Genomic DNA, 57,671 nt, shown 5'->3' on the forward strand with positions numbered 1-57,671 from the left:
TCGGCAGGCGAGACGATCAGCTCGTCCCCCACCGGCGTGGTGCGCACGGGATCGCGGAAGAAGGCGGCGACCCACAGCGTGAGGCCGAGGAACGGCCAGAAGAACACCTTGGACACGATCGTCATCAGCAAAGTGATACCGAACGCGATCGCGGTGAACTTCTGTCCTTCGGGGTGGACGGCGGGAAAGCGCCACTTCACGGTCGAGGTGACGACCGGCGGCTTGTCGAGCGAGGTCATCGCTTCGTCCTATCGACCGGCGCGCGCGGTGACAACGCGCTTGCTGGCCAGGCTCGCCGTCACAGGTCGGTGGTCCGGCACCAGCGATAATGCGCGCCGGCGCGCAGGTCGGTGTAGCTGGTGCGGCTGTCGACCCGGATCTTCAGCCGCTCGGCAGCGCGATACTGGCGCGGGCCGCCATATTGGACGCAATTCTGCCGCAGCGTGTAGCGCTGGCCGATGCGGGCGAGGACGCGCGCGTGGCACTGGCCGGCCTTGCTCGAGCCGATCCCGTCGCCCTGATAGTCGCGAAGCGCCACGTTGGGGGCGCCGCGACACGGCGTGCCGGACTCGACATACGCGCCGTGGGCGAGCGGCAGCGTGTCGGCCAGCGCCGGGGCGGGAAGCAGCAGGGCGAGGGCGGCGGGGAAGCGGATCGTTCGCATCGCGGCACGAACGGCGGTGCGGGCGAAAGGGTCCCGCGGCACCGGCCGGCACCTTCTGCCTCCTGGTTCGAGCGAGACGCTCCTCCTTTACGTCATCCTGAGCTCGTCTCAGGATCCACCGTGCCGCGCATTCTGGAGGTGCGGCGCCTGCGGGACAGTGGATCCTGAGACAAGCTCAGGATGACGGCGGGCGAGAGAGGCGCGACCTCCCCCACCCCGGTTGATCCCCCGCTCCCTTGCCCCTATCGACCGCGGCAACGCTTCTCAGCAAGGATATCGGCATGGCCAAGATCAAGGTGAAGACGCCCGTCGTGGAGATCGACGGCGACGAGATGACGCGCATCATCTGGGAGTGGATCCGCGAGCGCCTGGTCAAGCCGTACCTCGACATCGACCTCGACTATTATGACCTCGGCATCGAGCACCGCGACGCCACCGACGACGCGGTCACGGTGGAGAGCGCCAAGGCGATCCAGAAGTATGGCGTCGGCGTGAAATGCGCCACGATCACCCCGGACGAGGCGCGCGTCGAGGAGTTCGGCCTTAAGAAGATGTGGCGCTCGCCCAACGGCACGATCCGCAACATCCTCGGCGGCGTCGTCTTCCGCGAGCCGATCGTGATGAGGAACGTGCCCCGGCTGATCCCGGGCTGGACCCACCCGATCGTGGTCGGCCGTCACGCCTTCGGCGACCAGTATAAGGCGACCGACTTCAAGGTGCCCGGCAAGGGCAAGCTCACGATGAAGTGGGAGGGCGAGAGCGGCGAGACGATCGAGCACGAGGTGTTCGACTTCCCCGCGGCCGGCGTCGCGATGGGCATGTACAACCTCGACGAGTCGATCCGCGACTTCGCGCGCGCCTCGCTCAACTACGGCCTGGGCCGCAACTGGCCGGTGTATCTCTCCACCAAGAACACCATCCTCAAGGCCTATGACGGCCGCTTCAAGGACATCTTCGCCGAGGTGTACGAGAGCGAGTTCGTCGACCAGTTCAAGGCCGCGGGCATCGTCTACGAGCACCGCCTGATCGACGACATGGTCGCCAGCGCGCTCAAGTGGAACGGCGAGTTCGTCTGGGCCTGCAAGAACTACGACGGTGACGTCCAGTCGGACCAGGTCGCGCAGGGCTTCGGCTCGCTCGGGCTGATGACCTCGGTGCTGATGACGCCCGACGGCAAGACGATCGAGGCCGAGGCGGCGCACGGCACCGTCACGCGCCACTATCGCCAGCACCAGCAGGGCAAGGCGACCTCGACCAACCCGATCGCCTCGATCTTCGCCTGGACCGGCGGGCTCAAGTACCGCGGCAAGTTCGACGGCACCCCCGACGTCACCCGCTTCGCCGAGACGCTGGAGCAGGTCTGCGTCGAGACGGTCGAGAGCGGCGACATGACCAAGGATCTCGCGATCCTGATCGGGCCGGACCAGAAGTGGATGACGACCGAGCAGTTCTTCGAGGCGGTGCGGGTCAACCTCGAGAAGAAGATGGCCAGCTGGGCCTGAGCTGACGGGGGCGGTCTCCGGCCGCCCCCGCATCGCGCCGCCTCAGCGGCGGCGCAGTTCCACGACCAGGCCGGCGTCCCCGCGCAGCACCGTCGCGGCGGCGCCCGGCATCGGCACCGTCTCGCGCAGCTCGACCGTCCGCGCGCCGCCGCAGGCGCCGTCGCCGGGACGGGCCCAGCGGACCATCACCGACAGGGCCGCCGCCGCACCGGCCCGCTGCGGCACGAGTTGGACGCTCACCTCGTTCTGCGCGCCATAGGCCGACGGGCGCGGACAGGCGTCCGGCTGCGCCTCCTGGACCGTCTGGCGGAAACTGCTGCTGTTCCGCGCCGACACCCACAAGGCACCGTCCCACAACGTCATGTTCGCCGCGCGCACGATGACGCCGAGCCGCACGCGCTCGCCGCCGCTTCCTCGATCGCGCCACGGATCGTCCGTCGCCACGTAGACGGGCGGCGGCGGCGGGGCGGTCGCGAGCACCTGCGCGGCGAGAAGGAGCGAGAACATGCGGGTGATCCTCCGATGACGCGCTCGATCGTGGCGCAAGATCGCTTAAGGAAGCGTGCTCGGCGGTGTGACGCGCCCGGCTGCTTTTTCTCCGTTCGCGGCGCGACAAGGGCGCCCTAACCCGCTTACAAGCCGATCATGGCTATCGGACTTCAGAATGAGGGCTTCAGCGACGCGCTCGTGATCCTCGGCGCGGCGGGGCTCGTCATCCCGGCGTTCGCGCGCTTCCGCATCAGCCCGGTGATCGGGTTCATCCTCGTCGGCGTGCTCGTCGGCCCCGCCGGCCTCGGCGCGCTCGTGCCGCGTGCACCATGGCTCTACTATGTGACCATCTCCGATCCCGGCGCGATCGAGCCCTTCGCCGAGTTCGGCATCGTGCTGCTGCTGTTCTCGATCGGGCTCGAGCTGTCGTTCCGCCGGCTCTGGGCGATGCGCCAGCTCGTCTTCGGCACGGGATCGATGCAGCTGCTCGGCTCGTCGCTGCTGATCGGCGTGACGCTGCACTATCTCGGCCAGGATTGGAGCGGCTCGGCCGGGCTCGGGCTGGCGCTCGCGCTGTCGAGCACCGCGCTGGTGCTGCCGCTGGTCGGCACGTCGAGCCCGGTCGGGCGCGGCGCCTTCGCGATCCTGCTGTTCCAGGACCTCGCCTTGGTGCCGATCATCTTCGCGCTGGGCGCGATGGCGCCGACCGCGGGCGACGCGGGCTGGGTCGGCATCGCCGGGGTCGCGTTGCGCGGCGCGCTCACCGTCGTGGCGATGTACGTCGGCGGACGGCTGGTGCTGCCGCGGCTGTTCGCCCAGGCGGCGCGCACGAAGAGCCCCGAGCTGTTCCTCGCCGCCTCGCTGCTGGTGGTGATCGTCGCCAGCGTCGCCACCACCGCCGCGGGCCTGTCGCCGATCGTCGGCGCGCTGCTCGCCGGTCTGCTCATCGCCGAGACCGAGTATCACAGCGAGGTCGAGGTCATGACCGCGCCGTTCAAGGGTCTCGCGCTGGGCGTGTTCCTGATCACGGTGGGGATGAGCCTCGACCTCAAGCTGATCCTCGCCAACTGGGTGTCCCTGCTCGCCGCGGTGATCGGCGTGGTGACCGCCAAGGCGGTGGTGACCTACCTGCTGCTGCGCGTCGCCAACGCGCGGCGCGGGATCGCGGCCGAGACCGGGCTGCTGATGGGCAGCCCGTCCGAGACGACGCTCATCGTGCTCGCCACCGCGGCGCAGGCGCAGCTGATCCTCGGCTCCACCGCGGCCTTCTGGCAGACCGTCACCGCGATCGGGCTGACCATCACGCCGCTGCTCGCCAAGCTGGGGCGCACGGTGTCGCGCCGGATCGAGCGACGCGACCCGCTGCCCGACGCGGTCTCGACCGAGCAGGGCACGCGCGCGGTGCTGTTCGGCTTCGGCCGCGTCGGCCAGCTCGTCGCCGACATGCTGGCGCGCCACCAGCAGCCCTATGTCGCGGTCGAGGCCGACATCGACGCGGTCGCGGAGGCGCGCGCCGCGGGCTATCCGGTGGTGTTCGGCGACGTGGCGCGCGCCGAGCTGCTCGACCGGCTCGACCTCGCCAACGCGCGCGCGCTGATCCTGACGATGGACGATCCCGTGCTCACCGTCCGGCTCGCGCGGCGGTTGCGCGAGGCCTATCCGGCGCTGCCGATCATCGCGCGCGCGCGCGACACGGTCCACGCGGCCGAGCTGTACAAGGCCGGCGTCACCGACGCGGTGCCCGAGACGCTGGAGAGCTCGCTCCAGCTCTCGGAGGCGGTGCTGGTCGATCTCGGCGTGGCGATGGGCCCGGTGATCGCGTCGATCCACGACAAGCGCGACGAGCTGCGCCAGACGATCCGCCGCGTCGCCATGCTCGACCGGGAGCCGCGCATCCGTCGGCTCCGCCGCAGCGACGAGATCGAGCCGGCCTGACCCAAGATGTCGATCAGCCGCGATTTCGCCGCAGATTCGGGCTAGCGGGCGCGCGATGGATCCGTCCCCCGCCTCCCCCTCGCCGCGCGTCGCCTTCTTCAGCGGCAACTACAATTACGTGCGCGACGGCGCCAACCAGGCGCAGAACCTGCTGGTCGGCCACCTGCTCGACCGGGGGGTGGCGGTGCGGGTCTACTCGCCGACCACGCCGACCCCGGCGTTCGAGGCGCGCGGCACCGTGGTCGACGTGCCCGCCATCCCGATGCCGGGCGGCCGCGGCGAGTATAAGCTCGGCCGCGGCCTGCCCGCACGTCCGCGCCGCGACCTGGAGGCGTTCGCGCCCAATATCGTCCACGTCTCCTCGCCCGAGTTCCTCGGCCACGCCGCGGTGACCTGGGCGCGTCGGCGCGGCATCCCGGTGGTGTCGGCGGTGCACACGCGCTTCGAAACCTATTTCCAATATTACGGGCTGGCCGCGGTGCAGCCCGCGATCAAGTGGATCCTGCGCCGCTTCTACGATCGCGCCGACCGCGTGCTGGTGCCGACGCCCTCGATGGCGGAGGTGATCCGCGGGCTGGGCGTGACCACGCCGGTGTCGCTATGGGGCCGCGGCGTCAATCACCGCCGCTTCCACCCTTCCGCGCGCGACCTGGCGTGGCGGCGCTCGCTCGGCATTGGCGACGACGAGCTGGCGATCGGCTTCCTCGGCCGGCTGGTGCTGGAGAAAGGGCTCGGCGTGTTCGCCGACGTGCTGGGACGGCTCGACGCGATGGGGATCAAGCATCGCGCGCTGATCGTCGGCAAGGGCCCCGCGCGCGACTGGTTCGCCGAGCGCGTACCCCAGGCCGCCTTTGCCGGCTTCCAGAGCGGCGACGATCTCGGCCGCGCGGTGGCGTCGATGGACCTGCTGTTCAACCCGAGCGTCACCGAGACCTGGGGTCAGGTGACCTCGGAGGCGATGGCGGCGGGCGTGCCCGTCGTGGCGGCGCGCGCCACCGGCGCGGTCGACCTGCTCGACGACGGGGTCACCGGGCTGCTGGTGACGCCGCAGGACGTCCAGGGCTATGCCGCGGCGATCGCGACGCTGGCGAATGATCCGGCGCGACGGCACGCGATGGGCGCGGCCGCGCACGACCATGCCAAGAGCTTCCGCTGGGATACCGCCAACGAGGCGGTGCTCGACATGTACCGCGAGCTGCTCGCGGGGCGGTGAGAGCGGGGCCCTGGCTCTCACCGCCTGCCACCCCGGCGCACGCCGGGATCCAGTTGGACGAACCTCGCTGAGCATCACCACGGTCGTTCCAACTGGACCCCGGCGTGCGCCGGGGTGGTGCTTACCAGTGCCGGGCCGCATCACCGCAGCGAGCGGTCCTCACCCCTCGCGCCAGTCGAAGGTCAGCGGCGCCTCGCGGAAGGCGAAGCGGTCGAGGTGGCTCGACACCACCTCGCGCATGCGGCCCTCGTCCTCGCCCTCGGGCACGGTGAGCAGCACGTCGAGCGTCTCGCTGTCGGCGCGCATCGCCAGGCGCGCGCCGTTGGGGAAGTCGATCTCGCCCTCCTCCGTGGAGAAGCGCACCGTCATCTTGTGGCTCCAATGCTTGGCGAGCTGCTGGAGATAGCGGCTGGCCGAGTGCGTCGGCACGCGCGCGACCGAGACGCTCACTTCCGCCGCTCGATCGTCTGCGCCAGCTCGTCGATCAGCGCGGCGACCTGGAACATCTCCTCCTCGTCCGTCGCGCCGTGCAGCCGGTTCTGCACCGCGTGGCGCAGGTTGTGGAGCGCGCGCCGCACCGGGACGTGATCGCCGCGCGAGCGCTCCGCGCCGAGCCCGGCGAGCCGCTCGAGCAGCGTCGCCACCTGCGCCGCGTTCTCCGCGAGATGCGCGCGTCCCGCGTCGGTCGCGGCGAAACGCTTGCGCGCACCCTCGCTCGCCTGCTCCTCGATCTGCTCCATCTCGGCCAGCATCGACAGAGCGGGATAGACCACGCCCGGGCTGGGCGCATAGGCGCCGCCGGTGAGGTCCTCGACCGCCTTGATCAGCTCGTAGCCGTGGCGCGGCTCGTCCGCGATCAGCTTGAGCAGCACCAGCCGGAGCTCGGCGCCGTCGAACATGCGCCGTCGCCCCCCGCCGCCGCGCGCGGCCTCGTCCCACCGCGTCGCGAACTCCGCCGCGACCCGCTCCCAGCCGCCGCCGCGGCCACCGCGCGGCCCGCAGCCACGCCCCATGCCGCCGTGCCCGCGGCCGTGTCCATACATCTGTCCGAACATCATCGACTCCTTCAGCTCGATGCGCTCAAGATATATCGTAGCGAGATCACGTCAAGATGTCCTGCGATATATCTTGACAGGGCGAGATGACGTGCCCCGCGCGAGCGCCTACATCGGCGCGATGGCCGACCTGTTCGCGGGGCTCGATCCCGCCGCTCCCCCCGATCCGCCCGCCGCGGTCGACGCGCCGCTCGCCGACCGGCTGCGCCCGCGCGCGCTCGGCGAGGTGGTCGGACAGGACCATCTCACCGGCGCGGAGGGCGCGATCGGGCGGATGGTCGCGGCGGGGCGGCTCTCCTCGATGATCCTGTGGGGGCCGCCGGGCACCGGCAAGACCACGATCGCGCGGCTGCTCGCCCAGGCGGTGGGGCTTCGCTTCGCCGCGATCTCAGCGGTGTTCTCCGGCGTCGCCGACCTCAAGAAGGCCTTCGCCGAGGCGCGCGACCATGCCCGGCTGGGCAGGCGCACGCTGCTCTTCGTCGACGAGATCCATCGCTTCAACCGCGCGCAGCAGGACGGCTTCCTGCCGTACGTCGAGGATGGCACGGTGACACTCGTGGGCGCCACCACCGAGAATCCGTCGTTCGAGCTCAACGCCGCGCTGCTCAGCCGCGCGCAGGTGCTGATCCTCCACCGGCTCGACCGCGCCGCGCTCGAGCAGCTGATCGCGCGCGCCGAGGCGGAGGTCGGCCGAGCGCTCCCGCTCGACGACGCCGCGCGTGACGCCCTGGTGGCGAGCGCCGACGGCGACGGGCGCTTCCTGCTCAACCAGGTCGAGACGCTCTTCTCGGTCGACCTCCCCGCCCCGCTCGACCCCGCCGGGCTGTCGAGCTTCCTCCAGCGCCGCGTCGCGGTCTATGACAAGGACCGCGAGGGGCATTACAATCTCATCAGCGCGCTGCACAAAGCGATCCGCGGCTCGGACCCGCAGGCGGCGCTCTACTATCTCGCGCGGATGCTCACCGCGGGCGAGGAGCCGCTCTACCTCTTGCGCCGGCTGACCCGCGCCGCGGTCGAGGACATCGGGCTGGCCGATCCCCAGGCGCTGGCGCAATGCCTGAGCGCGAAGGACGCCTATGACTTCCTCGGCTCGCCCGAGGGCGAGCTGGCGATCGCGCAGGCGTGCGTCTATCTCGCCACCGCGCCCAAGTCGAACGCGGTCTATGCGGCGCAGAAGGCGGCCTGGAAGGTGGCGCGCGAGACCGGCTCGCTGATGCCGCCCGCCAACATCCTCAACGCGCCGACCAAGCTGATGAAGCAGATCGGCTATGGCGCGAACTACGAATATGACCACGACAGCGAGGGCGGCTTCTCGGGCGCGAACTACTGGCCCGACGAGCTGCCGCCGCAGCGCTTCTACGCGCCGACCGACCGCGGCTATGAGAAGCGCGTTGCCGAGCGGCTCGCCTGGTGGGATGAGCGCCGGCATGCGCGCAACGATTAAGCTCCTCTCCCTCGCCCTGCTCGCCGTCCCCGCCGCGGCGCAGTCGCCGCAGTCGGTGCGGTTCGACGACCATCAGCGCTACGCGCGCGCGATCGCGGCGGGGTACAAGGCGTATAATCTGTGCGACGGGCTGTTCACCGCGGGGCGCAGCGAGCGCCAGGTCGAGGCGCTCGAGTTGCGCGGCATCTACCCGGAATATGACGCGATCGTGCCGACGCTGGCGGCGCGCGTCGACCGGCCCGGGCGTGGCGTGAGCGTCGCCTTCGACCCCGCGCTGCCGCCGCGCCGCGCGACCTGGGCGGCGGGAGCGGGCTGTACGCTCGCGCCGATCGGCGCCGAGACGCCCGCGCGTGCGCCCGCGCCCGGCCTGGCGCGCGTGCCCGGCCCCGACCCGCGGCGCTGGCCGCTCGGCGACGCCGGCATCGCGCCCCGCCCCGCCCCAGCGCTCGCCGGCGCGGTGGCGCGCGCCTTCGAGGGCGCGTACGGGCGCGGCACCGAGACGGTCGGCGTCGTCGTGCTGCGCGACGGCCAGGTCGTCGCCGAGCGCTATCGCGACGGCTTCGGCCCCTATGTCCCCAATCGCACCTGGTCGGTGGCGAAGAGCATCACCGGCACGCTGGTGGGGATGAGCGGGGTCGACCCATCGCGCCCCGCGACCGTTCCCGAGTGGCGCCGCGCCGGCGACCCGCGCGCGCGCATCACGCTGGACCAGCTGCTGCGGATGAGCTCGGGGCTGCACAGCGACACCGCGGGCAACCGCACCGACGCGCTGTATTTCGGCGGCACGGCGGTGACGGAGCAGGCCACCGGCTGGCCGCTCTCGTCGCGCCCCGGCACGCACTTCCGCTACGCCAACAACGACATCCTGCTCGCGGTGCGGGCGCTGCGCGCGTCGCTCGGCGAGGCGCATTACCGCGCGCTGCCGGCGCGGCTGCTCACGCCGCTGGGGATGCGCCACACCGCGATCGAGTCCGACTGGCAGGGCAATTACCTGCTCTCCAGCGCGGTGTGGACCACCGCGCGCGACCTCGCCCGGCTCGGCCAGTTCTGGCTGCAGGACGGGGTTTGGCAGGGCCGCCGCCTGCTGCCCGCCGGGTGGATGCGCTACATGACGACGCCGCGCGTGCCCCAGCCGGAGCGCGACGAGGGCTATGGCGCCTCGATCTGGCTGTTCGGCCCGCGCCAGGGACTCCCGCCGGGCAGCTACTCGGCGCAGGGCAATCGCGGGCAATATGTCATGGTGGTGCCGTCCGAGCGGCTGGTCGTGGTGCGCCGCGGCGAGGACCCGACCGGCGCGCGCTTCGACGTGGCGCGCTTCACCGCGGACGTGATCGCGGCGCGGTGAGCGCGCCGCCGCCCGGCCGCTTCGCCGAGTTCGTCGCGATCGACTGGTCGGGCGCGCGCGGGCGCCGCCACCGCGGCATCGCGGTGGCGCGCTGCGTCACGGGGGGCGGCGCCCCCGCGCTGGTCGCGCCGGCGACCCGCGACTGGTCGCGCGCCGAGGTGCTCGACTGGCTGGTCGCGCGCCGCGACCGCGCCATGCTGGTCGGCTTCGACTTCAGCTTCTCCGCCCCTTATGTGGCGCGCGGCGCCCATCTGCCGGGCGAGACCGAGACGCGCGACGCGCGCGCGCTGTGGCGCTACGTCGACGCGGCGAGCGACGACGACGACCTCGGCGCCGCCACCTTCCTGGAGGCGCGTCGCGGGCGCCACTTCTACCTCGGCGCGGCGGACGGCGCCAAGCGCGACTTCCTGCACTGGCGGGCCTGCGAGGTGGCGCACGACGGCAGCACCAAGCCCTCCACCGTCTATGACGCGATCGGCGCGGCGCAGGTGGCGAAGGCGAGTTTCGCGGGCATGCGCCTGCTCCATCACCTCGACGGGCGCGTCGCGATATGGCCGTTCGACCCGGTCCCGCCGGCGGGGCCGCTGGTGGTGGAGATCTACACCGCGATCGCGGCGCGCGCCGCGGGGCTGCGCAAGGGGCGAAGCAAGCTGCGCGACGCCGCCGCGCTGGACGCCGCGCTGGCGGCGCTGGGCAGTCCGCCGCACGCGCCGCTCGCGCGCTACGACGATCATTCGACCGACGCGATCCTGGCGGCGGCGTGGCTGCGCGCGCGGGTCGACGATGCCGCGCTGTGGCGACCGCCAGGGTTGAGCGCGGCGGTGGCGCGGACCGAGGGCTGGACCTTCGGCGTCGCCTGACGCATGAGGGCCGCCGCGCCGGTTTAGCTCAGCTGGTAGAGCAGCGGTTTTGTAAACCGAAGGTCGCGGGTTCGATCCCTGCAACCGGCACCGCCTCCCTTCCTCTCCGCATCCCTGACACCGCCGTTCTGGGCCACAAGCTCAGGGGCTGACTACTTGTTCGCGATCCCAGGCGAGCGCATCCGCACCCCATCGACCGCGACACTCGAGGGGGTAGCTTGAGGGTACAGTCCGCGAAGGCCGGGGGTACCGGATGCTGACGGATTTGGCGTGCCGCCGAGCGGCGCCGCGCCCGACCGCGTACAAGCTCAGCGACGCATTCGGCCTCTACCTCTACGTGCTGCCGAGCGGCTACCGCTCGTGGCGCTGGAAGTATCGCGTCGCGGGCAAGGAGAAGGTCCTCGTCTTCGGCCCCTACCACGCGGTGACACTGGCCAAGGCACGACAACTCCGCGAGGAAGCCGCACGCTCGCTGCGCGAGGGCATCGACCCGTCGATCAGCAGGCGCCAGCGGGCTGCCGCCTAGGCAGCCGTGGCGGACGCGACCTTCGAGCGGATCGCGCGCGACTGGCATCGCAGTCAGCTGCCGATGTGGTCCGCGCGCTACGCGAGCAACACGCTCAACAACCTCGTCAACGACGTCTTCCCGAAGATAGGCCAGATATCATGGTTTTTCGGGATCCCAAGCGCGGCCAAACGTTCGCTCTCGTGATTGACACCGCCCGTGAGCGGGTTTGTGGTCGCTTCACCGTCAGCGGCATCAAGGTTTGATCCGCCTTCATACCGTTCCTCACTAAACGCGATTGGCTGCCTCACGTCGCCGGTCGCGTTCAGGCGCGACGCACCAAAGCCGAGCCCCAGCGTACTCAGGCCGTAGATCGCTTCCGCCGCAGCCGGACTAGCCCCCGTGACGCTCGATATCGCGCGTGCGCCATAGGTCTCGCCCGGTATCGCCGTGACCGCCTGCTTCGCGCCCGCGACGATCCGGTCGACGTTGGTCGCCGCGTTGATCCCGGCCAGGGCCGCGGCACCGCAGCCCGCACCGATTGACCCGGGGCAGGCTGCCGTCCCCGCCGCCATCGTGAAGCCGTCAGCGACCACACCCGCGGTACCGCCGACAGCCTCAATCCCGCCCGCTAGGCGGACGCCCTCCGGCGTCTTGTTGAAGGCGTTGGCCTTCTGGATCGCACAGGACAGCGGCGTGTCACCGCTGCACAGCCGCGCGTCGATCGCGTTCTGGCCTTCGATGGTTTGGCTAGCGAGAGAATAGGCATCCAGCGCATTCTGTTGCTGCTCGTTCAACGAGCAGGACTGTGGGCTGGACGCGCAGGCGGCAACCTCGGCGAACTTCGAGAGCCCACCGATCTTTTCTACCGCGGCACGGAACTCCGGGCTGTTCTTGTATACATCGTCAACCGACAGCCCCGTCTTCGTCTCGGGGCCGAAGATCCCATGCTTCGTGACGGTCGAATTATTCTCGCTCTCGACCTGCGCCGCAGTGATCGCCGCGCCCGGATCGAGCCCGAGCATGCTCGCGGTCGCCCCCGCGACCGTCGCCACGAGGTGGTCACGCCGCTGCGCCTCGCGCTGCGTCAGCGGCTCGCCGTCCGCGTCCACCGCCGGCGTCGCGCCCGTCTTCAGCAGTTCGTGCACCCCGACGCTCGTGGCGGCCCCCAGCGCCGCGCCGCCGCACGAGCCCCCTCCGGCCACGCTGCCCGCGCACGCGACCGCGCCCTGCGCCAGCGCGCGCAGCACCAGATGCTCGTCGTCGTTCCCCACCAGCGACTTGACCCGCTCGGTGGCCCATCCCTGCGCCAGCGTCGCCGCCGCGCCCTGCACCAACCCGCCGAGCGAACCCCCGACGTCGCCGCTCGCCGCGCCCACCGCCGCGGTGATCACGCGCTGACCGGTCCCGCCCGCGCCCCAGGTCGCGTACGGGCTCTCCGACGGTTTGGCGTCCGGATGCGCCTCGCGCCACTTGGCGTCATCCTCCGCGCGGTGCGCCAGGAAGGTCGTGCTCTCGACCCCGAGCGTGCGCACCGTCTCGAAGCCGCGCTCCAGCCCGGCGCGCTTGTCGGCGTCGAACTCACGCACCAGCGGCGCGTTCGCCGCGCCCGGGTCCCGCGAGATCGTCGCCGCCGCGACCTGGCTCGCCGGGTCGTCCGACGTCACCGTCAGCATGCCGGGCGAGATCGCGCTGCGCGTCACCGACGTCTGCGATCCGCGCGCCGACATCGCCACCGGCAGCCCCGCCGAGACCCGCCCCGCGCCGCCGCGCGCGCTGCCCGGCACCTCGCCTTGCCCCGAGGTCGCCTGCCCCTTCGCGTCGCTTCCGCCCGCCCCCCAGCCGCCCCCGAACGACGTCTGCCCGCTCGACCACGCCTCGCTGTTCCGGATGTCGCTGAACCCCAGCGTGCCGGTGGTGAAGCTGTTGCGCTCCGGCGCCGCGCTCGACTCGATCGCCCCGCCGTCGAGCTGCGTGTGGTGGCGGACGTCGACCTGATAGCCCCCCGCCCCGGCGTGGATCCCCGCCTGGTCGTGCACGCTCGCGAAGGTCCCGCTGGCCCGCGCCGCGCTGACGTTGCCCGACACGCCCGGCACCCCCGCGGCATCAAGCGACCCGCTCACCGACCAGCCGTGCTGGTCCGAGCTATAGCTCGCGCTGTCCTGCCGGCTGCGGATCGCGAGGTCCGCCGCGCTCACCTCGACCCGCTCGCCCACCACCTGGCCGGCATCCAGCGTCACCGTGGCGTCACTCACAGACCGGCAATTGTCACCGGCTTGCTGTCACTCCCCTCTTGAACTATTTTAAAGACGCGTTGCTTATTCGTGGACTAGTAGATGACGGGGCGGCCGTTGTTTAAGGATGTGCCGTCCCACCCACAGGGAAAGTGGCCTTCTATATACCACTGACCTTGGCTAGAATAGAAGCTTGGCGGCCGCACGTCAGATAGCTCCGCCTCCATGCATAAATGCAATATATCCCAATTGACTGAACTCTTAAAGCATGGATCAAGATTATTTTTTAGAATTACGTCTTTTGTCTTTTCTTGTACTAGTAACTCAATCTCGGGTTTAATAGACGCTACAAGTAAGTTCCATTTAGAAAATGCGCCAATGTCTTTTTTCATTACACTTTCACGATAGTCGTTTGCAGCTTCTAGGCATATTCTTTCCCACTCGGGTGAGTTGCAGCTATCCAAAGCCTCGCCCCAAGAAGATAATATATCTGCTGAGCACGTAGTGCGCACACCAACATTCCTAAACCAATCAACGCTACGAAGATTATTCAAAGTCTCTACGGTATTTTTATGCATTCTCAATTTCCTGCGTCATTTTTCGTCTGAGGCAACCTATCAGGTACGCGAGGCACGGGCATAGATGGCACGAGGCCAAAGTTTGTTCGTTGATCAGCAGCCTGGCCAGCAACATCTCTGGCTTGGGTCGCGGACAGACCGGATTGAATTAAAGCTTTATCGACGGCGGCACTGTATTGTTCATTTGTGGGCGTCATACCATAAAAATTGCCGCCCTTACGGTATGGGCTCCAAAAACCCTCCAGAGATGCGTGAAATTCGTAATGAGGTGATCCAGGTTCTGCCAAAGCATTGCCAGGCATCGCGATTGCGAGCCCCTCGTTCCTTGGGATCATGCTCTTAAACGCCGCATTTTGATTCAGGTGATTGGCTTGAAGTCCTGTTCCTTTCAGCTCGGTCACGAGCGCGCCATAAGAGTCAACGCGTGGTGTAACGCCCTCTGGCGCGATCAGTGGCGCCACGGCGATTGCACCCCAACCGCCGACGAGCAATCCCGCCTGAGCAGCTGGCTCGTTTTCTCCGGAGAGCAACGGTGAAAGCGTGGCGATCTCGCGTGTCGCGTCCGTGTGATCGCCAAAGAAGTGGGCGCCCGGCAGGTTAGCTAGCGCCTGCAACTGCTCGGGCGATTGCTGCGCCACCTGGCGTGCGAGCAGGCCGAGCGGGCTGATGTCGGACTCGACCGGATGATCGGCGAGGTACGTCACCTGGCCTGCGCTCAGGCCCGAGTTGACGAGTTCGATCGCCCTGTCTTGACCCCCTAGCTTGTTGACCGTTTCGTCGCTGAGACGGCGGTACTCGACCGCTTTGTCCTCATCCCCCCCAAACTGGCCTACAATTTCCTTATAGAGCCGTTGATCGGTCGGGCTCGCGCTCTGCCGAAGGTCCGTTAGATACTTCTTGTACTTGCTCGCAAACTCAGTCGCGGGCACCTGCGGTCCATGCGCGGGCTGAACCGTCCTGCCGTTCACCTTGAGCGTGGAATTATTCTCGGTCTCGACCTTCGCGCCGGTGATCGCTGCGCCCGGGTCGAGCCCGACCGCGCCCGTCACCACGCCCGCGACCGTCGCCACGATGTTGTCACGCCGCTGCGCCTCGGCTTGCGTCAGCGGCTCGCCGTCCGCGTCCACCGCGGGCGTCGCGCCCGTCTTCAGCAGCTCGTGCACCCCGACGCTCGTGGCGGCCCCCAGCGCCGCGCCGCCGCACGAGCCCCCTCCGGCCACGCTGCCCGCGCACGCGACCGCGCCCTGCGCCAGCGCGCGCAGCACCGGATGCTCGTCGTCGTTCCCCACCAGCGACTTGACCCGCTCGGTGGCCCATCCCTGCGCCAGCGTCGCCGCCGCGCCCTGCACCAACCCGCCCAGCGAACCCCCGACGTCGCCGCTCGCCGCGCCCATCGCCGCGGTGATCACGCGCTGACCGGTCCCGCCCGCGCCCCAGGTCGCGTACGGGCTCTCCGACGGTTTGGCGTCCGGATGCGCCTCGCGCCACTTGGCATCGTCGTCCGCGCGGTGCGCCAGGAAGGTCGTGCTCTCGACCCCAAGCGTGCGCACCGTCTCGAAGCCGCGCTCCAGCCCGGCACGCTTGTCGGCGTCGAACTCACGCACCAGCGGCGCATTGGCCGCGCCCGGATCACGCGAGATCGCCGCCGCGGCCCGCTGGCTCGCCGGGTCGTCCGACGTCACCGTCATCGCCCCAGGCGAGATCGCGCTGCGCGTCACCGACGCTTGCGACCCGCCCGCCGAAAGCGCCACCGGCAGCCCCGCCGAGACCCGACCGGCGCCACCGCGCGCGCTGCCCGGTACCTCGCCCTGCCCCGAGACCGCGCGCCCGCTCGCGTCGCTCCCGCCCAGCCCCACGCCGCCCCCGAACGACGTCTGCCCGCTCGACCACGCCTCGCTGTTCCGGATGTCGCTGAACCCTAGCGTGCCGGTCGTGAAGCTGTTCTGCGACGGCGCCGCGCTCGACTCGATCGCCCCGCCGTCGAGCTGGGTGTAGTGGCGGACGTCGACCTCATAGCCCCCCGCCCCGGCGTGGATCCCCGCCTGGTCGTGCACGCTCGCGAAGGTGCCGCTGGCCCGCGCCGCCGTGACGTTGCCCGACACGCCCGCCACCCCCGCGGCATCGAGCGACCCGCTCACCGACCAGCCATGCTGGTCCGAGCGATAGCTCGCGCTGTCCTGTCGGCTGCGGATCGCCAGGTCGGCCGCGCTCACCTCGACCCGGTCGCCCACCACCTGGCCGGCATCCAGCGTCACCGTGGCGTCGCTCTCCACCCGCGTCAGCCCGCCGCGACCGACATGCGCGGTCCGCCAGCTCGTCGTCTCCTCGCGCTCGCTCCCGTGCGAGCCGCTCACCCCCGCGCTCAGCGTCGGCGCGCCGACCAGGTGGCTCGGGTCGGTCCCGTTCGCGCCCCGGCCGAGCCCGAGCTGCTCCGACACCCCCAGGCTGGCGCCGAAGGAGCGCTGGCTGCCGCTGCTGCTGTCGTGCGCCGCCACGCCCTCGACCGTGATGTTGCCCGGCGCTTTCAGCACCGTGCCGCGGCGCCCGCCGACGTCGCTGCCCGCGATGTCGATCGTCGAGCCCGGGCCGTCGCCCGAGGCGCTCAGCACCACCGTGTCGCCGCCCACGTCGCTGCCCACTACCGTCTCGCGGTGCGACGATGTCCGCGACGAGCTGCGCGACACCCCCAGCGTCGCGTGGAGCGACACGCCGAACTCGCCCTTGCCCTTCCCCAGCATGTCGTTCAGCGCGCGCGCGTCGTCGAGCCCGTTGCTGATGGCGAGCCCGCCCGCGAGCCCCGCCACGACCGCCGTGCGGGAGTCACCGTCGCGCGCCGCGCCCGACCCGGCGCCTGCCATCCGCGCGACCGTGCCGACCTCGTTGAGCAGCGACGACGACCCGCCCAGCGACAGCCCCGCCGACGACTGCCGGCTCGTGCCCCAGCTGTCGTTCGTGTCGATCACCGCGCCGACATGGATCGAGCGGCCCGAGAGCACCGTCGGCCCGGCGCCGTCGATGCGGCTGCCGAGCACGTCGATCTTGCCGCCGGCCCTGATCTCAACGTCGCCCGTCTGCGACACCAGCGCCGCGCCGTTGTGCGTGACCGAGTCGCTGCCCCAGCGCTGCTGCGACGAGGCGCTGCCGAGGAACAGCCCGTCGCCGCCGAGCGACAGCCCGCTCTTGTGGCTGCTCGACGAGCCTTCCTCATGGACGCGGTTCTCGCTCGCGACCACGTCGACGTCGCCCTTGGCGAAGACCTGGATCGGATCCACCGCGCCGGCCTGCGCGCCGCGCAGCAGCACGCTGCCGTCCGACGAACCGATCGTGATGTGGCGTCCGGCGAGCACCGGGGCGACCGCCATGTCGGTGGTGCGCTAGACGCCGCCCGTCGTCGGCCGTAGCTCGCAATTGTCGTGGCCCGTGCCGTCCGTCGCGGTGGGGTTTGTGCATTTACAATGTCAAAGAACGAAACCGATCATTATGGGGCCGCAAGACGGCAGCTTATTCTATTTTCTCATTGCTTCGATCAGGAAGCTGGATCGGCTTGTAGCTCATTATTTTAGAAACTACCGCATTCACATCCAATGTTTGATCATTTATCATATATTGCGGAGAATGAAAAACATGCTCCACCCAGGCAGGATCAGGGCTTATTTGGCTAATCCTGCTAGTAATCTGATAATCTTCCTCTTCAGATCTAGGAAATTTCATTAAAGATGAAACAAGGAAAAATAATTCATCTTCTATATTCATAGATTGGCCTTACCTTTCACATGGTTTAACGGGCTCCTAACAATTATGTTATCCATATCATAAACGTTACCGCCGCCTTTTATTTCGATATTGTGGTCCAGTTCGTACTTCAATCTTCCGCCCAATGCCTGGGAATGTTTCACACTTGGAGCATTTCCATTTCTCATCTGAAACACGTCTATAGAACTAAACTCCTTCACCAAAACCGGATCATCCGCGACTGTCATCCAAAACTTCTGCCGGAACTCGTCGAAATTTCGGAACGACTGACCAGCCAGCTTCTCCGCCACCTGCAACGGCACCTTGGCCGCATTCCGCTCGCTCCCCCGGAGCCACCGTTCGCCTTTCTGGATCCGGGGTAGGTTACCATAAGACGCCACGCCCCGCCCATAGCGCCGACTCGCCGCGGTGCCCTCAAAGCCTTCGAGCAGCTTGGGATCGTCGACCGTTTCGGCGCTGCGCTCCGCGTCCTTCGCCGCACCACCCAGCTCCCGCTCAGAGCGCCCGACGACCCCGTCGAGCTTCTTGATCCCCAGGCCGATCCCGCCGCCACCGACGCCGAGCAGGTCGATCGTGCCCGAGGTGAGGTCGCGCGCGTACGACCGGTCGGCCCCACCCGCGGTCAGCTCGTCCACCGTCGCCACAGCCGGTAGCGAGCCGTCGCGCAGCAGGCCATATTCATAGCCGCCCACCGTCGTCATCGCGTCGCCGAGCCGCTCGCCCAAGCCGGTACGCCGCAGCGCCTCGCTCACCCCCTGGTCGACCGCATAGTTCACCACCACGCCCGCCGGACCGCCCGCCAGCAGTGCGCGGCCATAAGCGAACGCGTCGCGCACCACCGGGTGCTCGTTCAGATACGCGCTGGCCTCCACCACCGCGTCCGCCGCGCGGGTCCCCAACGTCGTCTTGCCCGCGACCGCGACCTCGCCGCTGCCGTCGGTCCGCGTCGCGCCGCGCCGCGCGTCCGCCGCCGACGCCGCGATCAGCGCCTCCGGACCGCTCGCCTCGGGGTGGTCGCGCGCGAACACGATCCACGCCGCGTCCGCGCTCAGCGCCTGGCCCAGCGGCGAGCGCACGTCGTCGAGCTGCGCCGCGAGCGCCGTCACGTCCTCGCCGCGGCGCGCCGCCTCCGCCAGGATCCGCGCTTCGCGCCGCGCGCGCACACCCGCCGCCGTCCGGTCCTCGCCCGGCGCGCCGCCATAGTCGCGCACCGCGCGCGCCGCATCGCCGCGCGCGATCGCCTTCTGCCCGACCACGTCGAGCGTCAGCCGCCGCAGCAGCGCGTCCAGCGCGCCCGTCCCCGCCGCCCCATCCGACAGCGCGTGCACCTCCTCCACCGCCGCCCTGGGCAGCGCCAGCGGGTCGCGCGCCACCGCCGCCCCGGTCGACCCCAGCACGCTATGCGCCGTATTGCCGCGCACCACCGCCGCCAGCTCGCGCGCCGCGCCCACGTCGAGGTCGAGCGTCAGCCCGCTGCGCGTGTCGCGCCTTACCGCCTGCGTGCGCGCGACATCGCGGTTCACCCCCGCCAGCGCCGCCCCGGCGGGGTCGTCCCGCACCGTCACCGCGCCGTGCCCCAGCGTCGCGCGCATCACCTCGACCCGCTCGCTCGACATCACGCTCGCGTCGAGCGTCGGCACCCCGCCGCCCGCCTCGCCGCGCCGTGTCGGCGCGTTCGCCGACCCCGCCACACCGAGCGACCCACCCCGCGACCACGACCCGCTCACCACGTCGCCCGTCACCAGCCCGCCCGTCGTCAGCCGCAGCTCGCCATTGTCGTGGCCGGCGCCGTCCGTCGCCGCCAGCACGCCGCCGGTGAGCCTGATCGTCCCGTCGACCGTCCCGGCCACGGCGCCGCCGCGCGACACGATCCCGCTCGGCGCGTTCACCGCGCGCCACTCGCCCGACCGGCGCGCCCCCGCGACGTCGACCGACAGCGTCGGCCCGGTGTTGCTCTCGCCCGCGCTCACCCCGCCGCTTGTCGTGCGGCTCCACTGCGTGCGGCTGTCCTGCGGGCTGGCGATGACCAGGTCGCGCGCGATCGACAGATCCATGTCCGTCGCCCCGACCTGCGCGCCCTGCACGAGAGCGTCGCGCCCGACGTGGAGCGTCAGATGCGCACCGCCGTCGATGACGCTGTCGACCTGCCGTACCGAACGCTCGCCCGACTGCGACCGCGACGCGCGCGTCCCCAGCGTGGCGTCGGCACTCGTCGCCCCCGCCAGCCCGACGCCGACGCGCAACCCCAGGCTGTACCCGTTCGACCAGCTCGAACCGGTCCGCTCGCCGCTGTCCTGCCCGGAGCGCAGGACCAGGTCGCGGGCGGTCGAGAGCGACTCCGACTCGGTCCCCCGCACCGTCGACCCCGTCACCGTGAGGTCGCCCTCGCGCGCCTCGACCACGACATGCGCGCCCGTCACCGACGCGCCGACATCGTGCGACTCGCGCGCGTCCTCGCGGCTGCCCGAATGCGTGCTGCCGAGGCTGGCGCTGACCCCCACCGCGTCCGTCGCCGCGGTCATCAGCGAACGTGTCGTCCGCAGCGCCTCCGAGGCGGTCGTCACTACGCCCTGGCCCAGCCCGCCCGCCGCACCGCGCCCGACCCGACCCGGCAGGCCGGCGACGCTGTCGATCGCCCCGCTCAGATGCTCATACGCGCCGAGCCGCAACCCGCTCGACGAGTCGCGCCGGTCACCCCAGCGCGTGCGCGTGTCCGCGACGCCCTCGATCGTCGTCGTCTTGCCGGACAGCACGGACGTGTCCGCGCCGTGGATCGTGCTGCCGCTGACGGTCAGCTTCTCGCCCGCATCGACCTGGACGTTCCCCGTCCGCGACACCAGCGCCGCGCCGTTGTGCGTGACCGTGTCGCTGCCCCAGCGCTGCCGCGACGCGGCGCTGCCCAGGAACAGCCCGTCGCCGCCGAGCGACAGCCCGCTCTTGCGGCGGCTCGACGAACCCTCCGCATGGACGCGATCCTCGCTCGCGACCACGGCGACGTCGCTTTGGGCGAAGATCTGGATCGAATCCAACGCGCCGGCCTGCACGCCGCGCAGCAGCACGCTCCCGTCCGACGACCCGATCGTGACGTGACGGCCCGCGAGCACCGAGTCGACCGCCATGTCGGTGCTGCGCTCGACGTGGCTGGTCGCGCGCGACGACGAGAACAGCCCGCCGCCCCGCCGCGTCTTGTCCTCGCTGCTCGTGCCGCGCTCGCGCGCCTCGACGATCGCGACCCCGCCCGCGCCGAACAGCGCGACGTCGTCGCTCCTCGAGCCGATCGTCCCGCCCTCGACCGAGAGCGTCCCGCTCTTGTCGGTCAGACCCGCCGCGATCGTCACCTTGCCGCCCGCGGTCACCGACGTGCCGTTCGCGGTCTCCTGGTCGCTCGTGCGGCTCCAGCGGCCGTGGCGAGAATAGCCGCTCTCGCTCAGCTGCGTGCGGTCGACGCTCGCGCCGAGGTCGATGTCATGGCCCGCCACGATCGTCGCGGGGCCGCCCGCGCTGAAGTCGGCGCCGCGCGCGACCATGTCGTGCCCGGCGCTGACCGTGAGCGTGCCGGTCGCGGTGACGCTGCTGCCGGACTGCGTCGTCGCGATGCCGTCGCCGTATGCCGTGGCGACGTGGCGCGTCGACGCGGCCGGGTCGAGCAGCATGTCGTGGCCGGCGAACAGCGCGACGTCGCCGCCCTTGAACGCGCCGCCGGTCCCGATCACGTCGTGCACCGCCGAGATCGACGCGACCTTGCCGCCGTCGATCACGCCGCTGTTGGTCAGATCGGTGCCGGCGTGGATCACGCTGCCGTCGACCGCGCTGATCATGCCCTGGTTGACCAGCGCGCCGGTGGTGATCAGCGTCATCGTGCCGCCGCTGCTGATCCCGCCCATCGCCGCGCCCGCGGGAAGCGTCACGGGCGCGACGCGCTCGACCGTCTCGGCGTCGGTGTAGAGCGCGGCGACGCTGGTCGGCAGCGTGCCCGTCGGGGCGAGCTCGTCGGCGGTGCGCACCCGCAGCAGGTCGCCGCCGGCTCGCAGCTTGCCGGCATGGTCTAGGTCGTCGGCGTGGGTGTGCGCGAGATAGACCACGGGGGCGAGCACGCGGCGCGGACCGTCGGGGCCGGCGACCTCGGTCTCGACCAGCAGCACGATATCGGTGGTGAGCGCCGCCATCTGCTCGGCGGAGAGCGCGACGCCGGGGACGAGATGATAGGCCTCGGCGTATTCGGCGCCGGCGTCCATCAGTTCGCGGTAGCGACGCTCGGCCTCGTCGTCGCCGATCGGGCCCTCGCCGGTGAGGGCGCGGAGCTCGCGCACGACGAGCGCCTGCTCATAGGCGCCGTCGCCGAGCCGCTGCCCGACGCGGCTGGGGTCGTAGTGGAGGCGCTGGAGGAAATAGTCGCTGGAGAGGAAGTTGCGCTTGTCGGTGTAAGCGGGGTCACGCTCGATCAGATAGTTGAGCCCCGGGGTGGCGGCGCGGTCGCGCGCGCCGACCGCGCCGTCGAGCAGCGCCGCGACCGAGGGCGGCAGGCCGCTGAGCGCGTGCGGCGCGGCACCCGCGTCGAGCGGGGGCGCGGCGAAGCGCGACGCGGCGCCGACCGGCGCGAGCGCGACGCCGGCGTCGGCGTCGGCCGGCGGCAGCGCGCGCGCTACCGCGCCGGGCAGCGCGCCGACGTCGAAGCCGGTGCGGTCGACGTGGGCGAGCGACGGCGTCGTGTCGGGGCGCGCGTCGGCGCGGCGCGGTGTGGCGAGCGTGCCGACGCTGATGTCGCGCCCGGCGCTGATCGCGAGGGTGCCGCCGCCGACCGCGGTCGCCGCGACGGCCAGCGGCGCCGCGGGTGCGCCGAGCGAGGCCGCCGCCACCACGCGCGGGCTGCCGACAGCGGCGGCAGCGACGGAAGTGCTTCGAGCGGCCCGCTCGGGGCGAGCAAGTGCGAGCGCGCCGACGATGGGGACCTCGTCACGCGCATCGGTGGTGACGAGTGCTTCATGTGTCCCGGTGGTGCCCGTCGCCACCGAGACGACTTCATCGGCCGCGGGCGCTATCGCGCGCGCAGAGGCGGCGGCGGAGGGATCGTGCGTGGGCGCGGTTGCGGAGGTGGGGGTGTCGGCCGGGACAGCGGGAGCAGAGGAGTCCGCTTTGACCTTGGCCGCATAAGCCGCTGCCGCACCCGGAGAGGCGCCGACCACGAGGTTCTCTATCGTGCCCGCTACCATCGTGACCGAGGTCAAACCGACCGTCGGCGCACCTAAGCGTTCGAGTAGCTCCGTCGTCTTATCGCTGGTAGTCGACTCGTTGGCGGGATCGTCGATTATCCACGTGTGGCACGTAATTACAATACCTTTGCAATGTCTTATCTCATTGATCTTATGCACCTTGGTGGTTGTAATACGATCGATGTCGCGCGATCGTATGTCCTGAGCTCCTACCGAGAAGGCCTGTAAGGCACCGGAGGAAATGATCGACGATATCCAATTCGCCAGATACGATCCCTTAATAGTAACGTTCTTAGCTGTAATCGTGCTGGCGGCGCTGGCATTGTAGCTTTGCGTCTCGATGTCGGTAGTCGTTGTCGTTTTGACACGCTTTTTATCTTTAGACGCCGAGACTGTGACAGTCTCCTTCGTGTCGGAGAGCAGCTCGAACGACGTCCGCACGTTGAACACCTTGTCGGCCATGATCGAGATGTCGCCGACCGCCTCAATCGTCGCCGAGCTGTTGGTCAGCGTCGCGGCCTTGCCCCAGTCGCCGTCGCCACCGGGGACCTTGCCGGCGATGATCATGTCCTTCGCCGAGTGGATCAGCGCGCCGTCACCGTTGACCACGCCGCCTGGCGTCACCAGCGTGAGGCTGCCCGAGCGCGTCGCGATCACCGCTTTATCGCCGATGTTGCGGATCGCGCCCGCGCCGACCGGGCCGCCGGCGAGCGCGCCCGCGCTGGTGTCGGGCTCGCTATGTACAGTGCTGCGCGTCACCAGCAGCAGGTCGTCGCCGTAGATGTGAGCGGTATTCTCGATCCGGTCGGCGGTGAGCGAGACCGTGCCCCCGCTGATCAGCCCGTCGTTGCTCAGCACACCGCCCGCCGAGAGGTCGAGCCCGCGCGCGCGCACGATGCCGCCGCTGGCATTGGCGAGCGCGCCGTCGGCGCTCACCGTGGCGACGCCTTCGGCCTGGATCGTGCCGGCATTCGTCACGTCGCCGTGGACGGTGAGGAACAGGTTGCGCCCGGCGCTGATCGTCTGACCCGCGGCGTTGTTCCAGCCGCCCGACGTGGTCAGCGCCAGATCGTTGGTCGCGACCAGCTTGCCCAGCGCGGCGCTGGTGAAGCGCAGGTCGAGCCGGTCTCCCGCGCCGAGCGTACCCGCCGCATTGTCGATCGTCGTCGCATCCAGGCGGAGCTGTGACCCCGCTGCGATTGAGCCGGCATTGTTTACCGTCGTAGCGGTGACGGAGCCATGCCCCTCGGCCCAGATCACCCCGTCCTTGTCGTTGCGTACGATGCCCGCGTCGCGATCACTCACACCGGCCAGCGGCTTGGCGCTGATCGTCAGGTCGTCTGCCGCGATATGGCCGCCGTTGCGCAGCGACGTGCTCGCGAGCGTGACCGTGCCGGCGCCGCCGAGCTCGCCGCTGGTGTTGGTGATCGCGCCCCGTGTCGTGACGGTCAGCAAGCTCGCCCCGATCACCTTGCCGCCGGCGTTGCTCAGCGATGCGGCGGCCAGTGTCACCCGATCGGCCAGGATCACGCCGTTGCCGTTGCTGATCGCACCGCTCACCTTGGCGTCGAGCAAGCCGCCCGCCGACACCTCGCCGCCATTGTCGATCGAAGCGATCGTCAGTGAGAGGTCGCCCCCGGCATGGACCAGTCCCTTGGCGTTGCTGAGCGCCCCCGCCCCGATCTGCGCCGCGCCGGTCGCCGCGATCGTGCCGCCGCGGTTGTCGAGCGCGCCGGTCAGCGCGACATTGAGCGTGTCGCCGCCGAGGATCCGCCCGCCGCGATTGTCGAGCGTGCCGCCCGTCAGCGTCACCGGGCCGCCGCCCGCGATCTTGCCGGCGCGGTTGTCGATCACCGCCGGGTCGATATCCAGCGCGCCCGCCGCCAGCACGTTGCCGCCGACGTTGGAGAGCTTGTCGCGCAACCGCAGCACGCCCGCCGCGCCCGCGATCGTGCCGTCGTCATTGTCGAGCCCGGTCGCGATCAGGCTGTAGCTGCCGTTGCTGCGGATCGTACCGCCATTGTTGCCGAAGGCGCCGTCACTGACGAGCGTCAGCGCGCCGGTGCCGGCGTGGATGATCGTGCCGCCGGTATCGTCGATCGTCGCGGCGTGGAGACTGAGGTCGCTCGCGCCGGTCGCGATCGTGCCGCCGCGATTGTCGAGCGCGCCGGTGAGCGTCAGCGCGAGCGGGTCGGCCGCCGCGACCGTGATCGTGCCGCGCCGGTTGGTCAGCGCGCCGAGCGTCGCCGCCAGCGTGCTCGTCGCGATCGTGCCCTCCGAGCTGTCGAGCGTGGCGGCGCCGAGCGTCAGCGCGTCGGCACGGAGCGTGGCCTTGCGCGCGTCGATCGCCCCGGTCGCGGCGAGCGCGAGCGTGGGTGCCTGTGCGGTCGCGCCGGTGAGCGACAGGTCGCCCGACGTGGCGGCGATGTCGAGCGTCCGCGCGCCGAGCTGCGCGCTCGCCAGGTCCACGCTCGCGCCGCGCAGCCGCGCGCTGCCCGTCGCCGCCACGGTCGCCTCCTCGCCGCGCAGCGCGTCCGTCACGGTCAGCGACAGATCGGCGGGCGCGTCGGCGTCGGCGCGCCCCGCGAACAGCCGCGCGCCGTCGAGCGACGCCGCGCGCGCCGCGATCGTCACCCCGGTCGCGCCCGAGACGATGCCGCCGCCACTGAGCGCGAGCGCGCCGGTGCCATCGCCGTCGCTGCTGCCGCGCAACGTCAGCGCGCCGCCGCTCGCGATCGTGCCCGTGTCGCTGGCGCGGTCGCTCACCAGCAGCGTCGCGTCGCGCGCGGCGGCGAGCGTGCCGCCGTTGTCGAGCGTGGTCGCGGTCAGCCCCAGCGCGCCCGCGGTGGTGACGGTGCCGCGATTGTCGATCGCGGCGACGGCGAGCGTCAGCGCGCCGCGGCCGTGATGCGCCAGCCGGCCGCCGTCGTTGACGAGCGACGCGGCGTGGACTGACAGGTCGCCGGCGTTGGTCTCGAGCGCGCCGCCCGAGAGGTCGAGCGTCCCCGCGAGATCGAGCGCGAGCGGCGCCGTACCGCTCACCAGCAGCCGCGCCCCGTGCGTCACGCTGAGATCGTGGGTGGTAAGCGCCAGCGTGTCGGCGGCGAGCGTGGCGTCGTCGAGCTTCAGCGCGGGGGCGCTGACCGTGGCGGCGCCCGCGGTGACCAGCTGTACCTTGTCGTGCGCGGTGATCGCCGCGGCGCTGCCCAGCGCCAGCGCGTGCCCGCCGGCGACCGTGGTCGCCCCCACGTCGATCCCCTGCGCCCGCGCCGTGATCGCGAGGTCGGTCCCCGCGCTCACCATGCCGCCGTTGAACGCGATCGCGCCCGCGTCGAGCGTCACCACGCCACCGCCCGCGATCGTCCCGCCGCTCGTCAACCCACGCGTGACGGTAAGCCCCAGCGGATCGGCGCCTAGAGCCGCGATCGTGCCCGCGTTGGCGAGCGTCGTCGCGGTCAGCGTCAGCGCGCCGCCGGCGAGCAGCTTGCCGTCGTTCGCCGCGTCGCCGTCGATCGCGAGGGCCAGCGCCCCGCCCGCGCTGATCCGGCCGGCATTGGCGAGGCTGCCCGCGCGCGCGTCGATCCGTCCGCCGCCCGCGATCAGCCCGGCGGCGCGATCGGTGAGCCCGCCGTCGACGGTCAGGCTCAGCGCGCCGGGCCCCACCACGCCGATCGCGCCGTCATTGTCGAGCGCGCCGGCATGCAGCGCGAGGTCACCCGCGTTGGCCTGGATCACGCCGGTGGTGAGCAGGGTGCCGCGCGCGGTCACCGCCACCCCGCCGCGGCCGAGCAACGTGCCGCCGCGGTTGGTCAGGTCGCCAGCGCTCAGCGCCAGCGTGGCGCCGTCGAGCGTCGCGGTGTCGGTCACCAGCGCGGCGCCGGAATCGACGCGCAGCGCGCCACGTGCCGCCGCGATCGCGCGGGTGAGATCGACCGCGCCGCCCGCGAGCGCGAGGTCGCCCGTCGCCGACAGTCGCGCGCTCGTCGCACTCAGCCCTCCGCTGGTCGTCAGCGTCAGCGCCGCGGCATCGCCGGGGACCTCGCTGCCCGCGACGATCGTCGCGCCGTCGAGCACGGCGCTCGCCCCCGCGATCGTCACGCCGCCCCGCCCCGACCAGCGCCCGTCACCCGTCAGCGCCAGCGCCCCGCCCGCGACGCCGTCCGCGTCGATCGTGCCGCCTACCGTGAGCGCGCCGCCGCTCACGATCGTGCCGCGGTTGTCGAGCGCCTCGCTCACCGCCAGCGCCGCCGCCGCGGCCGCGCCGATCGTCCCGGCGTTGCTCACCCGCCGCGCGGTCAGCGCCAACCTGCCCTCGGTCAGCAGCGCGCCGCCGTTCGCTACCGTGTCGGCCTGGAGCGTGAGCGCGTCGCCATGGTGGAGCAAGGCGCCACCGTCATTGACCAGCCGGCCGGCGTTGAGATCGAGCGTCGCGGCATCGGTCTCGAACCGCCCGCCCGAGAGGTCGAGCGTGCCCGCAAGCCGCAGCCGCAGCGTGTCGGTGCTCGCCACCAGCAGTGCGGCGCCATCGACCACGCCGAGGTCGGTCGCGTCGAGCGCGAGCCGGTCGGTCGTGAGCAGCGCATGGTCGAGCGTCACCGCCCGGGCGCCGAGCGTGGTCGAGGGGGCGCTGATCCGCGCGCCGCCATCGGCGCGCAGCGTGTCGCGCGCCGTCAGCGATAATGCCTCACCCGCGCCGACCGCGGTGCCGCTCAGCACCAGGTCACCATCGCGCGCGCCGATCGCGAGACCGTGCGCCGCCGCGAGCGTGCCGCCGGTCAGTCCGACCGTGCCCGCTTCGATCGTGACGTCGCCGGCCTGGATGACGCCACGGCCGCCCAGCGCATGCGCGACATGCAGCGCCGCGGCCGCATCGTTCGCTGCCGCGATCGCTCCGTCATTGACCAGTGCACCCGCGTCAAGCTCCACCCCAGCGCGACCGGCGATCAGGCCGGCGTTGCTGGCCGCGCCGTCGACCCGCGCGACCACGCGCGTGCCGCTGAGCTCGCCCTTATTGGTCAGCGTGCCCGCGGCGAGATCGAGCGTGTCGCGCGCGGTGATGACCGCGTCGGCCGCCTGGTCGAGCGCGCCGCCGACCGCGAGCGTCAGCCCGCCGCCCAACGCGGCGATCGCGCCGCGCTGGTCGAGCGCGCCGGCGCGGATCGCCAGCGTCCCCGCGCTCGCCTCGATCAGCCCGGTGTTGTGGAGCATGGCATCCGTCGTGATCACGCCCGCGTCGCGTGCCACGATCGCACCGTCGCTGGTGAGCGAGCGCGCCGTGATATCGAGCCGGGTCGCGCCGATGCGGCCGTCACCCAACGCGACGTCGCCGGCGCTGACGAGCCGCAGCGCCGGCGCCGCGAGCGTGGCGCCGCGGGCGTCCACCCCGCCGGCGCCAGCGTCGATCGCCAGCGTGGTGCCCGCGCCCAGCGTGGCGCCGTCGAGCGCGAACCCGTCGGCGCCGAGGCCCAGTTCCCGCGCGGCGGCGATCGTACCGCCCGACAGAGCGAGGCCGCGTGCGACCGCGAGCGCGACCGCGCCGCCGCTCGACTCGATCCTTGCCTTCGCGCCGGTGAGGGCGCCCAGCCGCGCGTCGATCGTGTCGCCCGCCGCGATCGTCCCGCCGGTGAGGTCGAGCGCCCCGCCGCTGAGCGCGAGCGCGCCGCCGGCGAGCAGTCGCCCGCCCGCCGCGCCGATCGCGGCGTCGCCGGCGTCCAGCGCGAGATCACGCCGTGCCGAGATCGTCCCACCCGCCAGTGCGAGGTCGCCGCCACGCACCGCGACGTCGCCCGCGCCAGCGATCAGGCCGGCGCTATCGTCCAACGCCTCGCCGACCGTGACGCTGAGCGTGCCGTCGCCGCCGTGGAGCAATTGCCCACCCGCGGTGATCAGCCGCCGCGCGCGCACGCTCATGTCGCGGCCGTCGCCGCGCAGCAGCGTGCCGCCGAGGTCGATCGTGCCGTCGCTGGCGAGCGCGAGCGCGCCGGTCACCGCCACGCGCGCACGGCCTAGCGCGAGCGAGCCCGCGGCGACGTCGAGCGCCGCGGCGCCGATGTCGGCGCGATCGAGCGTGACCCGCGGGGCGGCCACCGCGAGCGTGCCGCCCGCGCGCAGCGTCGCCGCCGTCGCGTCGATCGCGCTGCCAGCGAACAGGCCGAGGTCACCGCCGCTCTGCAGCGTCGCCTCGCGCGCACCGATCGCATCGCCCGCGCGCAGCGTCATGGCCGCGGTGCCCGCCAATGCCGCACCGTCGGCGTCGATGATGTGCGTGGCGACGAGATCGACCGTGTCCGCACCCGTCAGCGTCGCACCGCCGAGCCGGAGCATGCCCGCCCCCTCTCCCGCCGTCGCGAACGCGCCGAGCGCGAGCGCTCCGCCGCGCGCCGCGACGTGCGCGGCGGTGAGGTCGAGCGCCGCGGCCTGTGCCACCAGCGCGCCGCCGCTCACCAGCGTCGCGCCGCGCGCGCTCAGCCCCTCGGCGACGTCGAGCCGCAGCGGCCCCGCCCCGCTCACCCCGAGCGTCGAGCCGTCCGCCGCCAGCGCGCCGGTCGCCAGCGTCAACGCCGCGCCGCCGACTAGCGTCGCGCCAGTCGCGCTCACCGCGCTGGCACGTATCGCGAGCCGGCCAGCGCTCGCGATCGTGGCGTCGTCGCTCGCCAGCCCGCCCGCGACGCCGATCGCCAGCGTGCCCGCGCCGCGATGGTCGATCACGCCCGCGCGCGCGTCGAGCGCGCCGGCCCGGATCGTCGCGTCGTCGCCGGCGAGCTGGACGGTGCCGCCGCGCAGGTCGAGCAGCCCGTTCACCGTGAGCGCGCTCGGCGCGCTGCCGGTCGTCACCAGCGTCGCGTCGGCCAGCCCGGCCGTGCCCGCGTCGAGGGTGAGGCGATCCGCGCTGAGCCGACCCGCGCCGAGATCGAGCGCGCCGACGTCGAGTTCCATCGCGCCCGCGCTCACCAGCGTCGCGCCCGGCGCCGCCAGCACGTCGGCGCGGAGCGTGAGCCCGGTCGCGCCCGCCAGCACCGCCGCGGGCGCGGTGATCGATCCGGCGTCGAGCGCCAGCGCCCCCCCGCTGACGAGCTGCGCCTGCGTCGCGCCGATCGCGCCGCGCGCCGCGATCGTCAGTCCGGTCGCCCCGCCCAGCACGGCGCGATCCGCCGCGATCGAACCCGCGTTCAGCGACAGCGTCCCGTCGCTCGTCACGCGCGCGCGGGTCAGGTCGAGCCCACCCGCCGCGCTCAGCCCGAGCTGGCCGGTCCCGGCATGGTCGATCGTCGCGTCGGCCAGCGCGAGCGCCCCCGCGTCGACCGTCGCCTTCTCTCCGCCGAGCCGCAGCGCCGCACCCACGCCGCGCAGCGTGCCGTCCACCGCGATCCGGTCATCGCCCGCCCCCGCGGTGATGAGCTGCGCCGCGTCGAGCCGCAGCGCACCGGCGTCGAGCGCCAGCGCGCCCGCCTCCAGCGTGGCGCCGGCGAGGTCGAGCTTCCCGGCGCGCAGCGTCGCCGCACCGCCCGCCGCGATCACGCTCGCGGCTGCCTGCCAGAGGCCGTCGACCGCTACATCCAGCGGACCGGCGACGCGGACCACGCCCTCGCCGAGGTCCAAGGACGCGGATCGAACAATGCCCGCGCCGCCGGAGCGCAGCGTCGCGCCGTGCGCCGCCACATCGCGCGCCGTGATCGCCATTCCCGTCGCGCCGTCGATCGTGCCCGCCGCGGCGGCCAGCCGGTCGGCGTCGAGCATGAGCGCGCCGCCGCTCGCGATCAGCCCCGCGCGCATGTCGAGCGTGTCACCGACATGCAGCGACAGCGTGCCCGCGCCCGCATGCGCGATGGCCCCGCCGACATTGTCGAGCGCGCCGGCCGTGATCGCCGCGTCCTGCCCGCCGAGCAGGATCGCCCCGCCGGTATTGTCGAGCACGCCCGTCACCGCCAGCCGCGCCTCGCCGCTGCCGCTCGTCCCCAGCTGCCCGCCGGCTAGCGTGAGCGCGGCGGCATCGAGCCCCAGCGTGTCGGCACTCACCGCCGCGCCGCTCCAGTCGATCGCACCCGCCGCGACCTGCGCCGCGCCGGTCACCGCGATCGTGCCGTGCGCGCCCGCCCAGTCACCCGCCACCCGCGCGGCGAGCGTCCCCGCGCGCAGCGTGCCCTCACCCAGATCGAGCGCGTCGAGGCGCAACGTCATCGCGCCGCCGCTCGCCAGCGTCGCGCCGCGCGCGCTCACCGCCCCGGCCTCGAGCGCGAGCGCGGACGCGCCGCTGATCGTCGCGCCGTCCGCCGCCACGTCGCCCGCGCCGAGCGCGAGCGTTCCCGCGCTCGCGATCGTGGCGTCCGGTGCCGCGAGCGCGCCCGCGACGTCGAGCGTCAGCGCCCCGGTACCGGCATGCGCGATCGTGCCATGGGCAAGCGAGAGCGCACCGGCGGAGATCGCGGCATCGCCGGCATTGAGCCGGATCGTGCCGCCGTCGCCGTCGAGCAGCCCGCGCACCGCGATTTTGGACGCGGCCGCCCCGCTCGCCGCGATCTGGCCGCCCGCGAGTGACAGCGTGTCGGCCGTGAGCGCGATCCGGTCGGCGGTGAGCGTCGCCCCGGCGAGGTCAACCGCGCCGCCGCTGATCGTCGCCGCGCCGCCCGCCGCGATCGTACCGCCCGCGCCGGCGGCGAGTGCGCCCGTCACGCCGACATCGAGCGCGTCGCCGGCGCGCAGCGTCCCGCCGGTGAGGTCGAGCGACCCCGCGGCGAGCGCCACCGCGCCTTGGCCAGCGATCATGCCCTTGCCCGCGATGTCGCCGCGCGCGTCGAGGCGGAGCAGCTTGCCGGTATTCAGCAGCGCGCCCGTGTTGTCGATCGCGCCCGCGGTGAGCGCCATGGCGCCGCCTGCGGCGATCGTCCCGTCATTGTCGAGCCGGTCGCTTAGCGTGAGCCTCATCGCCCCCGCCGCGCGCCAGCTGCCATGCTCGGCCAGCGTATCCCCGGTCGCGCTGACGCTGTCCGCCGTGATCGCGCCGGCGAGGTCGAGCCGCTGCCCGGCGACATCCAGCGCGCGGCGAAGCGACAGCTGCCCCGTCGCAGCCTGCTCGATCGTGGCGGCGCGCAGCTGCGCGCTCCCCGCGCTGAGCATGCCCGACAGCGCGAGACGGTCGGCGTCGAGCGCCAGCCTGCCCGGCGCATCGATCTGCCCCCCCAGCACCGCGTCACGCGCGGCGGCGACGTGCACGTCCCCTGTCGACCCAAATGTGCCGTCGGCACGCAGACCTGCCGCGACCGTGCCGCTAGTGACGATGCGCGGCGCCAGCATCGTCACCTCGGCGCCCGAGCCGACCAACCCCGTGTTGGTAAGCGTGCAACCGGCGCCGAGCGTCACCCCGTCACCGCCATAGACCGTGCCGGTCAGCCGCGTGTCGCCCGCCGCCAGCAACGTCGCCTGGCCGTGCGCTTTCGCGGTACCACCGACCAGCAGGTCGCCCGCGCTCGAGACCATATAGCCCTGCTCGAGGCTCGCCAGCGTGCCGTCGACGCGCACGCCCAGCCCCGCCTCGGTGCCGATCAGCCGCACCGAGCGCGCATACATGCCGCCCAGCGCGGCCACGTCGATCGCGAGCGTGGGGGGCGGTTTGGCGCCGGCGGGGAGCGCGCGCGCGGTCGCGACCGCATTCGTGACACCGTCGGTGGCGAGCATCACGTCCGCGGCGCCGCCGCTCACCGCGACACGATCCGCCCAGATCCCCGCGTTGATCGCCACGGCGCGCGCGAACAGCCCGACCTGCGCGTCGCGCGCGTCCATCCCCGCGCCCTCGATCGTGACCGCCCCGCGCTCCACCGCATAGCCGGTGACCGCGCCGCCCGGAGACCAGAACGGCTGGCCGCTGGTGAGCGTCACCTGCGGCGCGTTGATGAAGCCGCAGCCCGCGCAGCTGATCCCCTGGGCGTTCGCGATCACCACCTGGGCCGGCGTGCCCGCCACCTCGACATAGCCCGCCAGCCGCGACGGCGCGCCGCTCACCACCTCGTTGAGGATCAGATGCGCGGGGCCGCTCTGCTTGATGTTGCGGTTGCCGTCGACATAGCCGGCCAACTTCGTGGTGGTGATCTCGGCGCTGTTGTTGAGGATCAGCCCGCGCTTCTCGACGTCGAACCGGTCGTAGGTGTTGTGGCTCACCCCGGCGCCGTTGGCCGCGTTGATCTTCACCACTGGCGTGCCGTTCGCCGCCATGTCGAGCGTCGGCGCGTGCTGGCCGCCGGGCGTCACCTGCGCCGCGATCGGGCCGCTCACCAGCGACGCGATCAGCGCGGCGCGCAGCACGCGGTCGAGCCATCGCCACGCCGCGGTTGCCAGCCCGCGCGTCACAGCGACCACCCTGCGCTCAGCCCCAGCAGCGCCGAGCGCGCACCCAGCCGCGTGCGCGCGCTCAGCGGCAGCGCCACCCAGGTGTCGAATTCGGTCCTCAGCACATGCGCGTGGGTGCCGCCCCCGAGGCTGGCGGGGCGCCCGCGTGCGCCGCGCACCCGCCCCGTATCGGCGAGCAGATAGGGCATCAGCCCTGTCCCGACCCGCGCGTTCAGCTCCTGCCGCAGGAACCAGCCCGATCGCCCGATCAGCGCGCGCTGCCCGGGATAGCCACGCACCGTGAACGGCCCGCCGACCGCGATCTCGTCCGAGCCGTAGAGCGCCCGGCGACTGAGCTGCGCGTGCAGCGCGGCGTGATAGCCGATCGTGCCGCCGAGCTCCGCGCTGGCCGCGAGGTCGAACGTCGTCAACCGGTAGCGTGCGGTCGGCAGCACGCGCGGGCGTGTCGCCGGCTCGGGTTGCGCGCCGAGCCACGGCACACCCTGACGGCGCGCGACCTCGACGTCGAGCTGGCCGCGGCGCAGCTGCTGGCGATGGCTGAGCGCCAGCGCGACGTCGGTGAGATCCTGGTGCTGCAGTCCGATCTCGACGCCGTCGATCGCGCTGCGGCCCCAGCGCCGCTGCAGCGTCGCCCGTAGCGCGGTACGCGAGGCGCGGTCGCGGCAGATGACGCGCTCGGCCCAGCCCGACACCGCGGCCAGCCGCCCGCTGGTGTCGAAGGTCGCCACCTCGCCGACGACGCGCTGGCCGTAACGACTGCGCAGCGCGCTGCCGCCGAACGCCCACCAGCCGAACGGCACCGCCAGGCTCAGCCCGGTGCTGCGGCTGTCCGCGGGCAGCGCGGGGCTGCGCAGGCGGCTGTTGAGCGACAGCGTCGCCACCTCGGAGAGGCCGAGCAGGTCGAGCGTGCTCACCTGCGCCGCGCCCTGCCAATGGCCGAGCGTCTCGCCGGCGTAATCGTTGACCGAGAGTGCGGCCGACAGCGGCCACGGGTCGCGCACCGCGACGTCGACCAGCGAGTCGCCGGGCCGCGGCCCCGGGCGAAGGTCGACCGCGACCTCGCGGCCGGGCACGCGGCGCATCTGGTCCAGCCCCTGCTCGAGCGCGCGCAGCGTCAGCAGGTCGCCGCTGCCGCGCGGAAACGCGTGGCGCCACGCCCGCACTGCCCGCTCGCCCGTGAAACCGGCGACTCGGCCGGGCACGACCACCAGCCGCAGCGTACCCGCGCTCATGTCCTGAGCGGGCAGCCCGGCGCGCGTGGTCGTGAGCCCGCGCCGCAGGAACGCCCCCTCGAGCCCGCGCAGGATCACGTCGAGCCCGCCCGCGCCGACGCACTGGCCGACGTAACGGACGACGTGACGGCGCACCCAGCCGAGCCGCGCCGCGTCCGCGCCCGTCACGTCGACGCGGCGGATCGGGTAACACGGCGTCTCGACCGGCAGCGTCGCGGCGCGCTCGTAGGGCGCGGCGGCGAGCTGACTCAGCCCGCCGCGCTCGCGCTCGGCACGCTCGGCCGCCTGCCGCTCGGCGGCGCGGCGCGCCGCGTCGCGGTCGATCGCATCCCCCGGCGACGGCGCGTGGTCGTTCGCCGTGGACGGCGGCCGGATCTCCTTGGTAGCGGCGGGCCCTGCCACGGTCGCGACGATCGTCGCCAGCGCGACGAGAGCCATCATCGCACCGGTGTCCGGCGGCAGGCCCGCCAACCAAGGGCAAGTAGATGTGCAATGATATTCATGGCTTGCCAGTCATCCGAGTCGAAGCCGCTGCCGCGGTGCCACGTGCATAGAACAAGCAAGGAACGTTGCAAGTGAACGAGTGGCTCAGAAACGCCAACATCCACTTAAGTGAACTTAGGTAGGAACTAGATAACCATGTATCCTACTTCATATGATCATAAATGTTTCCGGTTCAATATGGACAGGATCTCGTTGAGGGAGGAGAATGTGGTACCCTCGCCCCGAGCACGAACGTGCGCCTCACCATCTCACGTGCGTCGAGTGTGGCTTGCGGCGCATAGGGGCCCGCGAGCTTGTACCAGTGTCACAACCGCTCGGTTTTGACACCCTCGCTCTATCATCGTTGGTGGGTTTCGGCCCCGTTGCTTCGGGGCGCCAACTGCGGGTTGAAGGGCCTATATCACCCGACGTGGCGCACGATTCAGCGGCTCAGCGTGAACCGATCGAAGGTGTCCTCCACCTCCTCGTCTTCCCAGCCGTTTGGCAGGACACCAAGATCTTCGAACACGAGGAGCGAAATGGTCATCTCGTAATGGTCGGCGAAAATAGCGACCTCCCGCGTCGGCCTATTCGACCAGATGCCGGGTGCCAAGTTCACGCCCTCTCCATCGGCTAAGAGGCTGCGGTCGCCAGCCGCCGCAAGTGATCCGGGCGGCAGTTCCATTCCGCGCGGAAAGTAGATGCGCTGGCGCACCGCCGCCGCGCTCCGCCGGCACCACAGAACATATCCGTTCGTCGCCACCACGACGGCGGCGCATAGGTTCGTACTCTCAAGCCATTTCAAAGCGGACGCAGTAAAGGACACGTCGTACCGATCAGAGCAGTGACGCAGTAGATCGAGCGTCATCTTCTGATTGCCGACCTGCTTGCGAAAATCGTTGAGTGGCATGAGGAGGTAGGATGCGAACTGGTCCGCTTCTCGCTCCTGCGAGACGGTGGCACCGAGCACGTCCGACTCGCCGCACTGGAACCCCGCTGGCTCTTGATGCCGATGGCAGAGATAGTGGCCGAACTCATGCCCTAAGGTGTAGTTGATACGCCCCGGCGAACGGATCGATGGATTGTAGAGGATACCCCAGCCACCCCGTTTCTTCAGAGGCCCCAAGGCACCTTCGAAGCCGGGCATCTCCGCTTCAGCAATCTTCAGGATTGGATCGCTGAAGCGGGTCGAATACTCCGATGCTATCACTCGCACGTCAACTGGGAAGCGCGGCCCCCACATAGTGACGAGCGCGTTTGCCCAGCCGCAAGGAGTTGTAGGATCAGTCTTCATCATCCAATGCGTCAAAGATGCGTCTTAGTCTGTTCTTAACAGCCGGATCCGCTCGTTGGAAGCGTTGGAAGAACGCTGCATCTTCCACATTCTGATTTGGCTGCGCCTGTGTTGCGTCAATTAGAAACGCCGCAGTAACGCCTAGGGTCGTGGCAATCTTTTCTAGCTTTTCAGCGGATGGACGGGCGACATCCTTATTCTCGATCTCCCACATGTAACTCTTCGAGCTTCCTGACGCCTGAGCCAACTGCTCCAGCGTCAGGCCTCGCGCACGGCGAAGCTCGTTGATCTTGATGCCCAGCTGGGATGGCATCGGTCCTCCATATTTGCGATCGGTCGGTTCGGTGATAACCTGACTTCCTGTGCTTGACAACCGAACCCGGTATAACCATACCGGAAGTATGGCAGTACCGAACTCTGCCGGAACGGAGGTCTAGCATGAGCAAAGGCAAGGGCGGTGGCTCCTATCGGAGCGCAAGCAGCGGGCGTTACGTCACGGCGGCACACGGGCGGCGTAGCCCCAGCACCACGGTGCATGAGGCGGGCGGCAAGAGCGGCAGCACTGGCGGAAGTTACCGCAGTGCCATCTCTGGCCGCTTCGTCACGACTGCGCATGGCAAGCGCAGCCCGAACACCACTACCCACGAAAAGTAATAGGCTGCGCCGCCCTATGGGCGGCGCAGCCACCTTTGGAGACCACTAATGGCGACGGTGACGTATCCCTGCTATTGGCAGAAGAAGGACAACGGCGGTTACTGGTACTGGCTTTACTACGCTTCGAATGGAAAGGCGATCTCTCGTAGCAGCGAGAGCTACGTCAATCGTTCTGATTGCGAACGCTCGATCGATATTATGAAGGGGTCCAGCGGCAGTTCCGTGTTCTATTCGGAGTGATAGCTCCGCCTACTTGCGGCAATCGAGTCAGACACAGAAGGCGGGAGGCCCGATAGGGTCGGCCCGCCTTTTCCTGCTCGGTTCTTGAGGATCAGGTCGCGACGGGCGGAACTTGGGTCCTTCTAAGTGTCACAACCGGACGGTTCTGACACCGCTCCCACTGCCACGCCCGCATGGGCCTTGAACTCGCCGGCTCAGCTCAGGCGCACGTAGAGGAGCCGATCGTCGTCGAGCATGCTCGCGTGTGTCGGCGTGATCCAATCGGCGCCGAGCATGGGATAGGGGCCGTAGAACAGGTCGCCGAGCGCACGGCGATGATGCGCGTTCATACAGCGACGTCGGCGATGCTCCGCCGCGTCGTGGATCATGTGGCAGCGCTGGCAGAGCGCCGCGAGCTTGCGGTAGTCGCTATCGGTTGGATCGTGGTAGAGGTGCGCGCACGCCAGAACCACCGGCGTCCACCGGCCGCGCGAGAGGATGTCCTCGGTCGGACGCCGTACCCGGCGCCCGCTGCCAGCGCGCCAATGGAGACGATCCGGGTCCCACCACCGACCGTCGCCTAGATGGAAGACCCTGCGCCCATGCGGTCGGCCGCAGTGCTCGCAGCGGCCCCGCGCCCGCTCGAAGCGGATGAAGCGGGAGATGTGGGGCCAATCGATCGGGTAGAGGAAGGCGTGCTCAGGACGGATCGGCATCGGTACCCTCCCCTTCCCTGCTGACGCCTGCCGACGGCGCGCGGGTGTCAGGCGCTCGAGGCGGCATGAAGCGGTAGACTGTCCCGCGCGAGATGCCGAGCTGGCGGGCGATGTGCGATCGCCTCATTCCTTCGGCCGCGAGCCTGCGTACGGCTTCCGGATCAATGCGCGGCTTGCCGCCCTTGTACACGCCGCGCGCCTTCGCCGCCTGGATGCCTTCGGCCTGGCGCTCCTTGCGGAGATTCGTCTCGAACTCGGCAAACACGCCCAGCATGTCGAGGAACGCCTTGCCCGCCGCGGTGCCGGTGTCGATCGGCTGTTCGGTGGCCTTGAGCGACACGCCCCTGCCCTTCAGCTCGTGGACGATGTCCTGCAGATCCTTCATCGATCGGGCGAGCCGATCGATGCGCGTCACCACCAGCGTGTCGCCCGCGGGCAGGAAGTCGAGCAGGATCTGGAGTTCGGTGCGCGAGCCGCGCTTGGCGCCCGACTTCTTCTCTGATCGGATTGTCTGGCACCCAGCGGCGCGCAGCGCCGCCTCTTAAATGCCGAGGTCCTGATCGATCGTCGACACTCGCGCATAGCCGAACAGCGTCATGCTGGCCCTTTCTGTTCGACCAGCTTCTAGACCCTCACAGTCGAGTGTTCGATATGTCTGCTACCCACCCTGATTGAACGGCAAAGCTGTTCCAGCCGCAGTGTGTAGTCGGGGTATACCTCGCATGAGACTTAAGCCGAGCTAGTCTGACAATGACGAGACTGTCTCGTTAACTGAGTGACTAATCGCTCTCTCTTGGAGCAGGTCATTGCCAGTAAAGCGCTCGATGCGATTGACTGCTTGTAGAGGACCGGATCAAAGGCGCGCGAGCGCAGCATGACATTTTGCGCGGAATGATCGGCCTGGCCTCGCCCGCCTCGATGTTATCGAGGATGGTGTTAGCGTCGCAAGCGCGATTAGCAAGAATATGGGCAGTTGGCAGGCCGTTTATAAGCGGCACTGCCTGGGTTGCATCAGGCCGCTGGCCTTCAGTGAGGATCAAGCGTTGGGTGCGACCAAATGTGTCAACTCCGATGTGCCACTCGGCCGTCAGCCCTCCTTGGGAACGTCCCAGAGCCTAGTCTGCACAGCCCCTTTTCTACTAGTTGCTGCCCGAGAGAGCGCACGCACAAATCACTGCGTCGATCTCCAGGTAGATCTTATCGCGAACGCGCCTGGCTTTGCCGGAAACCCGCCACACGCGCGCGACCAACCGGTGAAGCCCTCGTGGGCGTTCTTGAACTTGCCGTAGCACTTAAAAACGTCCGACCAGCGCGCACCCGATCGTAGCACGCACAGCACCGCGTTGACGCGCGGCCGAATCCCTCCGCCGTGCGCCTAGGATCACCTGCCTTGCCCGGCAGCAAGGAACCGCGTCGCTTCCACTTCCGGTCGGACGCCACATGCCGCTTCACGCCCACTAGCAGTTCAGCTCAACGGCAAAGCTGCTTAAGTTACGACCTAGCCTGAATGTCGATGCAGTTCAGGATGTGCGGCAGATCGGTCGCAGGTCCCGTCTGTCGTCCTTTACCTGTGTAGCGGGGCTCCCACAGGCAGCCCCTCTCACCCGTGCCGCGACTTCGGCGCATTTAGATGGATGTGCATGGCCCCGTCCGAACCGGCTCGTTCATCACCGCATAACTTCGAGATAAACCCGCATTCAGGAGATTTCGCATGACCACCGCTGCCGATAGCTTGCCGCGCACATCGCGACCGAACCTTGCCGAACGCAAATCGCTTGGTCGCCCAAGTGAACTCGGTCGCTTCCTCCGAATCAATGACGTAATTGCGACGACCGGACTAAGCCGTTCGACAATCTACCGGATGGTAGACGCAGGCACCTTCCCGGACCGCGTTCGCCTAACCACGCAGACGGTCGGCTGGTGGCAAGCCGACGTTGCCGCCTGGATCGAGTCGAGGCGGCATGGGTCGTAAGCGGGTAATCGCGAGCTTGGGCGTGAAGCAGTCGCCCGGCTGACCAACATCCAGTTCGCCGCCGCAACGGCAGCCGAAGTCCCCATCCGCCGCTGATTGTTGAAGCAAACCCGGTCGTCGCGGCGCTGGTCACGCCGCTGCGGCGCTTCACCGCGGCGCTCTGTTTGTATTGAAAAATACCCCTTACCCCTCAGGAAGTCACGCGGAAACCATTTCCGGACGCTGGTGCAGCACCAGCGGGACCCGACGCAGCGATGAACGTGCGACTTCACGATCGGAGCCGGTCGCTGCGCATGCAATCCGATCGAGTTCTAACGGAAATCTCGTACCGCTGTTGTGGGGGTATCGGGGGTACTTGCCCGAACGTTCTATAAAGATTCATCGATAGCACGAGGATTTAGTAATGTCGCTCTCAGAGCTGCAACCGGCACCGTGACCCACGCCCTGCCGGGTCACCGACGGCAACGCGCGCGGCCTCGCGGCGTTGGTGGCGCATGCTGCTGGCCTCTCTCCTCCTCTCTGCGGCCGCCCCGGGCGCGGTCGGTGCGATGCGCTGGGAGAAGCGCGTCCTCCTCGTCGCTGCGCCGAGCGCCGACGACCCGCGGCTGCTCCGGCAGCGCCGCATCGTGGCGCGCTGGAGTGCCGCGGCGGCCGAGCGCGACCTCGTGATGGTCGAGGTCGTCGGCGATCGCGTGACGGGCGCCAGCGATGCGGCCGCCACGCTGCGTCGGCGCTATCGCCTGCCCGCGGGCCGTTTCGCGGCGCTGCTGATCGGCAAGGACGGTGGCAGCAAGCTCCGCGAGGAGCGGCCGATCGCGGCCGCGACGCTGGAAGAGACGATCGACGCCATGCCGATGCGTCGGAACGGCGGGCGGTGAGGTCACGGCGCGGCCGTCTCGCTCGGTCCCAGAAGGCGGATCGAGCGGTCCGAGCGGATGACCCCCGGCGTCCGTCCACGCACCGCCGTGCCGCCGCGGAAGCTCGATCCGCGGCGGCCGGACGCTCGCCCTATCGCGCCAGCGCGGCGCGGCGCGGCCGCCCGCGCCGCAGCGCGGCCCCGACCAGCCCGAAGCCGAGGATCAGCATCGCCCAAACCGACGGCTCGGGCACCGCGCTGGTCAGGCCGAAGCGCTGGTCCATGTCGCGGAACCCCGCCGCCTGCACCGCGCCGGTGACGTGAACGCCGTCGAACGAGAAGAAGCCCGCGCAGCCGCTCGCCTGCGCGCCCGCCGCGACGCAGTCGGTGTCGGTGCGCAGCGGCGGCAGCCCGAACCGATCGGGTCGCGTCAGCACGCCCACGTTGAACTCGCTCAGGCTGTAGAAGAAGAGGTCGGTCCCCGCGCTGACGCTCAGCCCGCTCAGCGCGGCGCGCAGATAGCCGTTGGCCTCGATCGTCAGCGGGTCGGCCGCGTTCGGGAAGTCGGTGAACAGGATGTTGCGCGCGCCGCGGTCGTTGAGCGCCTTGATCCCGGCGACATATTGGTTGGCCGCCGCCTTTAGGTAGCTGCTCACGTCGGGATAGTCGCCGATCGCGCCGACAGGACCGAACACACCCTCGGCGCCGAAGACGTCGTTGCCGCCGAAGTTGAGGATGTACAGGCCGTTGGGGTCGATCGCCTTGCCCGAGGCGGCGAAGGTGCTGAGCTGCGCGCCGAGGTCGGGGATCGAGTCGCCGGTGTTGACCACGCGCGCGCCGCCGAAGGCGTAGTTGTTGCCCCCGGCGAGCGAGGGCTTGGTCGGCTCGCCGAAGAGCTTCAGCGAGATGAGATCGGGATAGTCGAAGCCGTCGGTGAAGCGGTTCTGGAAGTAGCCCTGGCTCGGGTCGGGGCGGGTTCCCCCGTTGGCGATATAGAGATTGCCGGCGTCCACCAGGCTGTCGCCGAACACCGTCACCGACGTGAACTGCGCCGTGTTCCGGTCCGCGGCCGCGGGCTGCGCCGCGAACAACCCCAGCGCGCCCAGCGCCAAGGTCCATTCCTTCTTCATCATGCTTTCTCCCCCCTCGCCGATGCGGCGCACCACGCGATGGACCGTGCCTCAGAAAGGACGATCTGCATAGAGGGTGTTAAGCTTATATAAAGATTCTTTGCCACCGCCCGGGTGGGATCAGTGGCCGCTCGCGCCCGCGGCGCCGATACCGGTCTCGGCGCGCACCCGCTGCGCGACATAGCCGCCGCGATCCACCGCCGCGCGCCCGCTCCGATCCAGCCGCGAGACGAGCCAGATCGTCGCGAAGGCGGCGGGCATCGAGAACAGCGCCGGCGAGCCATAGGGAAAGACCGCCGCGGCATGGCCCAGCACCGCCACCCAGATCGCGGGCGACAGGATCGTCAGGACGAGCGCGAGCGTCAGCCCGACCGTGCCGCCCGCGACCACGCCGCGCGTGGTGCAGCCGCGCCACAGCAGCGACAGCAGCAGCACCGGGAAATTGGCCGAGGCCGCCATCGCGAAGGCGAGACTGACCATGAAGGCGACGTTCTGCTTCTCGAACAGGATGCCGAGCGCGATCGCGACCAGCGCGAGCACCACCACCGTCGCGCGCGAGACGCGCAGCTCCGCCGCCTGGTCGGCGCGCCCGCGGCGGAACACGCTGGCGTACAGGTCGTGGCTCACCGCCGAGGCACCCGACAGCGTCAGCCCCGCGACCACCGCCAGGATGGTCGCGAACGCCACCGCCGAGACGAAGCCGAGGAACAGGTCGCCGCCGATCGCGTGTGCCAGATGCACTGCCGCCATGTTGCCGCCGCCGCGCAGCGCGCCCGCGGTGTCAAGGTAGCGCGGGTCGGTGCCGACCAGCACGATGGCGCCGAAGCCGATCACGAAGGTCAGCAGGTAGAAATAGCCGATCCAGCCGGTCGCCCACAGCACCGAGGTGCGCGCCGCGCGCGCGTCGGGCACGGTGAAGAAGCGCATCAGGATGTGCGGCAGCCCGGCGGTCCCGAACATCAGCGCGAGCCCGAGCGAGATCGCCGAGACCGGGTCCTTGATGAAGCCGCCCGGCCCCATGATCGCGCGTCCCGCCGCCAGTGCCTCGGCGGGCGCCGCGCCCCCGGCCGCCGCGGCGGCGGCCTTGGCCTGGACCGCGCGCGCGAACAGCGCCTCGGGCGAGCCGAACTGCCACAGCACCGCCGCGGCCATGAAGCTCGCCGCGCCGAGCAGCAGCACCGCCTTGACGATCTGCACCCAGGTGGTCGCCAGCATGCCGCCGAACAGCACGTACAGCGTCATCATCACCCCCACGATCGCCACCGCATAGGGATAGGGCAGGCCGAACAGCAGCCGGATCAGCTGCCCCGCCCCCACCATCTGCGCGATGAGGTAGAACAGCACGACCAGCAGCGTCGACAGTGCCGCGAGCGTGCGCACCGGCGTCTGCGCGAAGCGGAACGAGGCGACGTCGGCGAACGTGTAGCGGCCGAGGTTGCGCAGCCGCTCCGCCATCAGGAACAGCACGATCGGCCAGCCGACCAGCAAGCCGATCGAGTAGATCAGCCCGTCATAGCCGTCGGCGAAGATCTGCGCCGAGATGCCGAGGAACGACGCCGCCGACATGAAGTCGCCCGCGATCGCCAGGCCGTTCTGGAAGCCGGTGATGCCGCCGCCCGCGGCGTAGAAATCGGCGGCGGTGCGCGTCCGCCGCGCGGCCCAGCGCGTGATCGCCAGCGTCAGCAGCACGAAACAGCCGAACATCGCGAGCGCGGGCCAGCCCGGGCCGCCACCCGAGCCGCTCATCGCCGCGCCTCGGCGACGATCGCGGCGACCTCGGCGTCGAACTCGCGGTTGGCACGGTGAACGTACACGCCGGTCAGCGCGATCGCGAGCAGGATCACGCCCAGCCCGATCGGTATGCCCAGCGAGGTCGCCCCGCCCGCCAGCGGGCACGCCAGCAGCGGCTTGTCGAACGCGACCAGCAGGACGTAACCGAGATAGGCGACCAGCATGATCGCGGTCAGCGCGGCGCCGAGCCGACCGCGCCGTCGCACCAGCCGTCGGTAGCGCGGGTCGTCCGCCAGCCGCACGAGCGCGGCCTCGCGCTGGTCCATCGTCACCTCTCCCCCGGTCGCGGCGGATCATAGCGCGCCGGCGCGCTTTGGCGAGCCGTGATCGCGCGGGGCGGCACCGTCGCGCGCGCGCGGGCGTTAGGGCCGCCGAGACGCAGACGCCACGGAGACGCCGCATGCCCTTCCCCGCCCCCTATATCGCCGACGCCGCGCGCTACGACGGTCGCATGCCGTACCGCCGCGTCGGCCGCAGCGGGCTGCGGCTGCCCGCGATCAGCCTGGGCCTGTGGCAGAACTTCGGGGGCAGCGACGTGTACGAGACCGGCCGCGCGATCCTGCGCCGGGCGTTCGACCGCGGCGTCACCCACTTCGATCTCGCCAACAATTATGGGCCGCCCTACGGCTCGGCCGAGGAGGCGTTCGGCCGCGCGCTGGCGAGCGACTTCGCCGCGCACCGCGACGAGCTGATCGTCTCGACCAAGGCGGGCTGGGACATGTGGCCCGGCCCCTACGGCGACGTCGGCTCGTCGCGCAAATATCTGATCGCCAGCTGCGACCAGAGCCTGCGCCGCATGGGGCTCGACTATGTCGACATCTTCTACTCGCACCGCGTCGACCCGCACACCCCGCTGGAGGAGACGATGGGCGCGCTGGTGCAGCTGCATCGCCAGGGCAAGGCGCTGTACGTCGGCCTCTCCTCCTACGAGCCCGGGCTGACGCGCCGCGCCGCCGCGATCCTCGCCGAGGAGAAGGTGCCGCTGTTCATCCATCAGCCGAGCTACTCGATCCTCAACCGCTGGATCGAGCGCGAGCTGCTCGACACGCTGGAGTCGCTGGGCACCGGCTGCATCGCTTTCTCGCCGCTGGCGCAGGGCATGCTGACCGACAAATATCTCCGGGGCGTGCCCGAGGGCGCGCGCGCGACCCGCGGCGGCTCGCTGGCGCAGTCGCTGCTGAGCGATCAGAACCTCGCCGCGGTCCGCGATCTGAACGCGATCGCCGCGGCGCGCGGCCAGACGCTTGCGCAGATGGCGATCGCCTGGGTGCTGCGCGACCCGCGCGTCAGCTCGGCGCTGATCGGCGCGCGCACGCTCGAGCAGCTCGACGACTCGCTCGACGCGGTCGCGCGGCTCGACTTCGCCGCGGACGAGCTCGAGCGCATCGACTCGGTCGCGCGCGACGGCGGCCTGAACCTGTGGGCGGAATCGTCCGACATCGTCGCGCTCCCCGCGGCGCAGGGCGTGCCCGCCTGAGCGCCGCGACGCTTGAACGCGCGCGCGACGACACGACATCGCCGCCCCCTTATCCGAGATGCGAAGCATGAAGGACCCGACATGAAGGCCATGACGATCGGCGCCCCGCCCACCCTCGACACGCTCGGCTTCACCGAGCGCGCCGACCCGGGGGCACCCGGGCGCGTCGAGATCCGCGTCGCGCTGCACGGCAGCTCGCTCAACTATCACGACCTCGGCGTCGTCACCGGCGGCATGGCCGCGGGCGACCGCGTGATCGCGCTCGCCGACGGAGCGGGCACGGTCGAGGCGGTCGGCGCGGACGTGACCGAGTTTCAGGTCGGCGACGCGGTCGTCTCCTGCTTCTTCCCCGATTGGCAGGACGGCGCGGCGACGATCGGTGACTTCCGCCGCACCCCGGGGGACGGCATCGACGGCTACGCGACCGAGGCGGTGGTCCGCCCCGCCACCGCTTTCACGCGCGCGCCCGACGGCTATGACGCGGTCGAGGCGGCGACGATCACCACCGCCGGGCTCACCGCCTGGCGCGCGCTGGTCGGCGACGGCGGGCTCAAGGCGGGAGACACCGTGCTGCTGCTCGGCACCGGCGGCGTCGCCATGTGGGGGCTGCAGATCGCCAGGGCGATGGGTGCGACCGCGATCGTCACGTCCTCCTCGGGCGAGAAGCTGGAGCGCGCGCGCGCGCTCGGCGCCGACCATGTCGTCAACTATCGCGAGAACCGGGACTGGGGCCGTTCGGTGCGCGACTGGAGCGGCGGCGGGGTCGACCATGTGCTCGAGCTCGGCGGCGCGGGCACGCTGACCCAGTCGATCGAGGCGGTGCGGGTCGGCGGCCATATCGCACTGATCGGCACCGTCGCGGGGGTCACCGGCGACGTCCCGACCGCGGCGCTGATGGGCAAGCAGGCGCGGCTGCAGGGACTGATCGTCGGCTCGCGGCGCCAGCAGCAGGAGTTCGTCCGCGCCATCCAGGCCACCGGGATCCGCCCGGTGATCGACCGCCGCTTCCCGCTAGAGCGACTGCCCGACGCCTTCCGCTACCAGCAGTCCGCCGGGCATTTCGGCAAGATCGGGGTCGAATGGTGATCCCGATTGCCACTTGAAAGCGGCGTCGAAACAACCACTTTCACGGCATCGTCAACAACGGAAAGGAGGTGATCGAATGTCTCATTGTCACAAGCCGGTCACGGCAACGGGCGCGGGCATGATCGCTTCTGCGGGGCATGTCGCCGCCTGACACACTGCCGGTCCCGGCCGACAATGGAGAGGCCGTCCCGCGAGGGGCGGCCTCTCGTTCATGGGAGGCTCGCGCGAGCCTCCCCTCGTGCTCCCGCGAACCCGGGAGCCCCGACGCTGAACGTCGCGGGCCGTTGCTCTGCTTGGCCCTCGATTCTCCCGTTCGCGGGGAAGCACTGGGAGCGAGAGGGCGCGATTGGCCTTCGACGCTATCATCCTCACACGAGCGCACGATGGACGATCTGTTCGACCTGCCGCTGATCCCGGGCCTGCGCAGCGTCGCCGAATTCGTGGATGCGGCCGAGGAGCGCGCGCTGATCGAGCGGATCGACTCGCTCGCGCTCGCGCCGTTCCGCTTCCAGGGCTGGCTCGGCAAGCGGCTCACGCACAGTTTCGGCATCCACTACGACTTCGACCGCGCCGCGCTGGCGCGTACCGCGCCGCTGCCGCCGTGGCTCGCCGCGCTGCGCGACCGGGCCGAGGCGGCGGTCGGGCTGGCGCCGGGGACACTCGAGCAGGCGCTGCTGATCCGCTACGATCCCGGCGCCGGGATCGGCTGGCACCGCGACCGCCCGCACTTCGAGCAGGTCGTCGGCGTCTCGCTCGGCGCCCCCGCGGCGCTGCGCTTCCGCCGCCGCGTCGGCGAGCGTTTCGAGCGCCGCACCGCGCCGCTGCCGCCGCGCGGGCTCTACCATCTCGGCGACGAGGCACGGTACGAGTGGGAGCACAGCATCGCCGCCATGGCGGCGACGCGCTGGTCGATCACGCTGCGCAGCCTGTCCGAGCGCGGCCGCGCCGCGCTGCGCGACTGAGCCGCACGGGGGCCGCGCTCACGGCCGCGCGAAGGTGCGCGCCAGCCCGTGGTACAATTTCTCGCGGCACACCAGGCTGCTCGCGCCGTCCGCGAGGAAGGCGGCGGCGAACATCGGCAACATCAGCCCGCGGCTCGCGGTCGTCTCCGAGAGGATGATCACCGCGGTGAGCGGCGCGCGCACCACGCCCGCGAAATAGCCGACCATGCCGAGGATCACGATCGCCGAGGCGGGCGAGTCAGGGAAGAGCGGGCGCAGCAGGTTGCCCAGCCCCGCCCCCACCGCCAGCGACGGCGCGAAGATGCCGCCGGGCAGCCCCGCCACCGCGGTCGCGAGCGTCGCCAGGAACTTGGCCGGGCCGAACCAGAGCGGCGCGTCGACCCCGACGATCATGGCGCGCGCCGCGTCATAGCCGGTGCCCCAGGTCAGCCCGGTCGCGACGCCCAGCCCGCCGACCAGCACGCCGCACAGCGCCGCGAAGGCGACCGGGCGGCGCTTCGACCAGGCGGTGACGCGCCCGCGCCCGGTAGCGAGCGCCAGCATCAGCCGCGCGAACAGCCCGCCGCTCAGCCCACCCGCGATCCCCGCCACGGGTACCGCCAGCAGCGCCGGGCCGAGCGCGAGATGCGCGCCGATCACGCCGAAATAGACATAGTCGCCCTGCACCGACTGCGCGACCATGCCCGCGATGACGATCGCGGCGATCACCAGCAGGGTCACGCGCTGCTCATAGGCCGAGGCGAGCTCCTCGATCGCGAACAGCAGCCCGGCGAGCGGCGTGTTGAACGCCGCCGCCACGCCCGCCGCGCCGCCCGCGATCAGCACCGCCCCGCGCAAGGGAACGCGCAGCAGGCGGTGGCTCAGCCCCATCACCGCCGCGGCGATCTGCACCGTCGGCCCCTCGCGCCCCACCGACGCGCCCCCGAGCACCGCGGCCAGCGTCAGCACCGCCTTGGCGGCGACGGTGCGGAGCGACACGAGCGAGCCGGTGGCGCGCTCCGGGTCCTGCTGCGCGACGATCACCTGCGGAATGCCCGAGCCGCGCGCGAGCGGCACCCAGCGCCGCGTGAGCCATACCAGGGCGGCGAAGAGCAGCGGCGTGGTGAGCAGCGGCGCGTAGCGGTAGCGGTGCGCGTACTGCCGGAACAGATCGCCCGCGGCGTCCGCGGCGAGCGCGAACAAAGTGGCCGCGACGCCGATCGCGACCGCGCCGGTGAGGATCGCCATGCGCGTGCGGAACCGCACCGAGCGCGGGCCCTGCGCGCGGAGCAGCGCGCGATAGCGGCGGACGGTCCACCGGCGCTGGCCGGCGGCGGTGGGGCGCGGTTCGGTCATGCCCCGCTCCTAGTGCGCCGCACCGAAAAGGCCAGCGTGGGTCGCCGCGCGCGTTACGGCCTGTTAAGCCTATTGCGGGATAAGCGGACCATCGTGCGAGGCAGGTGGACGTGACGTGGAGCAGGTGAGCGCAGGCGGCGACGATGTGTGGCTGGAGGCGGCGTCGTGGAGCGACAATCGCCGCGAGCTGCGCGTGCCGACCGCGCTCGAGGGCAGCCTCCGGCTCTTCCTGGGCGAGAGCGAGTCGGTCCAGGTGGTCGATGTCTCCAATCGCGGCTGCCGGCTGCGCGGCGTCGCGCTCAAGGCGGCGCAGCGCGTGTGGCTGCGCATCGGCGGGCTGGAGACCCTGGTCGGCACGGTGGCGTGGAGCGACGACAGCGAGGCGGGCATCCGCTTCGAGCAGCGCCTGCCGCGCGCGGTGATCGTGCTGCTGTCGGGCGGCGCGCCGGGCGACGACGGGTTCGAGGACATCTGAGGTGAGCGGGCCGGTCAGCAGCGACTCGGCCGCGCGCGAGCATCAGCCGCGCGCCGAGCGCCATCGCGTGATGCTGGGCGCGCTGATCGAGCGCTTCGGCCACGGCGGCGCGACCCGCCACCGCGTGCGCGACCTCTCGGCGACCGGCGTGCGGGTCGACCAGGCCGAGCGATTGCAGCGCGGTGCGACGGTGCTGGTCACGGTGGGGTCGCTCGCCGCGGTGGGCGCGACGGTGGTGTGGGTCGAGCAGGGTGCCGCCGGCCTCCGCTTCGCCCAGCCGATCGACCCCGACGACGCGCGCGCCAAGACCTTCGTCGCGCGACCGAGCACCCCCGTGCGCCTCCGGGAAGAGCCGCTGGGCACCGCCGGTTGGCTCGGTCATATCCGCGGCGCCTACGATCGCTGAGCGCGGAACGGCGCATGACGTCCCCACAGGCGCTCCCGCGCACGCGGCCGCGGGGGTCTGCGCGCGCGGGGGCACGACTCACGTGCGAGTCGCGGTCACGGCCGGCGGCGGCAGGACCAGACCAGCGCGGCCAGGCTGCCGATCACCGCGGCCAGCGCGGTGATCAGCGGGGCGTCGAGCAGGATCATCGGGCGTCTCCTTCCACGCGCTCAGCCATAGCGCGACGCCGCGATGTAGGACAGAACATATTGAGAACATTGCACTTGCGAGACGATGCGCGGAAACAAGCGCCGGCGCCGCCTCCTCGATCTCGTCATACGCGACGGTCACGCCGAAGATCACCGGGAGGCCCGCAGGGATCGCTCCTCTGTCGGAGCCTGGTCTCACACGCGACCGCCCCCGGCACCACTTCGTGAAGACGGGAACGACACCATCCGGGTCGGGCGGTCACGTCGGAACGCCCGGCGCGGCGAGCTCCGATGTGCCGGAGACGCTTAGGCCTCTCCCGTCTGCTGCTCGGCCATGCGGTGCTGGCCGCGCGCGCGCGCCGCGCTGCGGATGAGGTGCTCGCTCATCTGCATCGCCACCTCCGCGGTGACGCTGAACGACCGACCGCAGCTCGACTCGATGACGACCGCGCCGTCGCGCGCGGCGACCAACGGCACGCTGGTGCAGATCCTGGCGCTCACACCATCTCTCCGGTTCGTCCCGACCGCAGCGGTCGCGCTCGGCACACTCGCGTGCGCCATCGAAGTGTCACAAACCGGCCGGGCGACGCGCCGTTCCAACGACGCGTCGCGCCCGCGTCACTGGTCGTCGCTGCCGCCCTGGACGATGAAGTCGGTGAAATAGGCGGCGTCGACCCTTGCCCTGTAGCCGTCGGCGGCGAGCTGGCGATTCACCGCGCCCGCGATCGCGCCGAGCAGCTGCTGCTTGCCCGCGTCGGTCATGTCGGCCGCCTCGCTGGCGTCACCGAAGGCGAGGATCATCGCCGAGCGCAGCGCCGGGTCGTCGCGTTTGAGCGCGTCGAGCACCTTGGGATCGCGCGTGCTGACCGACACGCCCGCCTGCAGCACCGCGTCCGTGTCCTTGATGTTGACGGTCAGCGGCGGATCGAACGCGTAGAATTGCACCGGCAGCACCGTCGGCGCGGGGGACGTCGCGTCCGCGCGCACGTCCGACTCGACCCGGGCAGCGACGCCGTCGCGCGACAGCATCACGCCGCCCGCCGCGCCCAGTCCGACCACCAGCACCGCCGCCAGCGGCACCGCTGCCAGCTTGATCCCTCGCTTCATCCCGCGTCCACCCGCTGTGTCGTGGCGCACCGTAGCGGCAGGTGGTTACCTTCACGCTAAGCAGCGACGCCCGCTGCAACCGCCGGCCGATCCGACTCGTTACGCGTGCGATGAGGGTCAAGGTCGCCAGCTACAATATCCGCAAGGCGATCGGCACCGACCGCCGCCGCAACCCCGAGCGGATCCTCCAGGTGCTGCGCGAGATCGACGCCGACGTGGTCGCGCTGCAGGAGGCCGATCGCCGCTTCGGCCAGCGTGCCGCGGTGCTCAGCCCGCACCTGCTCGAGGAGCACGGCGACTGGCGCTCGGTCGGGCTCGGCATGCGCGCCACCAGCATGGGCTGGCACGGCAACGCGCTGCTGGTGCGCAAGTCGGCGACGATCCTCGACTGTCAGCAGCTCCATCTGCCCGCGCTCGAGCCGCGCGGCGCGGTCAGCGTCGACGTGGCGGTCGGGGGCGTGGCGGTTCGCGTGATCGGCATGCACCTCGACCTCTCCGGCCTCTGGCGCCGGCGCCAGGCGGCGGCGATCCTCCAGCACGCCGCACACCGCGCCCCCGGCCCGGCGACGGTGATGATGGGCGATCTCAACGAGTGGAGCCGCGCCTCGGGCTGCCTCAGCGACTTCGCGCGCGACTTCCACTTCGCCGACACCGGGCCGAGCTTCCACGCGCGCCGCCCGATCGCGCGGCTCGACCGGATCATGGTGTCGCGCGCGCTCCGGGTCGCCGCCTGCGGCGTGCACCAGTCCCCTGCCGCCCGAGTCGCCTCCGACCATCTGCCGATCTGGGCGGAGATCGTCGCCGCATGAGTCGGGCGGCGGTGCGCGAGAAGGAGCTGCGGCTCGCGCTCGTCTGCTACGGCGGGATCAGCCTGGCGGTCTACATGCACGGCATCGTCAAGGAGGTGTGGCACCTCGCGCGTGCCAGCCGCGCGGCGCGCGACGACGCGCCGTGCGACGGCGCCAGCGCCCAGGTCTATCGCGCGCTGCTCGACGAGATCGAGGAGAGCGCGCGCTGGCGGGTGCGCGTGCTGCCCGACATCGTCGCGGGCGCCAGCGCGGGCGGGATCAACGGCGTGTTCCTGGCACAGGCGATCGCGAGCGGGCAGTCGCTCGACCCGCTCACCGACCTGTGGCTCGACGGCGCCGACGTCGAGCGACTGATCGACGCCGACGCCGCGCCCGCCTCGCGCTTCTCCAAGATGTGGGCGCTGCCGCTCGCCTGGATGGCGGCGGGGCGCAGCGCCGACCAGCTCGAGGCGCTCGACGAGGCGACGCGCGACGAGGTGCGCGCCAAGCTCTCGCACTTCGTCCGCTCGCGCTGGTTCGAGCCGCCCTTCTCGGGCGAGGGCTTCACGGGCATGCTGCTCGACGCCTTCGAGGCCATGGCGACGGCCCCGCGCGGGCCGCGGCTGCTGCCGCCGGGCCAGCCGCTCGACCTGTTCGTCACCGTGACCGACTTCGGCGGCCACCCCGAGCGGCTCGAGCTCCATTCCCCGCCCGAGGTGATGGAGACCGAGCACCGGCTGGTGCTGCCGTTCACCGACCACGGCGTCGCGCTCGACACGCTCGCCGCCGTCCCCGAGCTCGCCTTCGCCGCGCGCGCGACGTCGAGCTTCCCCGGCGCCTTCCCGCCCTTCACCGTCGCCGAGCTGGACCGCGTGCTGCGCGCGCGGCGCCGCCGCTGGCCGGGGCGACGCGACTTCCTCGAGCGCGTCCTGCCGCGCCACGCCGCGGCGCGCGCCGCCGAGCGCGCGGTGCTGATCGACGGCTCGGTGCTCGCCAACGCCCCCTTCCGCCCGGCGATCGACGCGCTGCGCGAGCGCCCCGCCAAGCGCGAGATCGACCGCCGCTTCGTCTACGTCGACCCCTCGCCCGGGCATAAACTCTCGCTGGGCGCCGGCGGCGCGGGGCCGCCGGGCTTCTTCCAGACGATCCTCGGCGCGATCAGCGAGCTGCCGCGCCAGCAGCCGATCCGCGACAATCTCGAGGCGCTCGCCGAGCGCTCCCGCCGGATCGAGCGGATGCGCGCGATCACCGAGGCGATCCGCCCCCAGGTCGACGCCGCGATCGAGGAGCTGTTCGGCCGCACCTTCTTCCTCGACCGCCCGACCCCGGCGCGGCTGGTGGCGTGGCGTCGCCGCGCCCAGGACGCCGCGGCCGAGCGCGCCGGCTATGGCTATGTCGGCTACGGCCAGCTCAAAGCGGCGGGGGTGGTCGAGTTCATCGCGGCGCTGCTGCACGCGGTCGGCGGCGCGCCGGGGGCGCAGCGCTGGGGCCGCACGCGCCAGCGGCTCGACGCCGCGATCGCCGCGCGCGGGCTCGGCGCCGACGCGGTCCATGCCGGGGGCGCGAGCGACGCGATGGTCGCCTTCCTGCGCACCTTCGACCTCAACTTTCGCGTGCGCCGGCTGCGGCTGCTCGCGCGCCGGCTCGGCGAGCTGGAGCGCGAGGCGAGCGCCGCGGTGCTCCAGCCGCTGCGCGACGCGATCTACGATTCGCTGACCGACTATCTCGCCGCCAAGCGCACCGACACGCACGCGGCGCTGCGGCGCGACGTGCGCGCGCTGCGCGACGACGCGGCGCCGCTGCTCGACGCCTTCGGTGCCTCGCTCGACCTCACCGGGCGCGACGCCGCCACCGACGCGCGGATGGCCGCCGCGCTCGCCGCGGTGCCGCGCGAGGTGCGGCGGCCGATGCTGCTCAACTATCTCGGCTTCCCCTTCGTCGACGTGGCGACGCTGCCGCTGCTGCAGGGCGAGGGCCTCGACGAGTTCGACCCGATCAAGGTCGACCGCGTCTCGCCCGACGATGCCCGCTCGATCCGCTCGGGCGGCGCGGCCGCGACGCTGAAGGGGATCCAGTTCAACAGCTTCGGCGCGTTCTTCAGCCGCGCCTATCGCGAGAACGACTATCTGTGGGGGCGGCTGCACGGCGCGGAGCGGATGATCGACATCGCGGTCTCGACGCTGCCCGCGGCGACGCGACTGCGCCCTGGTCGAGTCGCCGCGATCAAGCGCGCCGCCTTCCGCGCCATCCTCGACGAGGAGGAACCGCGGCTGACCGCCTCGCCCGGGCTGGTGGCGACGCTGCGGCGCGAGGTGGGATGACGGCGGGGCGCGGCGCCTGACCGCGCCGCCGGCGACCGCGGCCTTACTCCCCGTGCAGCCCGGCCGCGAGCGCCGCCACGTCCGCGCCCGGCTCGACCAGCCGCCAGCGATCGGGCACGCGCGTGTCGACCAGCGTCACCGCGCCGCGCGGGCACACGCCGAGGCAGCGCACCTCGACCACGCCGAGCGCCGCCTCGCGCCGCTTGCCCAGCCCCGGCTCGGCGCGGAGCGCCTTGGCGAGCGAGCTCCTGCCTTTGCGCCCGAACCCGCCGCCCAGCTTCTTCGAGCATTTGCCGCACACCAGCAATGCGCCGCCCCAGCGCGCGCGGACCTCGTCCTTCACGCCTCGGCGCGCGGCTTCCACGTCCGCGCGTCCTCCGCGGCGCGCAGCACCTCATAGGCGGCCTGGATCGCCTGGAAGCGCTTGGCCGCCTCGGCGTCGCCCGGGCGCACGTCGGGGTGGTTCGACTTGGCGAGCCGGCGCCACGCCAGCCGCACGTCGTCGAACGAGGCGTCGACCTCCAGCTCCAGCACGTCCAGCGCGCGCATCTCGTCGCGCGAGCGCGTGCCGTCGCCCGGGCCCGCCCAGGCCTGGTGGCGCGACTGCTGATAGCCGCCCGCGTCGCGGCGCTCGTCGGCCCCGCGCGCCGCGGCCTCCTCGGCGGACAGGCCCTCGAAATAGTTCCAGCCGCGGTTGTACTCGGCCGCGTGCGTCTGGCAGAAATACCAGCGATCGGGACTGTTGGGCGACTTGGGCGCGGGGCAGTCGCCCGGCTCCTCGCAGCCGTGACGGTCGCACAGCCGCAGGTTCGTCGCCTCGCGCCCCGCGCCATAGCCGCGCCAGCGCGGGAAACCCCAGTCGTTCGAGCGGGTGGGAATACGTGCCATGCGCCCCGGCACATAGGGTTCGCCGCCGCGCCCGCCAAGCGAGCGCGGCGGCGAAAATGCCAGGGGACCTGTAAGCCGGGTTCTGTCCGTCCCTCTCGGGACTGGGCGACCATTCCTCTCGGCGCGCCGTCGCCGACGCGCTCCAGCGACCAACCCGGGCGGCGAGCGGGAACACGCCCCGGGCGCGCGAACGCGCCCCTGCCGCCCCTATTCGGTCTTGCTCCCGGTGGGGTTTACCGTGCCGCGACCGTTGCCGGCCGCGCGGTGCGCTCTTACCGCACCCTTTCACCCTGGCCCGGCCGAAGCCGTGGCCGTCTGCTCTCTGTTGCACTGTCCCTGACCGCGGGCTCGCGCCCTTGGCCGGCGGGCGTTACCCGCCACCGTCGTTCCGTGGAGCCCGGACTTTCCTCGGCACGCTGACGCGTGACGCGGCCGCCCGGCCCCCTGGCGCCGCCGCCCGTAGCGGCTGCGGCGCCGGATGGGAAGCGTCAGTCGTCGCCCTGCGGCCGCGGCAGCAGCAGCGCGAGCAGGATCATGCGGCACTCGGCGTCGATCTCCCCGTCGATCAGCTCGGGGCGGAAGCGCCGCTGGAACGCCATGATCGCGGCCATGCGGTCGCTCACGTCATAGCCGAAGCGCTCGAGCGCGAGGCAAAAGGCGGGCTCGCTCCAGAACGGGTCCATCAGGTTCTTGGTCGGGCGCGGCAGCGCCAGCCGCAGCCGCGCCAGCCGGTGCCAAGGGAACAGCTCGCCGGGGTCGCGCTTGCGCGTCGGCGCGACGTCGGAATGGCCGACGATGTTGCCGCGCGTGATCTCGTGATGGTCCTTGAGGTGCGCGACGAGCCGGATCACCGCGTCGACCTGCGGCTCGGGGAAGCGTCGGTAGCCGAACTCGTGCCCGGGGTTGACGATCTCGATGCCGAGCGAGGCCGAGTTGACGTCGTCGACGTCGCGCCAGTGCGACTTGCCCGCGTGCCAGGCGCGCTTGTCGTCGTCGACCAGCCGCAGGATCGTGCCGTCCTCGTCGACGACATAGTGGCTGGACACCGCGGCCGCCGGGTCGCGCAGCCGCGCGATCGCCTCCTCGGCGCTGCGCATGCCGGTGTAATGGAGCACGATCATCGAGATCGGCAGCTCGCGCTCGTTGAAATTGGGCGACGGCGCCTCGACGCATCTCATGCTGTCCGCTCGCTCCTCGTCGCCGTCCGGATCGTCACGATCGCCACCCCCAGCATCGCCACCGCGCCTCCCGCCACCATCGGCCAGGTCAGCGGCGTGTCAAACCAATAGGATGCCGCGAGGACGCTGACCACCGGCGCGGCGAGCGTCAGCGGCGTGACGGTCGAGACCGGATGGCGCTGCAGCAGCCACATCATCGAGCCGTGGCCGAGCACGGTCGAGCCGATGCCGGAGAAGGCGATCGGCAGCAGCGCCGCGATCGGCGCGCGCGGCAACGCCGCGATCGCGCCGGGCTCGACCCACCACGAGGTCAGCGCCAGCGTCAGCGTGCCGAGCAGCCCGATCCAGGCATAGATCGTGAGCACCGGCACACCGATCAGCCGGCGCTGGATCAGCGAGCACACCGCCCACACCAGGCTGCTCGCGGCGGTCAGCGCTAGCCCCAGCCCCTCGCGCGCCGCGGCCGGATCGAACACCAGCAGGCCGACGCCGGCGAAGGCCAGCAGGATGCCGATCACGCGCGGGGCGTGGATCCGCTCGCGCAGCACCACGATCGCGAGCAGCAGCGAGAAGGGCACGCCGAGCTGCCCCGCGATCGCCAGTGCGCCGACATTGTCCGACACCGCCAGGCTGAGATTGATGAAGACGTAGAACAGCCCGCCCGAGAGCACGCCCAGCCCGAGCAGCGGCACCATCTTGCCCGGCACGATCCGCAGCGCGCTGGCACAGACCAGCAGCACGATCGACTGGCGCAGCATCCCCGCGGTGATCGGCGGGACCAGCGCGACCGCCACCTTCACCGCGACGATGTTGAGCCCCCACAGCAGGTTCATCATCACCACCACGGCGAGGTCGCGCGCGCCGAAGGGGGTGGCGGTGGTCGGGGCGGCGCTGCTCACGCCACGCCGGATCGCGGACTTAGCGCGCGGTGTAAAGCCGCTCCGGCGTATCGGGCGCGCCGACCCGCTCGTAGAAGCCGCGCGCGCGCCTGCACGGGCGCAGCCGCTCCGACTGGCCGATCACCGTCTCGCCCGCGCCGAGCAGCAGCACCCCGCTCGGCTTCAGCGCCGCGGCGAGCCGCTCCAGCACCTGCTCGCGCAGGTGGGGCGCGAGATAGAACAGCACGTTGCGGCACAGGATCAGGTCGAACGTGCCGGCCGGCGCGGGGTCCGTGACCAAATTCTGGCGGCGATAGGCGATGGTCGCGAGCAGCTTGGGCTGCGCCACCCAGTGATCGTTGGGCGCGCTCTCGAACCATCGCATCATGCGCCGGATCGGCAGGCCGCGCTGGATCTCGAACTGGCTGTAGCTGCCGGCGCGCGCGCGGGCGAGCGCGGCGGCGGAGACGTCGGTGGCGACGATCTCGGGCATCGGCCCGCCCGCCTCGGCGAACAGCATCGCGAGCGACAGCGGCTCCTGCCCGGTGGCGCAGGCGGCGCACCACACGCGCGCCGGCGCGGGTTGCTCCTGCACGAGCTTGGCGGCGGCCTCGATCACCCCCGCGTCGCGGTAGAAGCTGGTCTCCTGGTTGAGCAGCGAGTCGACGATCCGGTCGGCGAGTACGGTGTCGTGACGTTCCATCAGCCTCGCCGTGAGTTGTTCGATCCGATCGAGCCCGAGCGACTGGAGCAGCGGCTTCAGCGCGGCGTCGAATTTCCAGCTGCGGCCGGCGGCGATGCGCTGGCCGGTGCGCGCCTCGAGCAGCGCGGCGAAGACCTGGGCCGAGCCGGCGTCGATGGTCGGCTGGCCGTGCGCCGTCGCGCTCATCGGCTTCCCCCCGCGGCGATCGTGGCGCCCAGCTCGGCCGGCGACATCACGCCATGCGCCAGCCCTGCCTTGGCGACCGCGCCCGGCATGCCCCATACCACCGAGCTGCCGCGGTCCTGCACCAGCACGGTGCCGCCGGCGTCGCGCACCGCGCGTGCGCCCTCGAGCCCGTCGCGCCCCATGCCGCTCAGCACGATCGCGAGCAGCCGCGGGCCATA

The 57,671-nt window shown here is 71.3% G+C and carries 43 protein-coding genes, 1 tRNA gene and 1 other RNA gene (2 of these 45 cut by a window edge); 19 read left to right on the plus strand and 26 right to left on the minus strand.

Annotated elements, in window-relative coordinates:
- Together KZ813_RS03065 and KZ813_RS03070 are read right to left on the minus strand one after the other, a co-directional pair.
- Window positions 1-239: the start of a phosphatidylserine decarboxylase gene (locus KZ813_RS03065; protein WP_219753513.1), read on the minus strand. 484 nt of this gene lie to the left of the window's left edge; only the first 239 of its 723 coding nucleotides appear in the window; the start codon lies at window positions 237-239; its stop codon lies off the left edge, out of view.
- A 59-nt stretch (window positions 240-298) separates the two neighbouring features.
- Entirely contained in the window at window positions 299-706 is a 408-nt protein-coding gene (locus KZ813_RS03070) for a hypothetical protein (RefSeq protein ID WP_219753514.1), read from the minus strand.
- A 239-nt stretch (window positions 707-945) separates the two neighbouring features.
- Here KZ813_RS03070 and KZ813_RS03075 point away from each other — a divergent pair, with 239 nt between their 5' ends.
- Window positions 946-2,166, plus strand: coding sequence for an NADP-dependent isocitrate dehydrogenase (locus KZ813_RS03075; RefSeq protein ID WP_219753515.1), 1,221 nt, complete (start codon window positions 946-948; stop codon window positions 2,164-2,166).
- 42 nt (window positions 2,167-2,208) lie between these two features.
- On the opposite strand, the gene KZ813_RS03080 is transcribed toward KZ813_RS03075, so the two are convergent.
- Window positions 2,209-2,673, minus strand: coding sequence for a hypothetical protein (locus tag KZ813_RS03080; protein ID WP_219753516.1), 465 nt, complete (start codon window positions 2,671-2,673; stop codon window positions 2,209-2,211).
- 138 nt (window positions 2,674-2,811) lie between these two features.
- Here KZ813_RS03080 and KZ813_RS03085 point away from each other — a divergent pair, with 138 nt between their 5' ends.
- Together KZ813_RS03085 and KZ813_RS03090 are read left to right on the plus strand one after the other, a co-directional pair.
- The gene (locus tag KZ813_RS03085; RefSeq protein ID WP_219753517.1) at window positions 2,812-4,590 is read left to right on the plus strand and encodes a cation:proton antiporter domain-containing protein; all 1,779 of its coding nucleotides are present in this window, start codon (window positions 2,812-2,814) and stop codon (window positions 4,588-4,590) included.
- Window positions 4,591-4,645: 55 nt separating this feature from the next.
- Window positions 4,646-5,803 (plus strand): glycosyltransferase family 4 protein, encoded by a 1,158-nt coding sequence (locus KZ813_RS03090; protein WP_219753518.1) that lies wholly within the window; start codon window positions 4,646-4,648, stop codon window positions 5,801-5,803.
- Window positions 5,804-5,962: 159 nt separating this feature from the next.
- Here KZ813_RS03090 and KZ813_RS03095 read toward each other — a convergent pair whose 3' ends face one another.
- Together KZ813_RS03095 and KZ813_RS03100 are read right to left on the minus strand one after the other, a co-directional pair.
- Entirely contained in the window at window positions 5,963-6,253 is a 291-nt protein-coding gene (locus KZ813_RS03095) for a DUF2218 domain-containing protein (RefSeq protein ID WP_219753519.1), read from the minus strand.
- On the minus strand, window positions 6,250-6,858 hold the full coding sequence (locus KZ813_RS03100; protein WP_373369239.1) for a PadR family transcriptional regulator: 609 nt from the start codon (window positions 6,856-6,858) through the stop codon (window positions 6,250-6,252). Before KZ813_RS03100 ends, KZ813_RS03095 begins: the two co-directional genes overlap by 4 nt.
- A 121-nt stretch (window positions 6,859-6,979) precedes the next feature.
- Here KZ813_RS03100 and KZ813_RS03105 point away from each other — a divergent pair, with 121 nt between their 5' ends.
- From KZ813_RS03105 to KZ813_RS20460, 6 genes are all read left to right on the plus strand, one after another.
- On the plus strand, window positions 6,980-8,302 hold the full coding sequence (locus tag KZ813_RS03105) for a replication-associated recombination protein A (RefSeq protein WP_219753521.1): 1,323 nt from the start codon (window positions 6,980-6,982) through the stop codon (window positions 8,300-8,302).
- Window positions 8,286-9,647: a serine hydrolase domain-containing protein gene (locus tag KZ813_RS03110; protein ID WP_219753522.1), complete on the plus strand. Its 1,362-nt coding sequence runs from the start codon at window positions 8,286-8,288 to the stop codon at window positions 9,645-9,647. Before KZ813_RS03105 ends, KZ813_RS03110 begins: the two co-directional genes overlap by 17 nt.
- The gene (locus KZ813_RS03115; RefSeq protein WP_219753523.1) at window positions 9,644-10,507 is read left to right on the plus strand and encodes a hypothetical protein; all 864 of its coding nucleotides are present in this window, start codon (window positions 9,644-9,646) and stop codon (window positions 10,505-10,507) included. The genes KZ813_RS03110 and KZ813_RS03115 overlap by 4 nt, the downstream gene beginning before the upstream one ends.
- Before the next feature lie 17 nt (window positions 10,508-10,524).
- A tRNA-Thr gene (locus KZ813_RS03120) sits at window positions 10,525-10,597 on the plus strand.
- Between the two features lie 163 nt (window positions 10,598-10,760).
- The gene (locus KZ813_RS03125; protein WP_219753524.1) at window positions 10,761-11,033 is read left to right on the plus strand and encodes an Arm DNA-binding domain-containing protein; all 273 of its coding nucleotides are present in this window, start codon (window positions 10,761-10,763) and stop codon (window positions 11,031-11,033) included.
- Window positions 11,034-11,096: 63 nt separating this feature from the next.
- Entirely contained in the window at window positions 11,097-11,219 is a 123-nt protein-coding gene (locus KZ813_RS20460; protein ID WP_373369250.1) for a hypothetical protein, read from the plus strand.
- A gap of 2,607 nt (window positions 11,220-13,826) precedes the next feature.
- On the opposite strand, the gene KZ813_RS03135 is transcribed toward KZ813_RS20460, so the two are convergent.
- The 6 genes from KZ813_RS03135 to KZ813_RS03160 form a co-directional block, all read right to left on the minus strand.
- Window positions 13,827-17,186, minus strand: coding sequence for a hemagglutinin repeat-containing protein (locus KZ813_RS03135; protein WP_219753526.1), 3,360 nt, complete (start codon window positions 17,184-17,186; stop codon window positions 13,827-13,829).
- A gap of 139 nt (window positions 17,187-17,325) precedes the next feature.
- Window positions 17,326-17,577, minus strand: coding sequence for a hypothetical protein (locus KZ813_RS03140; RefSeq protein ID WP_219753527.1), 252 nt, complete (start codon window positions 17,575-17,577; stop codon window positions 17,326-17,328).
- Entirely contained in the window at window positions 17,574-33,137 is a 15,564-nt protein-coding gene (locus KZ813_RS03145) for a two-partner secretion domain-containing protein (protein WP_219753528.1), read from the minus strand. The genes KZ813_RS03140 and KZ813_RS03145 overlap by 4 nt, the downstream gene beginning before the upstream one ends.
- Entirely contained in the window at window positions 33,125-34,801 is a 1,677-nt protein-coding gene (locus KZ813_RS03150) for a ShlB/FhaC/HecB family hemolysin secretion/activation protein (protein ID WP_219753529.1), read from the minus strand. The genes KZ813_RS03145 and KZ813_RS03150 overlap by 13 nt, the downstream gene beginning before the upstream one ends.
- A 484-nt stretch (window positions 34,802-35,285) precedes the next feature.
- A complete protein-coding gene (locus KZ813_RS03155) occupies window positions 35,286-36,140 on the minus strand; it encodes an ImmA/IrrE family metallo-endopeptidase (protein ID WP_219753530.1) in 855 nt (284 codons plus the stop codon).
- Entirely contained in the window at window positions 36,127-36,450 is a 324-nt protein-coding gene (locus KZ813_RS03160; RefSeq protein ID WP_219753531.1) for a helix-turn-helix domain-containing protein, read from the minus strand. The genes KZ813_RS03155 and KZ813_RS03160 overlap by 14 nt, the downstream gene beginning before the upstream one ends.
- A gap of 389 nt (window positions 36,451-36,839) precedes the next feature.
- Here KZ813_RS03160 and KZ813_RS03165 point away from each other — a divergent pair, with 389 nt between their 5' ends.
- A complete protein-coding gene (locus KZ813_RS03165) occupies window positions 36,840-37,031 on the plus strand; it encodes a DUF1508 domain-containing protein (protein ID WP_219753532.1) in 192 nt (63 codons plus the stop codon).
- Window positions 37,032-37,225: 194 nt separating this feature from the next.
- Here KZ813_RS03165 and KZ813_RS03170 read toward each other — a convergent pair whose 3' ends face one another.
- The gene (locus KZ813_RS03170) at window positions 37,226-37,726 is read right to left on the minus strand and encodes a hypothetical protein (RefSeq protein ID WP_258046372.1); all 501 of its coding nucleotides are present in this window, start codon (window positions 37,724-37,726) and stop codon (window positions 37,226-37,228) included.
- Window positions 37,710-38,258, minus strand: coding sequence for a recombinase family protein (locus tag KZ813_RS03175; protein ID WP_373369251.1), 549 nt, complete (start codon window positions 38,256-38,258; stop codon window positions 37,710-37,712). Before KZ813_RS03175 ends, KZ813_RS03170 begins: the two co-directional genes overlap by 17 nt.
- A gap of 1,179 nt (window positions 38,259-39,437) precedes the next feature.
- Here KZ813_RS03175 and KZ813_RS03180 point away from each other — a divergent pair.
- The gene (locus tag KZ813_RS03180) at window positions 39,438-39,698 is read left to right on the plus strand and encodes a helix-turn-helix transcriptional regulator (RefSeq protein ID WP_219753533.1); all 261 of its coding nucleotides are present in this window, start codon (window positions 39,438-39,440) and stop codon (window positions 39,696-39,698) included.
- A 494-nt stretch (window positions 39,699-40,192) separates the two neighbouring features.
- On the plus strand, window positions 40,193-40,576 hold the full coding sequence (locus KZ813_RS03185) for a DUF4174 domain-containing protein (protein ID WP_219753534.1): 384 nt from the start codon (window positions 40,193-40,195) through the stop codon (window positions 40,574-40,576).
- Window positions 40,577-40,706: 130 nt separating this feature from the next.
- Here KZ813_RS03185 and KZ813_RS03190 read toward each other — a convergent pair whose 3' ends face one another.
- The 3 genes from KZ813_RS03190 to KZ813_RS03200 form a co-directional block, all read right to left on the minus strand.
- The gene (locus KZ813_RS03190) at window positions 40,707-41,684 is read right to left on the minus strand and encodes a PEPxxWA-CTERM sorting domain-containing protein (protein WP_219753535.1); all 978 of its coding nucleotides are present in this window, start codon (window positions 41,682-41,684) and stop codon (window positions 40,707-40,709) included.
- A gap of 120 nt (window positions 41,685-41,804) precedes the next feature.
- The gene (locus tag KZ813_RS03195) at window positions 41,805-43,430 is read right to left on the minus strand and encodes a cation acetate symporter (protein ID WP_219753536.1); all 1,626 of its coding nucleotides are present in this window, start codon (window positions 43,428-43,430) and stop codon (window positions 41,805-41,807) included.
- Window positions 43,427-43,741 carry a DUF485 domain-containing protein gene (locus tag KZ813_RS03200; RefSeq protein WP_219753537.1) on the minus strand — a complete coding sequence of 105 codons (315 nt, stop codon included), beginning with the start codon at window positions 43,739-43,741 and terminating at the stop codon, window positions 43,427-43,429. Before KZ813_RS03200 ends, KZ813_RS03195 begins: the two co-directional genes overlap by 4 nt.
- A 134-nt stretch (window positions 43,742-43,875) precedes the next feature.
- Between KZ813_RS03200 and mgrA the strand changes: the two genes are divergently transcribed.
- The 3 genes from mgrA to KZ813_RS03215 all read left to right on the plus strand — a co-directional run bounded on the left by mgrA (window position 43,876) and on the right by KZ813_RS03215 (window position 47,000).
- Entirely contained in the window at window positions 43,876-44,952 is a 1,077-nt protein-coding gene (gene mgrA, locus KZ813_RS03205) for an L-glyceraldehyde 3-phosphate reductase (protein WP_219753538.1), read from the plus strand.
- 81 nt (window positions 44,953-45,033) lie between these two features.
- The gene (locus tag KZ813_RS03210) at window positions 45,034-46,038 is read left to right on the plus strand and encodes a zinc-dependent alcohol dehydrogenase family protein (RefSeq protein ID WP_219753539.1); all 1,005 of its coding nucleotides are present in this window, start codon (window positions 45,034-45,036) and stop codon (window positions 46,036-46,038) included.
- Window positions 46,039-46,421: 383 nt separating this feature from the next.
- A complete protein-coding gene (locus KZ813_RS03215; protein ID WP_219753540.1) occupies window positions 46,422-47,000 on the plus strand; it encodes an alpha-ketoglutarate-dependent dioxygenase AlkB in 579 nt (192 codons plus the stop codon).
- A gap of 18 nt (window positions 47,001-47,018) precedes the next feature.
- Here KZ813_RS03215 and KZ813_RS03220 read toward each other — a convergent pair whose 3' ends face one another.
- Window positions 47,019-48,335 (minus strand): chloride channel protein, encoded by a 1,317-nt coding sequence (locus KZ813_RS03220; RefSeq protein ID WP_219753541.1) that lies wholly within the window; start codon window positions 48,333-48,335, stop codon window positions 47,019-47,021.
- A 115-nt stretch (window positions 48,336-48,450) separates the two neighbouring features.
- On the opposite strand from KZ813_RS03220, the gene KZ813_RS03225 reads away from it, so the two are divergent.
- Together KZ813_RS03225 and KZ813_RS03230 are read left to right on the plus strand one after the other, a co-directional pair.
- The gene (locus KZ813_RS03225; protein ID WP_219753542.1) at window positions 48,451-48,810 is read left to right on the plus strand and encodes a PilZ domain-containing protein; all 360 of its coding nucleotides are present in this window, start codon (window positions 48,451-48,453) and stop codon (window positions 48,808-48,810) included.
- 1 nt (window position 48,811) lies between these two features.
- The gene (locus tag KZ813_RS03230) at window positions 48,812-49,216 is read left to right on the plus strand and encodes a PilZ domain-containing protein (protein ID WP_219753543.1); all 405 of its coding nucleotides are present in this window, start codon (window positions 48,812-48,814) and stop codon (window positions 49,214-49,216) included.
- Between the two features lie 494 nt (window positions 49,217-49,710).
- Here KZ813_RS03230 and KZ813_RS03235 read toward each other — a convergent pair whose 3' ends face one another.
- Entirely contained in the window at window positions 49,711-49,905 is a 195-nt protein-coding gene (locus tag KZ813_RS03235; protein WP_219753544.1) for a hypothetical protein, read from the minus strand.
- 117 nt (window positions 49,906-50,022) lie between these two features.
- Window positions 50,023-50,511, minus strand: coding sequence for a flagellar basal body-associated FliL family protein (locus tag KZ813_RS03240; RefSeq protein ID WP_219753545.1), 489 nt, complete (start codon window positions 50,509-50,511; stop codon window positions 50,023-50,025).
- A gap of 110 nt (window positions 50,512-50,621) precedes the next feature.
- Here KZ813_RS03240 and KZ813_RS03245 point away from each other — a divergent pair, with 110 nt between their 5' ends.
- Both KZ813_RS03245 and KZ813_RS03250 read left to right on the plus strand, forming a co-directional pair.
- Window positions 50,622-51,320 (plus strand): endonuclease/exonuclease/phosphatase family protein, encoded by a 699-nt coding sequence (locus KZ813_RS03245; protein WP_219753546.1) that lies wholly within the window; start codon window positions 50,622-50,624, stop codon window positions 51,318-51,320.
- Window positions 51,317-53,620 (plus strand): patatin-like protein, encoded by a 2,304-nt coding sequence (locus KZ813_RS03250; protein WP_258046373.1) that lies wholly within the window; start codon window positions 51,317-51,319, stop codon window positions 53,618-53,620. The genes KZ813_RS03245 and KZ813_RS03250 overlap by 4 nt, the downstream gene beginning before the upstream one ends.
- Before the next feature lie 43 nt (window positions 53,621-53,663).
- Here KZ813_RS03250 and KZ813_RS03255 read toward each other — a convergent pair whose 3' ends face one another.
- The 7 genes from KZ813_RS03255 to KZ813_RS03285 form a co-directional block, all read right to left on the minus strand.
- Window positions 53,664-53,963, minus strand: coding sequence for a thioredoxin domain-containing protein (locus KZ813_RS03255; protein WP_219753547.1), 300 nt, complete (start codon window positions 53,961-53,963; stop codon window positions 53,664-53,666).
- Window positions 53,960-54,508: a J domain-containing protein gene (locus KZ813_RS03260; protein WP_219753548.1), complete on the minus strand. Its 549-nt coding sequence runs from the start codon at window positions 54,506-54,508 to the stop codon at window positions 53,960-53,962. The genes KZ813_RS03255 and KZ813_RS03260 overlap by 4 nt, the downstream gene beginning before the upstream one ends.
- Window positions 54,509-54,563: 55 nt before the next feature.
- Window positions 54,564-54,956, minus strand: an RNA gene (gene rnpB / locus KZ813_RS03265) — RNase P RNA component class A.
- 40 nt (window positions 54,957-54,996) lie between these two features.
- A complete protein-coding gene (locus tag KZ813_RS03270) occupies window positions 54,997-55,686 on the minus strand; it encodes an N-acetylmuramoyl-L-alanine amidase (protein WP_219753549.1) in 690 nt (229 codons plus the stop codon).
- The gene (locus tag KZ813_RS03275; protein WP_308461770.1) at window positions 55,683-56,585 is read right to left on the minus strand and encodes a DMT family transporter; all 903 of its coding nucleotides are present in this window, start codon (window positions 56,583-56,585) and stop codon (window positions 55,683-55,685) included. The genes KZ813_RS03270 and KZ813_RS03275 overlap by 4 nt, the downstream gene beginning before the upstream one ends.
- A gap of 19 nt (window positions 56,586-56,604) precedes the next feature.
- Window positions 56,605-57,453: a CheR family methyltransferase gene (locus KZ813_RS03280; protein WP_219753550.1), complete on the minus strand. Its 849-nt coding sequence runs from the start codon at window positions 57,451-57,453 to the stop codon at window positions 56,605-56,607.
- Window positions 57,450-57,671, minus strand: the final stretch of a protein-coding gene (locus KZ813_RS03285) for a chemotaxis protein CheB (protein WP_219753551.1). Its footprint extends 849 nt past the window's final position; the window shows 222 of its 1,071 coding nt (coding positions 850-1,071); its start codon lies beyond the right edge, outside the window; it ends in the stop codon at window positions 57,450-57,452. The genes KZ813_RS03280 and KZ813_RS03285 overlap by 4 nt, the downstream gene beginning before the upstream one ends.

The organism is Sphingomonas folli, assembly GCF_019429525.1.
GTDB classification, from domain to species: domain Bacteria; phylum Pseudomonadota; class Alphaproteobacteria; order Sphingomonadales; family Sphingomonadaceae; genus Sphingomonas; species Sphingomonas folii.

Excerpts from the sequence above, each read along its gene's own strand:
- KZ813_RS03075 (WP_219753515.1), top strand. The coding sequence starts at position 946 with ATGGCCAAGATCAAGGTGAAGACGCCCGTCGTGGAGATCGACGGCGAC.
- KZ813_RS03080 (WP_219753516.1), bottom strand. The coding sequence starts at position 2,673 with ATGTTCTCGCTCCTTCTCGCCGCGCAGGTGCTCGCGACCGCCCCGCCG.
- KZ813_RS03085 (WP_219753517.1), top strand. The coding sequence starts at position 2,812 with ATGGCTATCGGACTTCAGAATGAGGGCTTCAGCGACGCGCTCGTGATC.
- KZ813_RS03090 (WP_219753518.1), top strand. The coding sequence starts at position 4,646 with ATGGATCCGTCCCCCGCCTCCCCCTCGCCGCGCGTCGCCTTCTTCAGC.
- KZ813_RS03100 (WP_373369239.1), bottom strand. The coding sequence starts at position 6,858 with ATGTTCGGACAGATGTATGGACACGGCCGCGGGCACGGCGGCATGGGG.
- KZ813_RS03105 (WP_219753521.1), top strand. The coding sequence starts at position 6,980 with ATGGCCGACCTGTTCGCGGGGCTCGATCCCGCCGCTCCCCCCGATCCG.
- KZ813_RS03110 (WP_219753522.1), top strand. The coding sequence starts at position 8,286 with ATGCGCGCAACGATTAAGCTCCTCTCCCTCGCCCTGCTCGCCGTCCCC.
- KZ813_RS03125 (WP_219753524.1), top strand. The coding sequence starts at position 10,761 with ATGCTGACGGATTTGGCGTGCCGCCGAGCGGCGCCGCGCCCGACCGCG.
- KZ813_RS20460 (WP_373369250.1), top strand. The coding sequence starts at position 11,097 with ATGTGGTCCGCGCGCTACGCGAGCAACACGCTCAACAACCTCGTCAAC.
- KZ813_RS03135 (WP_219753526.1), bottom strand. The coding sequence starts at position 17,186 with ATGGCGGTCGCCCCGGTGCTCGCCGGACGCCACATCACGATCGGTTCG.
- KZ813_RS03140 (WP_219753527.1), bottom strand. The coding sequence starts at position 17,577 with ATGAATATAGAAGATGAATTATTTTTCCTTGTTTCATCTTTAATGAAA.
- KZ813_RS03150 (WP_219753529.1), bottom strand. The coding sequence starts at position 34,801 with ATGATGGCTCTCGTCGCGCTGGCGACGATCGTCGCGACCGTGGCAGGG.
- KZ813_RS03155 (WP_219753530.1), bottom strand. The coding sequence starts at position 36,140 with ATGATGAAGACTGATCCTACAACTCCTTGCGGCTGGGCAAACGCGCTC.
- KZ813_RS03160 (WP_219753531.1), bottom strand. The coding sequence starts at position 36,450 with ATGCCATCCCAGCTGGGCATCAAGATCAACGAGCTTCGCCGTGCGCGA.
- KZ813_RS03165 (WP_219753532.1), top strand. The coding sequence starts at position 36,840 with ATGGCGACGGTGACGTATCCCTGCTATTGGCAGAAGAAGGACAACGGC.
- KZ813_RS03170 (WP_258046372.1), bottom strand. The coding sequence starts at position 37,726 with ATGCCGATCCGTCCTGAGCACGCCTTCCTCTACCCGATCGATTGGCCC.
- KZ813_RS03180 (WP_219753533.1), top strand. The coding sequence starts at position 39,438 with ATGACCACCGCTGCCGATAGCTTGCCGCGCACATCGCGACCGAACCTT.
- KZ813_RS03185 (WP_219753534.1), top strand. The coding sequence starts at position 40,193 with ATGCTGCTGGCCTCTCTCCTCCTCTCTGCGGCCGCCCCGGGCGCGGTC.
- KZ813_RS03190 (WP_219753535.1), bottom strand. The coding sequence starts at position 41,684 with ATGAAGAAGGAATGGACCTTGGCGCTGGGCGCGCTGGGGTTGTTCGCG.
- KZ813_RS03195 (WP_219753536.1), bottom strand. The coding sequence starts at position 43,430 with ATGAGCGGCTCGGGTGGCGGCCCGGGCTGGCCCGCGCTCGCGATGTTC.
- KZ813_RS03200 (WP_219753537.1), bottom strand. The coding sequence starts at position 43,741 with ATGGACCAGCGCGAGGCCGCGCTCGTGCGGCTGGCGGACGACCCGCGC.
- mgrA (WP_219753538.1), top strand. The coding sequence starts at position 43,876 with ATGCCCTTCCCCGCCCCCTATATCGCCGACGCCGCGCGCTACGACGGT.
- KZ813_RS03210 (WP_219753539.1), top strand. The coding sequence starts at position 45,034 with ATGAAGGCCATGACGATCGGCGCCCCGCCCACCCTCGACACGCTCGGC.
- KZ813_RS03215 (WP_219753540.1), top strand. The coding sequence starts at position 46,422 with ATGGACGATCTGTTCGACCTGCCGCTGATCCCGGGCCTGCGCAGCGTC.
- KZ813_RS03220 (WP_219753541.1), bottom strand. The coding sequence starts at position 48,335 with ATGACCGAACCGCGCCCCACCGCCGCCGGCCAGCGCCGGTGGACCGTC.
- KZ813_RS03240 (WP_219753545.1), bottom strand. The coding sequence starts at position 50,511 with ATGAAGCGAGGGATCAAGCTGGCAGCGGTGCCGCTGGCGGCGGTGCTG.
- KZ813_RS03245 (WP_219753546.1), top strand. The coding sequence starts at position 50,622 with ATGAGGGTCAAGGTCGCCAGCTACAATATCCGCAAGGCGATCGGCACC.
- KZ813_RS03250 (WP_258046373.1), top strand. The coding sequence starts at position 51,317 with ATGAGTCGGGCGGCGGTGCGCGAGAAGGAGCTGCGGCTCGCGCTCGTC.
- KZ813_RS03260 (WP_219753548.1), bottom strand. The coding sequence starts at position 54,508 with ATGGCACGTATTCCCACCCGCTCGAACGACTGGGGTTTCCCGCGCTGG.
- KZ813_RS03270 (WP_219753549.1), bottom strand. The coding sequence starts at position 55,686 with ATGAGATGCGTCGAGGCGCCGTCGCCCAATTTCAACGAGCGCGAGCTG.
- KZ813_RS03280 (WP_219753550.1), bottom strand. The coding sequence starts at position 57,453 with ATGAGCGCGACGGCGCACGGCCAGCCGACCATCGACGCCGGCTCGGCC.